50 protein-coding genes (2 of these 50 running past the window's edge) are annotated in these 57,671 nt (G+C 37.4%); 40 read left to right on the top strand and 10 right to left on the bottom strand.

Going from position 1 to position 57,671, the window contains the following annotated elements:
- From lpdA to ACFX40_RS16745, 9 genes are all read left to right on the top strand, one after another.
- On the top strand, positions 1 to 1,296 hold the 3' portion of the coding sequence (gene lpdA / locus ACFX40_RS16785; RefSeq protein ID WP_377238039.1) for a dihydrolipoyl dehydrogenase. The gene continues 84 nt to the left of window position 1, outside the view; only the last 1,296 of its 1,380 coding nucleotides appear in the window; its start codon lies beyond the left edge, outside the window; the stop codon is at positions 1,294 to 1,296.
- Between the two features lie 264 nt (positions 1,297 to 1,560).
- Entirely contained in the window at positions 1,561 to 3,438 is a 1,878-nt protein-coding gene (locus ACFX40_RS16780; RefSeq protein WP_377255639.1) for a sigma-54-dependent Fis family transcriptional regulator, read from the top strand.
- A 54-nt stretch (positions 3,439 to 3,492) separates the two neighbouring features.
- The gene (locus tag ACFX40_RS16775; RefSeq protein ID WP_028408870.1) at positions 3,493 to 4,542 is read left to right on the top strand and encodes a 2,3-butanediol dehydrogenase; all 1,050 of its coding nucleotides are present in this window, start codon (positions 3,493 to 3,495) and stop codon (positions 4,540 to 4,542) included.
- A gap of 379 nt (positions 4,543 to 4,921) precedes the next feature.
- Complete coding sequence (locus tag ACFX40_RS16770) at positions 4,922 to 6,136, top strand: cystathionine gamma-synthase family protein (protein WP_028408869.1); 1,215 nt, start codon at positions 4,922 to 4,924, stop codon at positions 6,134 to 6,136.
- Between the two features lie 232 nt (positions 6,137 to 6,368).
- Positions 6,369 to 6,947, top strand: a complete 579-nt coding sequence (locus tag ACFX40_RS16765; protein WP_098331573.1) for an HTH-type transcriptional regulator Hpr — start codon at positions 6,369 to 6,371, stop codon at positions 6,945 to 6,947.
- A gap of 156 nt (positions 6,948 to 7,103) precedes the next feature.
- Positions 7,104 to 8,201, top strand: a complete 1,098-nt coding sequence (locus tag ACFX40_RS16760) for an endospore germination permease (protein ID WP_377255636.1) — start codon at positions 7,104 to 7,106, stop codon at positions 8,199 to 8,201.
- Positions 8,188 to 9,711, top strand: coding sequence for a spore germination protein (locus tag ACFX40_RS16755; protein ID WP_098331574.1), 1,524 nt, complete (start codon positions 8,188 to 8,190; stop codon positions 9,709 to 9,711). Before ACFX40_RS16760 ends, ACFX40_RS16755 begins: the two co-directional genes overlap by 14 nt.
- On the top strand, positions 9,711 to 10,871 hold the full coding sequence (locus ACFX40_RS16750; protein ID WP_231504504.1) for a Ger(x)C family spore germination protein: 1,161 nt from the start codon (positions 9,711 to 9,713) through the stop codon (positions 10,869 to 10,871). Before ACFX40_RS16755 ends, ACFX40_RS16750 begins: the two co-directional genes overlap by 1 nt.
- A 107-nt stretch (positions 10,872 to 10,978) precedes the next feature.
- The gene (locus ACFX40_RS16745) at positions 10,979 to 12,013 is read left to right on the top strand and encodes a DUF3231 family protein (RefSeq protein WP_098331575.1); all 1,035 of its coding nucleotides are present in this window, start codon (positions 10,979 to 10,981) and stop codon (positions 12,011 to 12,013) included.
- Between the two features lie 512 nt (positions 12,014 to 12,525).
- On the opposite strand, the gene ACFX40_RS16740 is transcribed toward ACFX40_RS16745, so the two are convergent.
- A complete protein-coding gene (locus ACFX40_RS16740) occupies positions 12,526 to 13,665 on the bottom strand; it encodes a hypothetical protein (RefSeq protein ID WP_028408863.1) in 1,140 nt (379 codons plus the stop codon).
- 898 nt (positions 13,666 to 14,563) lie between these two features.
- Positions 14,564 to 15,994 carry a hypothetical protein gene (locus ACFX40_RS16735; protein ID WP_014460532.1) on the bottom strand — a complete coding sequence of 477 codons (1,431 nt, stop codon included), beginning with the start codon at positions 15,992 to 15,994 and terminating at the stop codon, positions 14,564 to 14,566.
- 376 nt (positions 15,995 to 16,370) lie between these two features.
- Between ACFX40_RS16735 and ACFX40_RS16730 the strand changes: the two genes are divergently transcribed.
- Positions 16,371 to 16,721, top strand: coding sequence for a VOC family protein (locus ACFX40_RS16730; RefSeq protein ID WP_013056601.1), 351 nt, complete (start codon positions 16,371 to 16,373; stop codon positions 16,719 to 16,721).
- Between the two features lie 332 nt (positions 16,722 to 17,053).
- Here the strand turns inward: ACFX40_RS16730 and ACFX40_RS16725 are convergent, their stop codons facing one another.
- Both ACFX40_RS16725 and ACFX40_RS16720 read right to left on the bottom strand, forming a co-directional pair.
- On the bottom strand, positions 17,054 to 18,145 hold the full coding sequence (locus tag ACFX40_RS16725; RefSeq protein WP_016763781.1) for an AI-2E family transporter: 1,092 nt from the start codon (positions 18,143 to 18,145) through the stop codon (positions 17,054 to 17,056).
- Between the two features lie 109 nt (positions 18,146 to 18,254).
- Complete coding sequence (locus tag ACFX40_RS16720) at positions 18,255 to 18,449, bottom strand: twin-arginine translocase TatA/TatE family subunit (protein ID WP_033578725.1); 195 nt, start codon at positions 18,447 to 18,449, stop codon at positions 18,255 to 18,257.
- A gap of 518 nt (positions 18,450 to 18,967) precedes the next feature.
- Here ACFX40_RS16720 and uxaC point away from each other — a divergent pair.
- The 18 genes from uxaC (at position 18,968) to ACFX40_RS16630 (ending at position 40,450) form a co-directional block, all read left to right on the top strand.
- A complete protein-coding gene (uxaC, locus tag ACFX40_RS16715; protein ID WP_098967154.1) occupies positions 18,968 to 20,389 on the top strand; it encodes a glucuronate isomerase in 1,422 nt (473 codons plus the stop codon).
- Positions 20,390 to 20,436: 47 nt separating this feature from the next.
- The gene (locus ACFX40_RS16710) at positions 20,437 to 21,819 is read left to right on the top strand and encodes a glycoside-pentoside-hexuronide (GPH):cation symporter (protein WP_377255633.1); all 1,383 of its coding nucleotides are present in this window, start codon (positions 20,437 to 20,439) and stop codon (positions 21,817 to 21,819) included.
- A 102-nt stretch (positions 21,820 to 21,921) separates the two neighbouring features.
- Positions 21,922 to 22,935 carry a LacI family DNA-binding transcriptional regulator gene (locus ACFX40_RS16705; RefSeq protein WP_028408860.1) on the top strand — a complete coding sequence of 338 codons (1,014 nt, stop codon included), beginning with the start codon at positions 21,922 to 21,924 and terminating at the stop codon, positions 22,933 to 22,935.
- A 117-nt stretch (positions 22,936 to 23,052) separates the two neighbouring features.
- Positions 23,053 to 24,516 (top strand): tagaturonate reductase, encoded by a 1,464-nt coding sequence (locus tag ACFX40_RS16700; RefSeq protein WP_098432662.1) that lies wholly within the window; start codon positions 23,053 to 23,055, stop codon positions 24,514 to 24,516.
- Positions 24,517 to 24,528: 12 nt separating this feature from the next.
- Positions 24,529 to 26,019, top strand: a complete 1,491-nt coding sequence (locus ACFX40_RS16695; protein WP_377255630.1) for a UxaA family hydrolase — start codon at positions 24,529 to 24,531, stop codon at positions 26,017 to 26,019.
- Positions 26,020 to 26,061: 42 nt separating this feature from the next.
- Positions 26,062 to 27,459: a glycoside hydrolase family 28 protein gene (locus ACFX40_RS16690; RefSeq protein WP_028408857.1), complete on the top strand. Its 1,398-nt coding sequence runs from the start codon at positions 26,062 to 26,064 to the stop codon at positions 27,457 to 27,459.
- A gap of 608 nt (positions 27,460 to 28,067) precedes the next feature.
- On the top strand, positions 28,068 to 30,017 hold the full coding sequence (locus ACFX40_RS16685; protein ID WP_098432664.1) for a beta-galactosidase: 1,950 nt from the start codon (positions 28,068 to 28,070) through the stop codon (positions 30,015 to 30,017).
- A gap of 94 nt (positions 30,018 to 30,111) precedes the next feature.
- A complete protein-coding gene (locus tag ACFX40_RS16680) occupies positions 30,112 to 31,476 on the top strand; it encodes a glycoside-pentoside-hexuronide (GPH):cation symporter (protein ID WP_028408855.1) in 1,365 nt (454 codons plus the stop codon).
- A gap of 118 nt (positions 31,477 to 31,594) precedes the next feature.
- Positions 31,595 to 31,840 carry a DUF2164 domain-containing protein gene (locus tag ACFX40_RS16675; RefSeq protein WP_013082790.1) on the top strand — a complete coding sequence of 82 codons (246 nt, stop codon included), beginning with the start codon at positions 31,595 to 31,597 and terminating at the stop codon, positions 31,838 to 31,840.
- A gap of 242 nt (positions 31,841 to 32,082) precedes the next feature.
- Positions 32,083 to 33,579 (top strand): CoA transferase, encoded by a 1,497-nt coding sequence (locus tag ACFX40_RS16670; protein WP_377255627.1) that lies wholly within the window; start codon positions 32,083 to 32,085, stop codon positions 33,577 to 33,579.
- 143 nt (positions 33,580 to 33,722) lie between these two features.
- Complete coding sequence (locus ACFX40_RS16665) at positions 33,723 to 33,881, top strand: hypothetical protein (RefSeq protein WP_176526438.1); 159 nt, start codon at positions 33,723 to 33,725, stop codon at positions 33,879 to 33,881.
- A gap of 119 nt (positions 33,882 to 34,000) precedes the next feature.
- Positions 34,001 to 34,198, top strand: coding sequence for an IDEAL domain-containing protein (locus ACFX40_RS16660; RefSeq protein WP_013056608.1), 198 nt, complete (start codon positions 34,001 to 34,003; stop codon positions 34,196 to 34,198).
- A 226-nt stretch (positions 34,199 to 34,424) separates the two neighbouring features.
- The gene (locus ACFX40_RS16655; RefSeq protein WP_060747452.1) at positions 34,425 to 34,844 is read left to right on the top strand and encodes a universal stress protein; all 420 of its coding nucleotides are present in this window, start codon (positions 34,425 to 34,427) and stop codon (positions 34,842 to 34,844) included.
- A gap of 377 nt (positions 34,845 to 35,221) precedes the next feature.
- Positions 35,222 to 36,598: a sensor histidine kinase gene (locus tag ACFX40_RS16650; protein WP_098432667.1), complete on the top strand. Its 1,377-nt coding sequence runs from the start codon at positions 35,222 to 35,224 to the stop codon at positions 36,596 to 36,598.
- A gap of 1 nt (position 36,599) precedes the next feature.
- A complete protein-coding gene (locus ACFX40_RS16645) occupies positions 36,600 to 37,280 on the top strand; it encodes a response regulator transcription factor (protein ID WP_377255624.1) in 681 nt (226 codons plus the stop codon).
- A gap of 113 nt (positions 37,281 to 37,393) precedes the next feature.
- Complete coding sequence (locus ACFX40_RS16640; RefSeq protein ID WP_013056612.1) at positions 37,394 to 37,726, top strand: metal-sensitive transcriptional regulator; 333 nt, start codon at positions 37,394 to 37,396, stop codon at positions 37,724 to 37,726.
- Positions 37,727 to 37,740: 14 nt separating this feature from the next.
- Positions 37,741 to 37,947, top strand: a complete 207-nt coding sequence (gene copZ / locus ACFX40_RS16635) for a copper chaperone CopZ (RefSeq protein ID WP_013082796.1) — start codon at positions 37,741 to 37,743, stop codon at positions 37,945 to 37,947.
- Positions 37,948 to 38,032: 85 nt separating this feature from the next.
- Entirely contained in the window at positions 38,033 to 40,450 is a 2,418-nt protein-coding gene (locus tag ACFX40_RS16630; protein ID WP_377255621.1) for a heavy metal translocating P-type ATPase, read from the top strand.
- A 138-nt stretch (positions 40,451 to 40,588) separates the two neighbouring features.
- On the opposite strand, the gene ACFX40_RS16625 is transcribed toward ACFX40_RS16630, so the two are convergent.
- Positions 40,589 to 41,017: a hypothetical protein gene (locus ACFX40_RS16625; protein WP_028408848.1), complete on the bottom strand. Its 429-nt coding sequence runs from the start codon at positions 41,015 to 41,017 to the stop codon at positions 40,589 to 40,591.
- 228 nt (positions 41,018 to 41,245) lie between these two features.
- Between ACFX40_RS16625 and ACFX40_RS16620 the strand changes: the two genes are divergently transcribed.
- The 4 genes from ACFX40_RS16620 to ACFX40_RS16605 all read left to right on the top strand — a co-directional run bounded on the left by ACFX40_RS16620 (position 41,246) and on the right by ACFX40_RS16605 (position 44,288).
- The gene (locus tag ACFX40_RS16620; protein ID WP_028408847.1) at positions 41,246 to 41,803 is read left to right on the top strand and encodes a YdhK family protein; all 558 of its coding nucleotides are present in this window, start codon (positions 41,246 to 41,248) and stop codon (positions 41,801 to 41,803) included.
- A gap of 325 nt (positions 41,804 to 42,128) precedes the next feature.
- Positions 42,129 to 43,436 carry an MFS transporter gene (locus tag ACFX40_RS16615; protein WP_377255618.1) on the top strand — a complete coding sequence of 436 codons (1,308 nt, stop codon included), beginning with the start codon at positions 42,129 to 42,131 and terminating at the stop codon, positions 43,434 to 43,436.
- Positions 43,437 to 43,710: 274 nt separating this feature from the next.
- Entirely contained in the window at positions 43,711 to 43,890 is a 180-nt protein-coding gene (locus tag ACFX40_RS16610; RefSeq protein ID WP_013082801.1) for a hypothetical protein, read from the top strand.
- A 77-nt stretch (positions 43,891 to 43,967) separates the two neighbouring features.
- Positions 43,968 to 44,288, top strand: coding sequence for a 2Fe-2S iron-sulfur cluster-binding protein (locus tag ACFX40_RS16605; protein ID WP_028408845.1), 321 nt, complete (start codon positions 43,968 to 43,970; stop codon positions 44,286 to 44,288).
- A gap of 227 nt (positions 44,289 to 44,515) precedes the next feature.
- Here the strand turns inward: ACFX40_RS16605 and ACFX40_RS16600 are convergent, their stop codons facing one another.
- On the bottom strand, positions 44,516 to 45,082 hold the full coding sequence (locus tag ACFX40_RS16600) for a peptidoglycan-binding domain-containing protein (protein ID WP_279620673.1): 567 nt from the start codon (positions 45,080 to 45,082) through the stop codon (positions 44,516 to 44,518).
- Between the two features lie 549 nt (positions 45,083 to 45,631).
- Between ACFX40_RS16600 and ACFX40_RS16595 the strand changes: the two genes are divergently transcribed.
- Both ACFX40_RS16595 and ACFX40_RS16590 read left to right on the top strand, forming a co-directional pair.
- Positions 45,632 to 46,624: a YibE/F family protein gene (locus ACFX40_RS16595; RefSeq protein ID WP_034275957.1), complete on the top strand. Its 993-nt coding sequence runs from the start codon at positions 45,632 to 45,634 to the stop codon at positions 46,622 to 46,624.
- Positions 46,621 to 47,403, top strand: a complete 783-nt coding sequence (locus ACFX40_RS16590) for a YibE/F family protein (protein ID WP_028408842.1) — start codon at positions 46,621 to 46,623, stop codon at positions 47,401 to 47,403. The genes ACFX40_RS16595 and ACFX40_RS16590 overlap by 4 nt, the downstream gene beginning before the upstream one ends.
- 167 nt (positions 47,404 to 47,570) lie before the next feature.
- Here the strand turns inward: ACFX40_RS16590 and ACFX40_RS16585 are convergent, their stop codons facing one another.
- A complete protein-coding gene (locus ACFX40_RS16585) occupies positions 47,571 to 48,272 on the bottom strand; it encodes a hypothetical protein (protein ID WP_028408841.1) in 702 nt (233 codons plus the stop codon).
- Positions 48,273 to 48,344: 72 nt separating this feature from the next.
- Positions 48,345 to 49,025 carry a hypothetical protein gene (locus tag ACFX40_RS16580; RefSeq protein ID WP_225049696.1) on the bottom strand — a complete coding sequence of 227 codons (681 nt, stop codon included), beginning with the start codon at positions 49,023 to 49,025 and terminating at the stop codon, positions 48,345 to 48,347.
- Positions 49,026 to 49,321: 296 nt separating this feature from the next.
- On the opposite strand from ACFX40_RS16580, the gene ACFX40_RS16575 reads away from it, so the two are divergent.
- The 4 genes from ACFX40_RS16575 (at position 49,322) to ACFX40_RS16560 (ending at position 53,911) form a co-directional block, all read left to right on the top strand.
- Positions 49,322 to 49,672, top strand: coding sequence for an ArsR/SmtB family transcription factor (locus ACFX40_RS16575; RefSeq protein WP_098525172.1), 351 nt, complete (start codon positions 49,322 to 49,324; stop codon positions 49,670 to 49,672).
- A 15-nt stretch (positions 49,673 to 49,687) separates the two neighbouring features.
- Positions 49,688 to 50,986, top strand: coding sequence for an arsenic transporter (locus ACFX40_RS16570; RefSeq protein WP_221840407.1), 1,299 nt, complete (start codon positions 49,688 to 49,690; stop codon positions 50,984 to 50,986).
- A gap of 259 nt (positions 50,987 to 51,245) precedes the next feature.
- The gene (locus ACFX40_RS16565; protein WP_098331589.1) at positions 51,246 to 53,399 is read left to right on the top strand and encodes a DNA topoisomerase III; all 2,154 of its coding nucleotides are present in this window, start codon (positions 51,246 to 51,248) and stop codon (positions 53,397 to 53,399) included.
- Positions 53,400 to 53,512: 113 nt separating this feature from the next.
- On the top strand, positions 53,513 to 53,911 hold the full coding sequence (locus tag ACFX40_RS16560; protein ID WP_028408829.1) for a PaaI family thioesterase: 399 nt from the start codon (positions 53,513 to 53,515) through the stop codon (positions 53,909 to 53,911).
- 4 nt (positions 53,912 to 53,915) lie between these two features.
- Here the strand turns inward: ACFX40_RS16560 and ACFX40_RS16555 are convergent, their stop codons facing one another.
- Entirely contained in the window at positions 53,916 to 54,545 is a 630-nt protein-coding gene (locus ACFX40_RS16555) for an NUDIX hydrolase (protein WP_098333319.1), read from the bottom strand.
- A gap of 135 nt (positions 54,546 to 54,680) precedes the next feature.
- Here ACFX40_RS16555 and ACFX40_RS16550 point away from each other — a divergent pair, with 135 nt between their 5' ends.
- Positions 54,681 to 55,370, top strand: coding sequence for a DUF421 domain-containing protein (locus tag ACFX40_RS16550; protein ID WP_251626292.1), 690 nt, complete (start codon positions 54,681 to 54,683; stop codon positions 55,368 to 55,370).
- Between the two features lie 146 nt (positions 55,371 to 55,516).
- Here ACFX40_RS16550 and ACFX40_RS16545 read toward each other — a convergent pair whose 3' ends face one another.
- On the bottom strand, positions 55,517 to 57,034 hold the full coding sequence (locus tag ACFX40_RS16545; protein WP_377255614.1) for an alpha/beta hydrolase: 1,518 nt from the start codon (positions 57,032 to 57,034) through the stop codon (positions 55,517 to 55,519).
- 291 nt (positions 57,035 to 57,325) lie between these two features.
- Here ACFX40_RS16545 and ACFX40_RS16540 point away from each other — a divergent pair, with 291 nt between their 5' ends.
- Positions 57,326 to 57,671, top strand: the 5' end (the start) of a protein-coding gene (locus tag ACFX40_RS16540) for an AEC family transporter (RefSeq protein WP_377255611.1). The gene runs 566 nt beyond the window's last position; only the first 346 of its 912 coding nucleotides appear in the window; the start codon lies at positions 57,326 to 57,328; the stop codon falls past the right edge of the window.

The following is a 57,671-nucleotide window of genomic DNA, read 5'->3' as shown; positions in this document are numbered from 1 at the left end:
TTAATCGAACAAAAAGATTTAGGTGGAACCTGTTTAAATGAGGGCTGTATGCCAACAAAGTCGCTATTAGCAAGCGCGGAAGCCTATGAGAAAATTAAGAAAGCTGAGCAATTCGGTATCACTCTTCCTTTAGAACAAGTGAAAATTAACTGGGATGGCGTTCAGCATCATAAAACAGCCATTGTAAAAAACTTGGTCAGGGGAATTGGCTATTTGATGAAAAAGAACAGTATTAAAGTCATAAAAGGAGAAGCTTCTTTTTTGACAAATCATCGTCTATCCGTGCGAAACGAAAATCACGTAGAAGAGGTAGAGGCTGAACAGTTTATTATTGCTGCGGGTTCAGAACCTGCTAGCCTGCCATTTGCTTCTTTTGATGGAAAGTGGATCATTCACAGTAAACAAGCAATGTCGCTGCCTGCTGTCCCTTCAGCTCTTTTAATAGTAGGAGGGGGTGTAATTGGATGTGAATTTGCAAGCATTTACAGCCAAATGGGAACAAAAGTAACAATTGTGGAAGCGGCAGACCAGCTGCTTCCTGGTGAAGATGCCGACATCGCATTTACGTTACAGGAAGAATTAGAGAAAAAAGGCGTAAGGATTTATACATCCGCTTCGCTAACAGAAATGCAGCCAAAAGATAAAACAGCTCTATTTAAACATAAAGAAGAGCTGCATGAACTGCAGGCTGAGTATGCATTAATTTCAATTGGAAGAAAACCTAGAGTGCTAGGTTTGGGTTTAGAACAGGTTGGCGTACATTTTTCAAAACAAGGAATTGATGTTAATGAGCATATGCAAACGAATATACCTAACATCTATGCTTGTGGAGATGTAGTTGGCGGAATTCAGCTTGCTCATGTCGCCTTTCATGAAGGCACAGTTGCCGCTTTACACGCATGCGGAAAAGACAAGAGCGTAAATTATCGAGCTGTGCCCCGCTGCATTTATACTCACCCTGAAATTGCAAGTGTCGGTATGACAGAAAAGCAGGCTCGAAGCGAATACGGCGATATTCGCGTCGGAGAATTCTCGTTTACGGCAAACGGCAAAGCGATGATTGCCAATGAGTCCGTTGGAAAAGTAAAAGTAATCGTAGAACCGCAGTTTAACGAAATTATTGGGCTTTCCATTGTAGGTTCACATGCTACAGAATTAATTGGACAAGGAACCATTATGATGCACGGAGAGTTGACTACAGATATAATGGAAGACTTTATCGCTGCCCATCCTACATTATCTGAAGCCATTCACGAAGCTCTTTTGCAGTCAGCGGGTCAGGCCATTCACTCTTAACTATACAAATGCCCTAAGTGATTAAGCCCTTTAAGAATGAAAAGTAAAAATGAAGGGCTTAAAAAGATAAACTAGAGGATGAAGGAATCATGCAAGAGCGATAGGAGTTTTCCTGCATCCTCGTCTAGTTTTTCTATACTTTTTACATAACGTAAGTTTAAGAATCTCTCTTTAGTAATGATAACGTTTTCTTTGTGATTTATAATAATAGTAACAAGCCTTGATTTACTATATTCAATTAAGTTTATAGGGGAGAGGTAAGAAATGGAATCCACACTTTCTTTAAACACATGGAAACGTTTTGTAAACGAAGGAGCACTTGAATCTTCAAGGTTAAACGACATCATTGTGAAATCGTGGCATCGCTGTAAAAGCGCAGATGTTAATCCTTACCTAGATAAAGGCAGATCGATTTTAAAAAACGAAGCTTTTCATTCTCGAAAACAAATGAACTCTTTATTTCTTGAGACAGCTTTGCCGCATTTAGAAAGAATCAGACAATCAGCGGCGGACTTAGGAATGGTTGCTTTATTAATTGACCCAGAAGGCTATATTTTATCTATTACAGGAAATAGACTTACACTGAATGAAGCAAGGAAAATTAATTTTGTGGAAGGTGCCTGTTGGACAGAAAAAGAAGTAGGCACAAATGCAATCGGTACGGCTCTGCAAACGGAAGAGCCCATTATGATAACGGGTACAGAACATTATTCAATTGCTTCGCATCAATGGAGCTGTTCGGCAGCGCCTGTTCGAAATGACGATGGAAATTTAATTGGGATTATTAATATTTCTTGTCCTGTAAACAGAGCTCACCCTTATACACTTGGAATGGTTACGTCCATTGCATATACAATTGAACGGGAGTTAAGCATTCGAATGCACAAAGACGAAATTGAGTTGGTTCATGCTTCTATGAATTTCGTCGATAGCAAGCAGCTCTTGTTGCTTTGCAATTACAAAGAAGTGATTGTGGGAGCAAGCAAAACCGTACGAGAATGTATACCAAAATGGTCAGGGCTGCAGTTAAATACGATTGTACAACAGGGATTTCGTATAGTGATGGAAGTGCCTGTAATTTCAAAAAGACACGGTCATTCTATTGGAAAGATTATTTATCTATCAGAAGAAGCGCACCATAACCAAACAGCTACACAGATCCCTGCTCAATCATTTTCTTTTAAAGGAGAAGCGGGCATAAGCCGTTCCTTTCAGCAAACGCTAGAAGAAATAAAGCATGCGGCTCCTACGGATACAACGGTCTATGTTTTAGGTGAAACAGGTACTGGAAAAGAAGTAATAGCTCAAACAATTCATGAAAACAGCTCGCGTAAAAACGGACCTTTTATTGCTCTTAATTGTGGCGCCATTCCGAAGGAACTTATGGAAAGTGAATTATTTGGCTATGCAGAAGGAGCATTTACAGGAGCACGGCGTCAAGGATATCAAGGAAAGTTTGAGCAGGCTAATCACGGTACGATTTTTCTTGATGAAATAGGTGAGCTTCCTCATTCTATGCAGGTTTCTTTACTAAGAGTATTGCAAGAGCGCAAGATAACGCCTGTTGGAAGCAATCAGGAAATTCCGGTAGACATCCGGATTATTACCGCTACTCATCGAGATCTTCGTCAGCTTGTCAGTGAAGGGAAGTTTCGAGAAGATTTATATTACCGGCTTCACGTGTATCCCGTGCATGTTCCGCCTTTACGGGAAAGAAAAGAAGATATTCCGCATCTGATGCGGTACTTTTGTCAAAAAAATGATTGGAATATGAATTTCCCTAAAGAATTAGTGGATAAATTAATAGATTACCAGTGGCCCGGCAATATTCGAGAATTATTTAATGTACTTGAACGCTTGAAAATCTCACTAAACACGGAAGTAGAAAAAAAGAAGGTATTGAATTATTTAAGTTCTTTAAATCTTGGCAGTCAGAAGAGCATCTCCCACTTTGATACTTCACAAGAAATAGAAGAAAATGATTTTACGTCCTTACCCGCACTAACATTTCGTGAAAAAGTTCAAAAAGACTTAATGATGGATGCTTTACGTAAAACGCAGGGAAATGTGTCACTTGCCGCTAAGCTGTTAGATATACCAAGAAGTACATTTTACAACAGATTAAAAAAATTCAATTTGTAAGCTTAGAGTTTTTAGCTGTTTTAAATTTTTAAATAAGAATAGGAGCTGAGTAGAATGAAAGCATTAAGATGGCATGGCGTTAAAGATGTAAGGTTAGAACATATTGCAGAACCTACCGTCTCTCAAGGGAAAGTGAAAATTAAAGTAGAATGGTGTGGAATTTGCGGAAGTGATTTGCATGAGTACACGGCAGGACCCATTTTTATTCCTACAGAAGAACCTCATCCATTAAGCAAAGATAAAGCGCCGGTTGTGCTGGGGCATGAATTTTCTGGACAAGTTGTAGAAATCGGAGAAGGTATTACGCATATAGAAGTCGGAGACAGAGTAGTGGTAGAACCTATCTATGCATGCGGAAAGTGTGAAGGCTGTAAACAAGGAAAGTATAATCTTTGTAATAAAATGGGGTTTTATGGTCTTGCAGGAGGGGGCGGAGGTTTTTCTGAGTATGCCTCCATACCAGTAGAAATGATTCATAAAATACCAGAAGTGGTGTCTTACGAGCAAGGAGCTCTCGTAGAGCCTTCAGCTGTGGCTCTTCATGCTGTGCGCCAAAGCAAACTAAAGGTAGGAGATAAAGCCGCTGTATTTGGGACGGGGCCAATCGGTTTGTTAGTTATTGAAGCGTTGAAAGCATCGGGTGCATCTGAAATTTATGCGATTGAACTATCGGAACAGCGCAGACAGAAAGCTGAAGAACTTGGGGCGATTGCCATTAACCCGCAAGAATACGACCCCGTAGCAGAAGTACATAAGCGCACAGGCGGAGGTGTAGATGTTTCCTATGAAGTGACAAGTGTTCCCTTAGTTTTAACTCAAGCCATTAACTCTACTAAAAGTGGCGGAGAGACAATGATTGTTAGTATATTTGAAAAAGAAGCCTCCATTCATCCCCAAACAATCGTTTTACAAGAGCGTACAGTAACAGGTATTATTGGCTACCGCGATGTATTTCCAGCGGTTATTAGTTTAATGGCAAAAGGTTATTTTTCGGCTGATAAACTGGTGACAAAACGTATTAAACTAGAACATGTGATTGAAGAAGGTTTTGAGACATTGTTAAAAGAAAAAGAACAGGTGAAAATTTTAGTGAAAGCCGAATAAAAAAAGAGGCTGGGACAAAAGTATTCTAGACGAAGTAAAAAATGAACCATTGATCAAGATTTTTGATTAGTGGTTCGTTTTGTTTAAGTTCTTCTAGCCGTTTATTGGAGGGCAAGACGAAGACTCCTGCGGGAACAGCGGCCGCCTGCGGAAAGCGAATTCTTGCACGGAAATTAACTGCCGTGTCACAAGCGGTTCAGCTCTATCCTATTTGTTCGTCTTTAGATTCGATTCATTTTGTTATGTCTCAACCTCTTTAAATTGAATAAGGTAAGTATGGTTATTTTATTATCAGATTATTCTGTACTATATACAGTATATTGTATACAATATATAATCTAATCATTATCTAATTAATAAAATCAGAGGTGATGAGTGAATGACAGACAAACAGTTTAGAAATGTACAAGACGGAACAAAAGCGGTATGGGCAGGAGAAAAAGAATCGCTTGCTTACAATGCCACTCAAGTTCCTGTCGTCTTCAGCGTAGCTTACAATTATGATGATGTAGACGAATGGCAAGAAGTTGCGTTAGGAAACAAACCAGGCTATACGTATAATCGCATGAGTAATCCTACGGTTAAAGCTTTTGAAGAAAAAGTTAGGATACTTGAAGAAGCAGAAGAAGCGGTCGCATTTTCCTCTGGCATGGCGGCTATTAGCAGCACATTATACACGTTTTTAAAACCGGGAGACCGCGTCGTATCGGTAAAAGATACATATGGAGGAACAAATAAAATCTTCACCGAGTTCCTTCCTAACATCGGAGTTGATGTAACCTTATGCAATACGGGAAATCATGAAGAAATTGAAGCGGAAGTAAATAAAGGATGTAAAGTGCTATATTTAGAGTCACCTACAAATCCTACGATGAAAATTATTGATATTGAAAGAATAGCAAAAGCAGGAAAAGCAGTAGGGGCAGTCGTCATTATTGATAATACGTTTGCGACACCTATTAATCAAAACCCTCTTCAATTAGGGGTAGATCTTGTCATTCACAGCGCAACAAAATTTTTAAGCGGACATGCGGATGCCTTAGGAGGGGCAGTATGCGGCTCTAAAGAATTAATGCAGCAAGTGTATCACTACCGTGAGATCAATGGCGCGACCATGGATCCCATGTCAGCGTATCTTATTTTAAGAGGAATGAAAACGTTAAAATTACGTATACGTCAACAAGAGCGAAGCGCTTTGGAAATTGCTAAATTTCTTCAAAAGAAAGAAGCTGTTGAAGCCGTCTATTATCCTGGATTGGAAACACATCCTCATCATCATATTGCCAAAAAACAAATGAAAGGCTTTGGCGGAATATTAAGCTTTGTTTTAAAAGGAGAAATGGAAGCTATTAAAATTTTGCTGCCAAAGTTAACGTATGCAAATAAAGCCGGCAATTTAGGAGCGGTTGAAACAATTTACGGCCCGGCAAGAACGACTAGTCACGTAGAATGTACGCTTGAAGAACGTAAAGCTCTTGGAATATCCGAAGGACTGGTTCGCATATCTGTAGGAATTGAAGATACGGAAGATTTAATTGCAGACTTAGAACAAGCATTTGCTCACTTAGAATCCGCATCATCTATTAGTAATTAAAAAGACGCTTATTACTTTTTTTAATAAAAATAAAGTAAGTACTTCTTTTTAGTTGGTAGACACTTCTTCAGAATTGTAGAAATTTTGTGGAATAAAGCTGGTAAATTAAACTGTACGTGTATTTTTTCGTCTGATTTTGTAGGTATACTGATAAATTAGATGAAATAAAAATGTTTTTACGCGTTTTAAAAATAAACTAACTTACAACAGCCTACAAATAAGGAATGATAGTATGTCGAAACAAGAACAAGAAAGTGAATACACAATAAAAGATGCATCATTGTTTGGATTCAAATTAATGCAGGTAAGTAAAGCCATCTGGAGAGCTGCAGAAGATGACTGGGAGCAATGGGTGAAACCTTATGGTCTGAATGTAAATGAGCATCATATTTTATGTTTAGCTAGTAACACAGGAGAAATCTCTATGTCAGAGTTAGCTAATTTAGGAGCTATGCATATCTCTACAGCGTTTAATTTTTCGAAAAAATTAGAAAATCAAGGATATCTGCATTTGTCCAAAAGAGAAAATGATAAAAGAAACACCTACATCAAATTGACTGAAAGCGGAGAACAATTATTACTTGATACGCTCAAAGGGTATGAACCACATAACAGTAAGATATGTAAAGGCGCACTTCCTTTAAAAACGTTATACGGCAAATTCCCCGCTTTTCCAGAGCTAGTAACCGTTGTTCGCCATGTTTGCGGCGGCGAGCTTGTGACCGTTGCTGATCAACCTTTTGTGAATATAAAAGAAGCGGGAATAGAAGAAAATGAAGATAAGAAAGAAGTCCAGCTAACTAGTAATTGAACGCAGTGAATAACAGACGGAGCTGTTTTATACGTGAGAAATACGACGTATAAAACAGCTCTTTTTTATTTTTGGAATAATGATTCTCCATTATATTATGAGAAATTTAGGATAAGCTACCAGTAGTAAATTTTCTGAAGAGAAGGAGTGATTACCATGAATAAGTCAGACTCAATTTCTGTTTTTCAATTGATCCTTCTTTCAATGACGTTTATTGGCTTAAAAACTCATGTGATGCTCATATCTCCATTAATTAAAACGGCAGGACGAGATGCTTGGATTACCGTTCTTCTTACTTGTCTTTTAACGCTCATATGGGTTCCTTTACTCGTATATGTAAATAAAAAAACAAAAGGCGAACATCTTTTTCAATGGATGAAAAAACATATGAATAAGTCATTTACCAATGTCGTTATTTTTCTTACAATCGCTTATTTGACCATTATGGAGGTCGTCACTTTACGAGAGACAATTACGTGGATTAATATTATTTTTCTTCAGCGAACACCTTTAATTATCCTCGTTTTACTATTTGGTTTTACCTGTTGCTTACTTGCCGCTACGAGTATTAGAACGATTAGCATTGTAAACGTATTTCTTTTATTTTTTATTGTAATATTAGGTTTCTTTGTTTCTTTTACAAACTTTCAATTTAAAGATTATTCTTTATTGCAGCCAGTTTTAGAAAATGGCTATTTTCCTGTTATTAAAAGTATTGTATTTCAAGGATCGGGGATGGTAGAGCTGCTGCTGCTGCTCTTTTTACAGCACAGAGTACCGCAGCCTATACGCTATAAGCATTTAGCAGTGGCTGCAATTCTCTTAACAGGCCTTACGATTGGGCCTCTCATTGGAGCAATTACTGAATTTGGCCCTGTAGAAGCCTCTAAGCAACGTTTCCCTCCCTATGAAGAATGGGGAATTGCATCGCTTGGAAAGTTTATAGAGCATATCGACTTTCTATCTATTTATCAGTGGTTGTCGGGTACCTTTATCCGCATTTCGACCTTTCTTTTTATTATGAAAGAATTAGTTCCGTTTCAAAAAGGCCAAAAAAGGTTTCTTTTACTCGTTTTAGTGGTTATCACTGTATGTACGCTGGCTCCTATAACGGACTTTGCTTTTTCAAATCTTTTATTTTTTACAATCATACCGGCTACTTTCTGGTTATTTGTTGCTTTCTCTCTTTTCTTAGTAGTCATAGTCTTTCTATTTTCTCATAAAACAAGGAGGGGTAAGAGTGGAATTTTTTAAGAAGAAAGAAGGCGACAGCTCTAAAAAACAAGAGACGGAAAATCTTTTAAAAGGAAGTTCTTCTCGTGCTCAGATAATCAATGAATGTACATTAAGAGATTTATTTGGAAAATGCAGCGATATTAACTTTGAGACCGTTTATTTTTATAACAAACGAGTGCTTATGATTTATTGTACCGGTCTAGTTAGTACGGAAATGCTCTATGAAATGATTCCTAAAAAATTAGAGGAATGCTGCGCTAAGTTAGAGGGTGAAGTAGAAGGAGACAAGATCATAAAATTATTAAATCTTCCCTCAGTTTCTATCGTTCAAGATGAAGAACAGGCAGTTTCAGAAATTTTTTCCGGGAAATTATTCATTGATTTTGGATCACCACAATCTGTTGTGTCTATCGATATTTCGGACCGTCCTCAAAGAAGCCCAGAAGAAACGAAAAATGAAGTAACCATATTGGGTCCTAGAGATAATTTTATTGAAGACTTACCTGTCAATATTGCTTTAATTCGCAAGCGTCTTAAATCAGTTTCCTTGTTAACAAACTCTTTAGAGATTGGAAAACGAACAAAAACAAAAGTAAGCATTTTATACATGGAAGATGTAGCTGACAAGAAAATACTTGACGAAATTATGGAAAAGTTAGGGGATATCGATATCGACGGTATTTTCAGCGGAACACAGCTAGAAGAGCTCATTAATAAAAATCCGTATAGCTTTTTTCCTCGCCACGCTTATACAGGGAGACCTGATTTTGCGGTTCAATCTCTGTTAAATGGCCGGTTTATTATATTAATTGATGGAACTTCATATGCGTATGTTACACCTATTAACCTTTTTTACTTGTTAAAGGGATCTGAGGATAAAGAGAATACATATTTATACAGCTCCTTTGAGCGTATTCTTCGAATCTTCGGGCTTTCTATCGCTGCTTTTTTACCGGGTTTTTGGGTTGCAATGACGGCTTTTCATCAAAATCAGCTTCCGCTCAGCCTGTTAGCTACGATTGTGGAAGCAAGAAGAGGTGTCCCGTTTCCTACCTCTCTTGAGGCAATATTGATGCTTCTTTTATTTGAATTGTTTCGAGAGGCAGGGTTTAGACTGCCGACTTCTGTCGGGCAGACGCTCAGTGTAATCGGAGGGCTTATTATCGGTGATGCAGCCATTAGAGCCGGTTTAACCAGTCCCGCCATGCTTGTTGTTATTGCAGGTTCTACAATTGCTACGTTTACGCTAGCGAATCAGTCTCTTATAGGAACAATTTCACTAATCCGCTTTTTTTGTATTATCTGTGTCAGCATCCTAGGTTTTTTTGGATTTTTTATATCCATCTTTTTAGTCATGATCTATATTACAAACATTCGAACGTTTGGTGTGCCATATTTCGAGTTAGCAACCCGGTTAGACGCAAAAAATATTTTAAAATCTCTCTTCCGCCTTCCCGAAAGTAAAAAAGCAACAAGAGCTAGTATGCTTAACCCAAGCGATTCCACCCGCGAAAAAGGAGAAAGTTAGTGAAAAGGAATATAAGGAATTTACTTATACTTGTTATGAGCTCTTTTTTATTGTTTCTTTCGGGATGCTGGGATACGAATGAACCGGAACAAATGGTATATGCACAAGGAATGGGGGTAGATTTTAAAGATAACCGTTACGTTCTTTACCTGCAGACCATCAACTTAAGTTTATTAGCAAAATCCGAGGCAAGCGGTGCTGGCGCGGGTCAAGTCAAAGTAGAAGTTGGCTATGCAACAGGGAAAACCATCGATGAAGCTATTTTTAGATATTATCAAATTTCTCAGCGCAGAATCTTTTTTGGGCACTTAGCTTTCCTTGTTTTAACGGACGATGCGTTAAAGCATGGCGCTATCAAATCGGCAGTAGATTTTTTAGATCGTTATCGGGAAACGAGATACAACATCTGGATGTATGCTACGAAAAGTCCTTTGAAAAAAACGTTGTTAGCTACGCCTATGTTCGAAGTATCGAACGCTCTTTCTCGCTTGAGCGATCCTAAAGTGATTTTTAAGCAAAACTCGTTTATTCCACCCATCGATTTAAGAGAGCTCATTATCCATCTTAATGAACCGAGTCACGAAGTAAATATTCCTCTCGTTCAGACTAAAGAACATTTAACAACGGATCAAAAAAGAGAAACAGCTATTCAAGTAAACGGAGCAGTGGCTATTACATCGTCTGAATTAAAAGGAGTTTTTTCTGAGAATAAAATCAAAGGGCTTAGATGGATAACGGATGAATTTGTACGAGCTGGTTTACGGGTAAGGCTGCCTGATCATTCCGATATTGATCTTGTGGTAGATAAGAAAAAAGTAAAAATTGAACCTGTTATAAAAGGCAGTAATTTAACATTTAATATAAAAGTTCGTGCAAAAGCAACGATTTTAGTTATGCCGCAGCACGAAAAACTATCGACTATAAAAAAAGAAGCTGAACAGAAAATTAAGAAACAAATCATTGAAACGTATGCGCAAGGTTTAAGTATAAACAGTGATGTTTACAGGCTTTCTCATGTTCTTTATAAAAAAGAACTGCGTAAATGGAAAGCTGTTCAAAACAACGGGGCAATTCCTTTAACAAAAGACTCAATAAACGTGAAGGTCAACATACAGGTCAAGCACGGAAACAAACAGCGAATAGGTCCGACTGTAGATTAAAATACTGAAAACCTGCACACCTCACCTAATAATGTTAAATGAACAGTGGAAGAATAGATAAAATAGAAAAGATCAACCTAAGAACAAATCGAATTAGGAGATTATAGATGGAAACAATCAAACCAATTAAAATAGGTTCAAAAAAACAAAGCGCGAAAGAGAAATTAACAGCCCCCGAAATGGGCAAACTTTGGGCAACCTATATGGGCAACAGCATGTCTTCGTATATTTTAAGTTATTTTCTTGAACACGTTGAAGATCCTGATATAAAAAAGCTGTTACAGCATGCAAAAGGTTTAACGGAAGAATTTCAAAGTAACGTAAAAGACATTTTCACAAAAGAGAATGTGCCAATTCCGTATGGATTTACGCAAGAAGATGTGAACCTAGGTGCTCCAAAGCTGTTTGAAGATGAATTTTACGTGCATTATTTAAAATATGCTGCTAAAGCGGGATTAAGCATTTACAGTATCGCACTGCCCCTAATGTATAGAGAAGATGTAAAGACATTTTTAACATATTGTATGAAAGCAACAATGGAACTGATGGAGCAAATAAAGGCAATCTTAATGGATAAAGGATTTATTATTAAGCCGCCAATTATTCCCGCACCAGAAAAAGTGAACATCGCTACTACTCATTATCTAAGCGGGTTTATAGGAGATGTTCGACCTTTGCATTCATTAGAAATTGCTCATCTATATGATAACATCGAGAATAATGTGACAAGCAAAGCCTTAATTTTGGCATTTAGTCAAGTTGTTAAAAGTGAAAAAATCCGTGCGTTATTTGTAAAAGGTGAAGATCTGACCAATAAAGCGGTAGAACGCTATATTGAAAAACTTCATCGAGATAATTTACCAGCGCCATCCTTTCTTGATCATTTAATTACTACTTCGACTTTTTCACCGTTTTCGGATAAATTGATGCTGTTTCATAAAATGGATATGTTCTCAATGAAAATGAGGGCTTTTGGAAATTCAGTAGCCGTCAATGGAAGACATGATTTGGCGCTGTTATATGGAAAATCAATGACAAATATCTCGAGGTTTGTAAGAGATGCAGCGGATATTATGATGGAAAACGGCTGGATGGAAACACCACCGGAAGCGGTAGATAGAAATCATTTAAACTCCAACTAATTAAATAACTTGCTTTAAAATATGTAAAAGTTCTTAACCTATATAGCTCTAATGAATAAAAAACACACAAAATCTGGACATCTGTTTTGTGTGTTTTTTATTTGCTGCTCATTATTTTATAGAAATTACTATACATTTATAAGAAATTAAAAAGAAATTAAAGAAATTATAAACATTGCTAAAACTTATATGGATAAAAGCCTTCTGCTGACTAAGGTTATAAGGAATGAAGCCATCAAAAAAACTGCCGCTTACTACAAGAATTTCCACGAAAAAATATAGGATTTTTTTATAACAGCTATATTTTCTACGCAGTAGTTCGGAAAATAACGTTTATTTATTGTATTTTTTGTTCATTTAGTTGATTTTTTTCATGAAAACGAAAATCATTATCATTTAAAGGTATTTATTATAGCTGAGAGACATTTATGTTTTAGTAAGTGAAAGAGAAAGAAAGAATGGAAGGAAAATAGAGTAGAAATGAGTAAAAAAAGGCATAACAAAAAAGAGTATTATAGAGTGTTAATTTTTGCCTGATAATACCCGTTGGCAATTTTGCGGATATACGTAAAGAAATTTGACTCCATTTCATGCACAAGAGGGCGAAATGCATCCATACTTTCTTCTATGTAAGTTTGTTGTAGGTAACGCTGAACGGACGTTAATGATTTTTCGATTATATCTAAACCAAACTCATGTACAATGGAATGAATATCTTCCTTTTTAATTGAATAATGACCAAAAGATTTAAAGAAATTCTTAAACTGAGCAAATGCATGCTCTCCACGGATTTTTTCGATTTCTTTTTGCTTTTTACTATCATGAGCACCAGTTAAATTAAAGCTTAAAATAAAACCATCCTTGATTTTTTCAATAATTGATTTTCTTGGCTGCTTTTCTTCTAATAATGTTTTGACACAATCATCTTTTTCTAGTATATCGATACGGAAAATTGTACTCAATTTACTAGCCATTTCTTTAATAGCAGCTTTATAGCCAATGTATTTTGGAAGAATGTGTTTTACCTCAGTGTAAGATAAAAGTGCTTCTGAATCTTTCTTTACGTTTACATCAGATTCGTATACGTACAACGCACGTAAAGCCAGACGCAGCATGTTGATATTTTTAATAGCCAGCAATTGATAAATCACTTCCATCGAAACAGAAGTATAACCACCTTTTGAAGTATATGTATTGTGATCTTCATCAAGCATTTCAGGATTATATGATATGTTTTGAACATCAGCAGCTTCTTTTATATGTAAATCTAAAAAATCCTCTAAATAGTTGTTTAAAGAAACTTGAATATAGTCTCCCCATAAACGATCCCAGCGAATGATGTCATAGTCTTCTAAAAGCTTATTATTATTTTGAACGGTCCGAACGGAACATTGGATTGTATTAGCCAGTTCTTGCTCAGAAATAATTGAAATATGACCCTGGCTGTTACATTTGGCTACGTAAGCTAAAATTTGCTTCATCAGAGAACCTGTCCACTTTATATCTACAAAGTTTTTTGCAAGACCAAATGAATGTTTTTCATAGTAATAGCTATTGTCTCGTTTCGTGTTTCTATTTAAGCCGCTCATGACAATCAGCAGCTTATTTGCTATAAGGGTGTGCCGTTTTAGTGACAGCTTTTGTACACTCATGTAGTTACCTCCTTTCCAAAACTATATACGTCGTCTTTTACAGTATAGACACAGTCATATAGGCTGTAAAATGACATATTTGCACGGGAAAATGGTGCATTTTTTTAGAAGACTAGTGATACCAAGGGATGAAACATCTATTTACAAGGTGACATATTTGCACGGAGATGTGGAGCAAAAATAGTTTTATATTTTATAAACGTTGATAAAACAGCATTCTTAAGCTAAATGTCGTATTGTGACGGATGAAATACACAAAATGCGACAAATTCAAAAAAAATTTGATGTAAAAATGACATATTTGCACGGAGAATAGGAGCAAAAATAATAAAAGTAAAGATTCAGGTAAGAAAGTGACACATTTGCACGGAAAATAGGGACAAAAAAAAGAAAAATGCCCTTTTTGAGACACAAAAAGTTCACATTTTCAGAGGGGATAAACAAACATTTGCAGAGAAAATAGCGTTTTTTTAAGAAAATGACATGTTTGCACGGAAATCTGGAGCAAAAAACACTTTTGCACGGAGATGTGGAGCAAAAATTGGAGAAAATGAAGAGGGAAAGTCGCTGTCACAAGAAAATTTATGTAAAAGTGGCATATTTGCACGGAAGATTGGAGCCAAACTTATAGTAAATGCAGTATAGAAAGAAAAACGACACATTTGCACGGAAATCTGGAGCAAAAAACAATTATAACGATTTTTTTAGACGCAAAAAGTTCACAAAGTGACGAGGAAGGTGAAGTTTAACTGCCATATTAGCAGGGGAAATAATATGTTTACATGGAGAATTGGAGCAAAAAAACACTTTTGCACGGAAATGTGGAGCAAAAAGTGCAGTAACTAATAGTAGATAGATAAAAAGAATGCCCTTATAAAGATTATAAGGGCATTCTTTTTTAGCCTATAGAACTTGTTACGTTTTGATAAATAGAAAGGGGAGCATATTCGTAATCACCGGCTAGTAAGTCTTTTACTTCACTTTCTCCCACAGGAATAAAGGTAATCTGAAACACTTGGCCTACTCTTTTATAGGATTGGACAGCTAGTTTTTGTTCGACTAGCTCATCTAAGGCCGTTTCAATTTCGACAAGGTTTTCTTTTTTTCGTCTTTTTCGAAAGCGGACTCTTGTCGAAAAATATAAATAATCTCTTGTGACATTGTATGAAGATTTTGTTTCATAGCAAATGAGACGCTCTTTTTGCATAACGAATAGCAAATGATAAGCGGCGTCTAAACTTAATTTTTCTACTTTATTTTTATAAATACGCACCGTTTGGCGTTGAATATAGTCTCTATATATCACTTCGTTGACGTGAATTTCAGCAATTCGCGTTCCGTTCGGCATCGTAGTAATATCCACAAAGTCAAAAATACCGTAGGCAATTTTCTTATTATGCTGTACTTTTGTCATGCTGTAGTGCTTCATTTTTGTAATTCTTTCTTCTATCATTTGATAGTTGCGCTTACTGTCTGTTTTATAAAGTGCTTTCACAAGGTCACCAATTTTTACGTTAATGATTTTCTGTGTAGCGAACAACTCGTCGCGCTGGCTCATGATTTCTAGAAACACTTTATAATCAAACCGATCTAAATCACTAATCTTGTTTCCATTTTCTTCAGCGTATTCTTTTTCTATTAACAATTCGTAATCTGTCCCGTCTTCAGAGTTATAAGTACTTAAGAAATATTCTTTTCCTTCTTTCTCTAATAGGGGTTGCTCGACGAGAAGCTTTGCTCTTGAGTTAGAGAAAAAAGGGTTCTCTACAGTTGAAAAAGGGCTTTCAATAATACTATGATTTCCGTTTTGGAAGCTTGGGTCCAGTATAGTCAGCCCAATAATAATAGATATATCCGTATGGATTGCTTTTTCTCGCTGGGTCTTGGTTTTTTGATGAATATAAGGATAATCCGTTAAGAAGAAGCTATCTTCTTGACTCCATTCACGTAGAATTCCAATTCGTTTATCAATGACTTCTTCCGGAGATGATACGTTTTCAAACTGTTTGCAAAAGAGTTCTTTTCCGTTCGTTTTATAATAAGCTGTTAGCGCTTTGTATTCTCCAATCAGCTCTTTATTCTTCTTAGGCTTTTTTTGCTCATAATCGCGTATAGCAGCATCTAACCATCTACGTTTCGTACGATTGAGAAAGTCTTTTTTTAAAATCCTCAACGCCTCGTTTACATCTTTATTTTCAAAGTGCTGCTGATAAAGAGGGAGGATGGTGCTTTCTAAATCACTTTTTATACTTTCATTATAAACAGATAAGAGGCGTAATTTAGATACTCTATCAATGACTTCGCGTATGAGTAAAGATGAATAATCCATACACATCTAACCTCCTTAACCTTAAGTTAGTCATTTTAATTCTTAGTTGGATAGTGGTTTTAAATCTATTGTAATGCACGAAAGTTCGATGCTACAAACAAAAGACGGCTACTATCTATAGTCTATTTTTCATTATACACGTGCAAAGCAGGAGAAGGGGGAGATTTTCTCATTTTCTTTTTTAGTCATCTGCATTTTGTCATGAAGTATCTACATTTGTCGTGTAGCTTATGTACGGAGAATAGCCGTGTCCGCAAGACTGCTAATTCTGCTACCGAGTTTAATGGACTGATAGAAAGTATCTCAAAATAAAAGGTTATCAGCGATTAAAAGAGAATACTTTGTAAAACTACTAAATCCATACCGGAGGTCATAAATGAACCCTATATTAAATGAAGTAGGCACGGTTTTTATTCCTGTAAAGGACATAAAAAAAGCACGAGATTGGTATTGTGACATACTAGGTTTAATAGCAGATGGAGACATTTTATATGATCATTTATATGTGATACCTATGAATGGAACCGGAATTGTATTAGATAGCAAAACTTATTCAAAAAATACGCTTTTTAAAACGCCAGCATTTCATTTGAATACAAACGATATTAAAGAAGCTTATGAATATATGAAACAGAAAAAAGTAGAGCTAACAACAGGAATTCAACACAATCATTGGTTTACATTTAAAGATCCGGATGGAAATCATCTGATGGTGTGTCAGTGCTGAACCCATGGGAAGATAAAAGACATTAAGAAATTACCTCAATCTAAAGACAAACAAATGGGATAAAGGAGTTGAACCGCTTGTGACACCGCTGTTGAGTTCCGTGCAAGAGTTCGCTTTTCGCTGGCAGGCGATGATCCTCCTCAATCCTTCCGCTTTTCACGAAGAAGTCTTCGCCTTGCTCTCCAAACAACAGCCAGAAGTAGCTGCACGAAACTTACGTTCAATATGACAACAAAAAATCCGAGCTATTAATCTAATCTGATTAATAGTTCGGATTTAACTTCAACTAAAATAACTTTATACCAGCCTCTTTGTTGGGTTGCTTTTGCGTTTTATAGCTTGACAGATTTGTTTCTGAATTGAATCATTCTTACAATATTTATCACAATTGTTTTTGTTACAGCATAAGCCGGAATCGCTAAGATCATTCCGAGTATTCCTGCAATATTACCCGCAACAAGCAATAAAATAATAATCGTTAAAGGATGAGTGTTTAATTTCTTTCCAATTACCAGCGGAGAAATAATGTTCCCATCTAGCTGTTGAACGATTACGACGACAATAATTACTAATATCGCTTTTGTAGGAGAGTATAATAAGCCTACGATTAAAGCGGGTGCTACGCCAATAAAAGGGCCGACGTACGGGATAATATTAGTAAGGGCTCCTATTAGTGCGAGTATTAATGCATAAGGCAACCCGATGATGAGGTAACCAATGAATGTACTAATACCGACAAACAAACAAACGAGCATTTGGCCTTGAATATAAGTAGCTAGCGTATTTGTTGTTTCTTTCATTGTACGTAACGTTTCTTTTCGATAAGAAGCAGGAACCATACGCAGCGTATTTTTACGAAGTTTATGGCTGTCTTTGAGCATATAAAAAAGAATGAAAGGAACGGTTACAACCGTAAGTGTAATATTGGTTACGACGCTTAAAACAGATGAAATACTGTTTGTGAGATTCGTAGGTAAAGTAGACGCGTAGTTTAAAAGTGACTCTTCAATATGATCGAGCGACACATATTTTTGTTCAACCAGCCAGTTAAACCATCTTGAGTTAGATAAATCATTTATGTACTCTCTCGTTTCTACAATGTAAGACGGAATATTTTTAGCCAAATCAGTTAATTGTTTAGATAAGGTAGGTCCCACACCGCCTACAATAGAAGCAATTACGCCGATAAAAACAACGTATAATAGTAAAATGGCCAGTGTTTTTGGCACTTTTTTTCTTGTGAGAAATGACACAATTGGTTCGAATAAAAAGAAAAGAAAACCAGCTACAAGAATAGGGAAAAACAAAGTGGAGATAAACACACCGATTGGTAGAAAAACAAACGAAATATGTTTACAAATGTAAATCAGTAAAGCAATCATTAATAGTTCTAATGTCCAAAAATGCAGTTTCGATTTAAACAAAAAGTTACCCTCTTTCTTTACTATTTTTTACTATCATACATCAAAAAAGAAACCCACTGCACGTTAAAAGTGGGCTTTTTAGTCTGTATAACTTTCATTTAAATAAAAATTAGGCTTTTTCCTCTTTATCTTCAGTAGTATCCTCTGGAGTTTTTTTGTCGTCATCCTGTATAATTCCTTCTGCTGCATTTTTAAATTCTCGCAGGGAATGTCCAAATGCTCGTCCTATGTCCGGCAATTTACTTGGTCCAAATACAATTAAGGCAGTAATCCCGATTACGACCATGCTTGTGGCTCCTGGCATGATATCCTCTCCTTTAAAAGCAATGAATATATGAAAATTAAAAAGAGATAGTAAATAAAGTGCATGTTTATACTATTCACTTTTCTCTTTAAAATTCCTTTATTTTAAATGATACGAAAACAAGGTGGAGCGGCTATGTATGATTTAAATGCTTGTAGTGATACTTTTTTCTTTCGCATCCGACGCTAATTATAGCATTAAAGATAGCTATTCGTCTTAGTAACCTTATAAGCTCTATGCAAAAAAATTTGCTTTAATTCTTATGGAATCATGTCAGAAATCGTGTTTTTAAAATTAAAGAATCAGTATATGAAAACAAGGAAAGAAAAAAAACGAAAAAATATAAAGATAAATTGTTGTAAAATTTAGAAATAAGTAATAGAATTAAATAAAATGTTAACGTTAACATTTTTGGTACTGAAGATTATATCTTATTAATATAGTTATCTATAAATAAGAGTATTCATCAATTTATATAATTTTGTTAACGTTAACAAAAAATGAAGGAGTGAAGGGGAATGAAAAAGTTTATGGATGACAATTTTTTATTAACAAATGAAACAGCAGCACACTTGTATAATACTTACGCAAAAGATATGCCGATTATTGATTATCACTGCCACTTAAACCCACAGGAAATTTATGAGAATAAACAGTTTAAAACGTTAACTAACGTTTGGCTAGATGGAGATCACTATAAATGGAGACTGATGAGAGCCAACGGAATTGAAGAAGAACAGATAACAGGATCAGCAAGTGACTATGAGAAATTTCTCGCGTGGGCTAAAACAGTTCCGATGACAATTGGGAATCCGCTATATCATTGGACGCATCTAGAGTTAAAGCGTTTCTTTGATATTGATGAAATATTAAATGAACATACGGCACCGTTTATTTGGGAAAAAGCAAACGAGAAATTACGCAGCGGTAAGTTTGGTGCAAGAGATCTTATTACACGTTCTAACGTAAAAGTTATTTGTACAACGGATGACCCAACAGATTCATTAGAGTATCATATGAAACTAAGAGATTTGCAAGAGTTTGAGACCCAAGTACTTCCAAGCTTTCGTCCGGATAAAGGGCTTGAAATCAATCAAGAAGGGTTTAAGAACTGGATTGCAAAGCTGCAAGATTGTTCACATCATTTCATTCACACCTATGATGATTTGTTAAAAGCTCTTGAAAGTCGAGCTCGTTTTTTCCATTCTATGGGAGGGCGTTTATCTGATCACGCACTAAACAAAATGGTATATACGAAGACTTCGAAAGAAGAAGTTTCGGAGATTTTCTTAAAAGCCTTAAAAGGTGAAGGCGTAAGTACTGAAGAAGAAAGTAAATACAAATCATATACGTTAATCTTTTTAGGGAATCTTTATAATGAGCTAGGTTGGGCAATGCAATTTCACCTTCATGCTCTTAGAAACAATAACACAAAAATGTTTCACCAGTTAGGGCCGGATACAGGGTATGACTCGATGTATGATGGACAAGTGGCAGAGCCTCTCGTACAGCTTTTAGATCAAATGGACGTACAAAATAGTTTGCCAAAGACGATTTTATATTCGTTAAATCCAAAAGATAATTATGTATTAGCAAGTATAATTGGAAGCTTTCAAGGAGACGGCATCCCTGGCAAACTGCAGCTTGGCACGGCTTGGTGGTTTAATGATCAAAGAGAAGGTATGTTAGAACAAATGAAAGCGTTATCAAACGTTGGATTGTTTAGTCGGTTTATCGGTATGTTGACAGATTCCCGAAGTTTTCTTTCATATACAAGACATGAATATTTCAGAAGATTAGTATGCAGCTTAATCGGTACGTGGGTAGAAGAAGGGGAAGTGCCTAATGACCAGCAGCTGCTTGAGCAAATTGTAAAAGGAATATGTTATGAAAATGCTAAAGACTACTTTAGCTTTCCAGCCTATATTCTGCAAAAATAAACACGCAAAATAGTTTAAAGAATTGCAAGGGGAGAAGGGGGATTACCATGAGTGTTGTGGCAACTGAAAGAAAGGTTGAAATAAAAGTAGAAGAGAAAAATCTTAGTGTAAAAGAAAAAATATCTTATGGTATGGGTGATTTTGGTAACGGTTTCATGTTTGATTTGGGGCAGTTGTATTTGTTGAAGTTCTTTACAGATGTGGCAGGCATCCCTGCCGCGGCTGCGGGAGGAATTTTTCTAGTAAGTAAATTATTTGCAGCAGTTTGCGACCCCATTGTTGGTTCGTCCATTGATTACCGACAAAACATAGGAGCTAAAGGGAAATTCCGACCGTATTTACTATTCGGAAGTATGGTGTTGGCCATTTTAACCGTACTCACGTTTATTTCTCCAAACCTTTCACCGGCGGGTAAATTAATTTATGCGTACGCTTCTTATATGATTTGGGGAATTGGCTATTCATTTGTCAATATTCCGTACGGATCGCTAGGCGCATCCATGACTCAAAATACTTCCGATCGTACGTCTCTTGCTGCTTTTCGTCAAACAGGATCATTAGGTGCACTGTTTGTAACCAGCATTGCTGTTGTACCGCTCATTCTGTTATTTCCAAATGAAAAAATCGGTTATCCCGTTGTCATGGGAATTATGTCGGTCATTGGCATCATCGCTTTTTATGTATGCTATCGCAATTGCAAAGAACGCATTGTCGTAAAAGAGAGTCCAAAAGAAAAACTATCAGTCAACTCTATTTTTAAAACGTTTGTAAGTAACAAACCTCTTTTAATTTTAGTGTTTATGACGGTATTTACCATTTCAGCTTACAATATTAAATCGGCTATGCTTATTTACTTCGCACAGTATAATTTAGGAAATGTTAAATTGATGGCTTACATGAACTTTATTATTATTGGTTCATCCTTTCTAGGAGTCATTATGCTGCCAAAGCTTGTTAGCCGATTTGGAAAAAAGCAAGCTGCAATGATTGGCTTAGGAATCAGTATTGCAGCGGACACAGTAAATTTCTTTATGCCTTCTAACGTCGTAATTTTTACGATTTTAGCAAGTATTGCTTTTATAGGTATCAGCATTCCTAACGGGATTACATGGGCATTTGTATCAGATATTATTGATTATGGTGAATGGAAAACAGGCGAAAGAAAAGAAGGCACAACGTATTCACTGTTCAACTTTTCTCGAAAGCTTGCTCAGTCGCTATCCGGCTTCTTATCAGGTATTGGTTTAGGGTTAGTTGGGTATATCCCAAATGTGGCACAAAAGGCAGGTACATTAGTGGGAATTAAAAGTTTGCTGTTACTATATCCTGCTATTGCTTTATCCATTGCTGCAGTGATTATTGGTTTTATGTATAAGCTAACGGATAAGAAACACGCGGAGATTGTCCAAGATATTCATGCTAGGTCTTAGTCAAAACTGTCATAACATTCACCATTTGCTTATTATTCCTACTAACTTGTGATATCCTTATAATAAAAATCGATACTGATTCATTAAAGGAAGGTAAATGAAATGGGTGTTACAATTAAGGATATTGCAAAACTAGCAAACGTATCACATACAACGGTTTCGCGTGCATTAAACAATAGTCCGCTTATTAAAGAAAAAACAAAAAAGAAAATTTTAGAGATTGCAAATACGCTTAACTATATTCCTGATTATCATGCGAAAAATTTAGTGCTTCAAAAATCTCATACAATTGGATTGTTTTTTACGAGCATGGCAAACGGTACGTCGCCAAGTTTTTTAGTGGATAGTATTAGAGGGGTAAGTAAAGTAATTGATGTTCAGTATAATTTATTTGTAAGAGGGATTGACGATTATGATGATTATACGTACATCAACAATAAACGCTTTGATGCGATTATTTTAATGAGTCAAAGCGACCGTGATAACACTTTTATATATAACGTAGTAGAAAAAGGCATCCCGTTGATTGTGCTCAACCGCCAAGTTGACGATTCATCGATTATTAATATTTTGTCAAATGACAAAGAAGGAGCCTACAAAGCCGGCGAATATTTGATTGAATTAGGTCACAGACATATTGCAATCATAGAAGGAATAGAAGGTTTTAAATCAACTCAGCAGCGTAAGGAAGGATTTCTTAACTCGTTAATTGATCACAATGTTTCCATTCGCCAAGAGTATATGATTCAAGGAAATTACGATATGCAAAGCGGATATGAAGGAATGAAAGCACTGTTAAGGTTAAAGCAGCCACCTACTGCTGTTTTTTGTTCAAATGATGATATGGCAATCGGTGCTATGAACGCCGCATTCGAGTCTGGGCTAAACGTACCCAATGATATCTCAATTATTGGATTTGATGATATTGAATTAGCCAAATACACCACTCCTTCACTCACAACCGTTAAAAGACCAATCGAGAAAATCAGCATGACCGGAGCAGAAGCAGTTTTATCATTAATGGACAAAGATGACAAAAAGATGCTGCAAAATAAAGTTTTAATTAATACCGAATTAATGGTTCGCCAGTCTGTAAAGTCACGCTCATCTATGTAGCCGGTTATTTAGTATAACCGGCCCAAAAATGTTAACGTTAACATTTTTAAGTAATAAAACAATATAAAAAGCTATAAAAATAACAATGTTAATGTGTGCAAAGAAGGAGATGCTAACATGAAGTTAAACCGTCAGATGCAAGCTAACACACGTATATACCCAGAAAAAGTACTGCAGTTTGGAGAAGGCGTATTTCTAAGAGGGTTTGCTGATTGGCAAATTCATCAAATGAACAAACACACTGCATTTAAAGGCAGTATAGTAGCTGTCAATCCGAGAATTACGGGAAATGCAGGTAAATTGAATGAGCAAGACGGTTTGTTTACGGTTTCTCTTCAAGGAATTCAAGACGGTAAAGCAGTCAAAGAACATGAAGTAATTGAATCTATTAGCCGAGGTCTAAATCCATATGAAGATTATGAGGCGTATATGCAATTAGCGGAGAAAGAAGAGCTAAGATTTCTTATTTCTAATACAACAGAAGCAGGCATCGCATTTTTAGAAGAAGACCGCTTGGAACATGCACCGCAAAAGAGTTTTCCAGGGAAAGTCACAGCATTTCTATATAAGCGGTTTAAAGCTTTTCAAGGAGACCCCACAAAGGGACTTATTATCCTTCCTTGTGAATTAGTGGAGCGAAACGGGGACTTGTTAAAGAAAATGGTATTGCGCTATGCCGACAAATGGAACTTAGAAAAGAAATTTACCGAGTGGATACACGAAGCAAACGCTTTTTGCTGCACGCTTGTTGATCGAATTGTGCCAGGGTATCCAAACGATAAAAATACACTGGCTGAAGTGAGTTATGAAGATGATTTTTTTGTTATCGCAGAGCCATTTTACTTATGGGTTATTGAAGGACCAGAGTGGGTGAAAGCGGAGTTTCCTGCGGAAGAAGCTGGTTTACATGTAAAATTTGTGAACGACATTGCACCGTATGCGCTGCAGAAAGTCAGAATTTTAAACGGTATTCATACTGCTATGATGCCTGTTGCGTATTTAGCGGAACTAAATACGGTCAGAGAAGCAGTCGAAGATGAAGTAATCGGAACGTTTATTCGAAAATGTTTATATGAAGAAATTATTCCTTGCTTACCTGTTTCGGAAGAAGAGTCTTTGCCATTTGCTAAATCTGCATTAGAACGCTTTCAAAATCCGTTTATCCACCACGCATTAATGAGCATCTCTTTGAACAGCATGACAAAGTTTAAAACGCGAAACATCCCAACTCTTAAAGAGTATGTCCAAAAGCAAGGAACGCTGCCTGTCTTGCTTACATTTTCCCTCAGTGCCCTCATTTCTTTTTATAAAGGGAAGAGAGAAGGAGGGAAAATTGAACTATCAGATGACCCTGCAGTTCTAGAAATGTATGAATCCCTTTGGAATACGTATGACGGTACTGAAAAAAGCATTTCTTACATTGTAAAAGAAGTGCTGGGATATAAAGAGCATTGGGGAGAGGATTTAAATATAATTCCTAGCTTAACAGAAGTCGTAACGACTGGAGTCTTAGCTATTGAAACTTTCGGAATGAAACAGGCAATGAAAGAAATTCTCTATGTAACCGCAACTAAACAGTAAGAGGTGAAGCACATGAAAGAAGTAATTCGTATTCATCGGGAAGATAATGTGGCAGTAGCTTTACGAGATTTTTTAGCACAAGAGAACCTTATGGTTGATGGAAAAGAAATTTCTCTAAAAGAAGAAGTGAAACGGGGCCATAAAATAGCTCTTACGCCAATTTCAGCGGGCGGCAACATTGTAAAATACGGTTTTCCAATCGGGCATGCGACTCACTCTATTTCACCTGGTGAATGGGTGCATACGCATAACGCAACAACAAATTTAAACGATGTTAATGAATATAAGTTTCATCAAAAGTTAGCAGTTCCTAAACAAAAAAACCAACCGCTAACGTTTAAAGGATATCGCCGCAAAAACGGAGATGTCGGAATTAGAAATGAGCTTTGGATTGTTCCAACGGTAGGGTGCGTCAACGGTATAGCCGAACAAATGATTAAACAGTTTCAAAAAGAAATAGGGGAGATATCGCCTTTTGAGCATGTAACCGTTCTAAAACACAATTACGGATGTTCTCAGCTCGGTGACGATCACCGTAATACAAGAACTATGCTTACGAGAATGGTACAGCATCCAAATGCTGGAGGCGTATTAGTATTAGGGCTTGGATGTGAGAATAATAGCTTAACAGAATTTAAACAAGCACTAGGTACAATTGATGAAAGCAGAGTGAAGTTTTTACAATCTCAAGACGTTGAGGATGAAGTTGAGGCAGGAGTCGCTTTGCTAAAAGAAATTTATGATGCTGCTAAAGATGATAAAAGAGAAGACGTTGATATTTCAAGGCTGAAAGTAGGTCTTAAATGCGGTGGATCAGATGGATTATCAGGTATTACGGCAAATCCGCTGCTCGGCAAATTCTCCGACTGGCTCATTGCTCAAGGAGGCACAACGGTTTTGACGGAAGTGCCTGAAATGTTTGGAGCAGAAACCTTGCTCATGGAAAGAGCCGTTGATGAAGAAACATTTAATAAAATTGTTGATCTTGTTAACGATTTTAAAACGTACTTTCTCAATCACAATCAGCCGGTGTATGAAAATCCTTCTCCCGGTAATAAAGCAGGCGGTATTACAACATTAGAGGATAAATCACTTGGCTGCACTCAAAAAGCAGGAACGGCCCCAGTCGTAGATGTGTTAAAGTACGGAGGCAGCCTACAAATTAACGGTTTAAATCTATTAAGTGCTCCTGGAAATGATCTAGTTGCCTCAACTGCTTTAGCGGCTTCAGGGTGTCATATTGTCCTGTTTACAACGGGACGAGGAACGCCGTTTGGAACGTTTGTACCTACTATGAAAATTTCCACAAACACCGCTCTTTATAACAAAAAGCCGCACTGGATTGATTTTAATGGAGGAGTGCTGGTTGAAGGCGAAACGGAAGAAGCTACGTTAGACAGCTTTATTGAGTACATGATTGGAGTTTCTAGCGGAGAGCTTGTAAATAACGAAAAAAATGATTTTAGAGAAATGGCCATTTTTAAAACAGGCGTTACTTTATAAATAAGTCGGTTACTAGATTGTTAAACGAAAGGAGAAAAGCTAGTGAAAAAATATGTGCTTTCTTTGTTTGTGATAACTCTTATGCTTGCTTTACCGTTTTCTGCCCAAGGGGAAGCTCTTTCAGCAAGTGAAAAAATAACAGCAGTTAAAGAACAAATTCAGCCTCCTTCATTTCCAAACCGTACGTTTAATGTTAAGCGGTACGGAGCAGCAGGAAATGGAAAGTCTGATTCAACGGCTGCTTTTAAAAAAGCAATCGAAGCGGCTAACAAAGCAGGAGGAGGGCGCGTTGTTGTCCCACCAGGAACTTATGTTACCGGTGCGATTTATTTAAAAAGCAATGTAAATCTTCATATAATGAAAAAAGCTACGATTAAGTTTAGTCAAAATCCTGAAAAATACTTACCTGCTGTTTTAACAAGATGGGAAGGCGTGGAGCTATATAATTATTCACCGCTTATCTATGCGTATAACGAAAAAAATATCGCGATTACAGGAGAAGGTACGTTAGATGGACAGGGGGATAACGAACATTGGTGGCCTTGGAAAGGAAAAAAGGAGTTTGGATGGAAAGAAGGCGAGCCGAATCAACAGCAAGATCGCGATTTGCTGTTTAAAATGGCAGAAGAGAACGTTCCTGTTAAAGAGCGCGTATTTGGTAAAGGGCACTATTTGAGACCTAGTTTTATTCAGCCTTATCACAGTAAAAATATTATGATAAAAGGTGTAACCATTTTAAATTCGCCAATGTGGCAAATTAATCCCGTCTTAAGCGAGAACATTTTAATTGATGATGTAAAAATTATAGGTCACGGTCCTAATAATGATGGAGTAGACCCTGAATCAAGTAAAAATGTGCTTATTAAAGATTCTTATTTTGACAATGGAGATGATTGTATTGCGATTAAGTCGGGGCGTAATGCAGATGGAAGAAGAATCAACGTACCAAGTGAAAACATTATTATTGAAGGAAACGAAATGAAAGATGGCCACGGGGGCGTTGTAATCGGCAGTGAAATATCAGGAAGTGTCCGGAACGTATTTGCTCAGCACAATGTTATGGACAGTCCCAATCTAGACCGGGCGCTGCGCATTAAAACAAATTCAGTTCGCGGCGGAACGATTGAAGATATTGACTTTAGCAACAATACGGTCAAAAGCGTAGGCAGTGAAGTGATTCAAATAGACATGTACTATGAAGAAGGAGACACAGGGAATTTTACCCCCGTCGTTCGTAATATCAACATAGAAAACTTGCAAAGCAACGGAGGCAAATACGGCTTGTGGATTCGAGCCTATGAACGTTCTCCCGTCACAAACCTAACGATTCGTCATTCTAATTTCCAGCATGTTGCAACACCATTATTGATGGAAAATGTAAAGGATCCTGTGTTTGAAGAGCTTTGTATAAATGGAAGCTGCATGAACACAAACCGGTAAAAGGTGTGTTTATAATCACCTGCAAGTAAAAGGCGGAACAAAAGTATCTTAGCCCAAGAAGTATCCGCACAATTAATCGAGAGTATTGATTAATTGTGCGGTCTTTTTTTGTTGTGATGATGAACGTGGGTTTAATGTGTTAATAATGGTAAAAACCTGCTCTGTAATTTTTACTATTTTATAGATAAGTCAAATGACTCTTACTAATTGATAGATAACATGTATGAAAGAAATTACTTTTGACGATTGTTTTCTAAGCAATTTATTACCTAAATGTGGATATGGGAAGTGTGAGGGAAGATATATAAAAGAATTATAAAAACATTTGTCTTTGTAAGCGTTTTATTCTTTCTTTTAATAAAGAGCAAAAAAAGGATGTTTTTCTCTAAATTTTTACCATTGAATATTTTGAATAAAGTTCATAAAATAAACTTGTAAGCGTTTTAAAAGATTAGGGAGTATGTATCTTGAAAGTTGAATAGAGATTTATTTATGAAGAAAATAAATGTGATTTTTTTGCTTTTGATCACCGTTTCCGAGTAGACCTTAATAAGTAGCAGCAAATCGTTCATTTAATGAAATAAAGAAATAGATAGGAGTAGAGAAAAATGTACATCGGTGTCGATTATTACCCTGAACATTGGCCAGAGAATATGATAGAAGAAGATATCCAAGGCATTAAAGAGCTAGGATCAAACATGGTGAGAATAGGAGAGTTTGCTTGGCATCTAATGGAGCCTAAAGAAGGTGAATATGACTTTTCCTTTTTTGATAGCGTTATCAATAAGCTTAAAAAACAAAATATTGATGTTATGTTTGGTACGCCTACTGCCACTTTTCCGGCTTGGCTTGCGAAACAGCATCCTTCTATTTTATCAAAAGATGAGAACGGGGCGATCAGAGCCTTTGGAGGAAGACGTCAATATTGTTTTAATTCGCCTCTTTACCGGAAGTATAGCGCTCAGATTACAGAACAATTAGTAAAACAATACAGCTCAGAAGACGCAATCGTAGCATGGCAAGTTGACAATGAATTTGGCCATGAAGGCAGTGACATGTGTTACTGCGAACAATGTCATAAAGAGTTTCAGCAGTTTTTAGAAAGAAAATACAAAGACATCAATGAGTTAAATGAGAAGTATGGCACTATTTTCTGGGGACAAACATATAACGAGTTTACTGAAGTGCCTATGCCTGTAAAAACAATTACGACCCACAGCCCTTCGTTAAAGCTTGACTGGGCGCGCTTTCGCTCTTTTTCGTTAAACAGATACGCTCACGAACAAACAGCGATTGTAAAGAAATATAAAGGTGATCACCAGCTGTTGACAACGAACGTATCAGGAGGCTTCTTTGATAAATGGTTTGATCATGAAGAAAATCTAGAAGTAATGGACTTTGTATCTTATGACAATTATCCGGTATGGGGCGGTCAAACAGAGCCAATTACCCCGGCTCATATTGCACTAGGGCATGATTTTAATAGAGGTTTGCTACATAAAAACTTCTGGATTGTAGAGGAATTAATGGGCGCTCAAGGTCATGATGTCATCGGTTATCTTCCGCGACCTAACCAGGCAAAGATGTGGTCTTATCAGGCTTTTGCTCATGGATGTACGAATATGCTGTATTTCCGTTGGCGCGGAATGACAAGAGGAGCCGAGCAGTACTGCTATGGAGTTGTAGGTCACGATAATCACTATGGAAGACGCTACAAAGAAGTTCAGTCGTTATTTAGTGAAATCGTTCATTATGAACATGTACTTGAGTCTGATATTAAATCCGACGTTGCCGTTTTGTATGACTATGAAAATATATGGTCATGGCGCTTTCAGCAGCAAAGTGAAGGATTTGACTTTACGCAAGAGCTTCTTAGAGGATATACACCGTTTTATAAGTTGAATACACCTATTGATGTTATTCCTGCTGCGAGAGATTTTTCAAGCTATAAAGTACTGGTTGTTCCAGCTTTGCAAATAATTGATGAAGAACTAGGTAAGAGATTTACTGAATTTACTGAAAACGGAGGCGTCATCGTTTTTACGTTTAGAACCGGCATTAAAGACAAACAAAATAATATTCACTTTAAACAGACGCTGCCTGGATATGTAAAAGAAATAACAGGCATCGAAATTCATGAAGTGGAAGCACTGTCTTCTACTCAAAAAGCAGGCATTAAAGGGGTAGGACCGTATGAAGGAGAACAGTCAAGTGCGTCCGTTTGGAGAGACATTGTCACACCTGTAACAGCTGAAGTGCTGTATGAGTATGATGATCCATTCTATAATCAAGCCGCTGTAACAAAAAATCAGTTTGGTCGCGGGACGGTTTATTATGTAGGCTGTGGAATTGAAGGGCAAACGTTTGAAAAAATTGCGCTTGATATTGTAAAAGAGCAGCAGATTGAGCATACGGAAAGTGAAGAGGGGATTGAAGTATATCCTCGCAAGCTTGGAGAGAAAAGTTATTACTTCCTTATGAACCATACGCCAGAACTAAAAGTATTTAAAGATATTGTTCTGCAGCCTTACGAAAGTCGAGTTGTAGAAAACATGTAGTAGCAACAGGAGACTAGAATCTCATAAAGCAATGAGATTCTAGTCACTCATAATAGATATGAAAGCGTTTTAGAGGAGAAGGGAGTCAGGTTATATGAGCATGGGGGTACAGTCAAAAGTTTCTCTGAAAACCGTACTATCATACGGAATGGGAAGCTTTGGAAACAATATTATTTATGCATTAACAAGTACATATTTAATGATTTTTTATACGGACAGCGTAGGATTAAATGCCGCAGCTGTAGGAACTTTATTTCTTATTGCTAGGATATGGGATGGGATTGCAGACATTATTATCGGAATGATTGTTGATAATACAGAAACGAGATTTGGTAAGTTTAGGCCTTATCTTTTAATAGGCGGATTTTTTGCAGCTGTGGCTACAGTCGCGTGTTTTATTAGTCCTGATCTTTCTCATACAGGAAAATTAATTTACGCTTATATCACCTATATCGCATGGGGAACAAGCTTTGCTATTATGGATATTCCCTATTGGTCGCTTTCAGCAACGATTACACAAGATGTAAAAGAACGAAATAAAGTAGTGGCGTTTCCTAGAACCATTGCAGCAGTAGGGTCTTTATTTGCTAGTTTATTAACTCTTCCACTAGCTCATTATTTTGGAAACTGGTTTATGCTGAGTCTTATTTATGCGTGTATCTTAATGATTACAATGATTATTACATTTTCAGGAGTAAAAGAAAACTATACCGTAAAAAGACAGGAAAAGCAGACGCCAAAAGCAGTTTGGAACTTATTTATTCAAAATAAACCGTTGCGTTATCTAATTTTCTCGATGCTTTTAGTTGAAACGATTTTAACAATTCGAACTACGTTTTCTATTTACTATTTTAAATACAATTTAAATGCAGAGAATATCGCGTCTCTTTATTTAACCTTATTTTTCACAGCACAAATTGTAGGAGCGATCGCGTCTCCTTTCATTTCAAATAAATTTGGAAAGAAACGCGCAGCAATAGGAGGAATTGCCCTAAATGCTGTAGCTACTCTTACAATGTTTGCAACCGGTTTTCACGTTATGCCAGTGATGATTTTAAGCTTTTTAGCTTCTTTCGGCGGTGGAGTTAGCAACATTGCTCAAACATCTATGCTCGCTGACTGTGTAGAATACGGCGAGTGGAAAACGGGGAACCGAGCGGAAGGAATGGTATTTTCTACGAATATTTTCAAAACAAAGGTTGCTTCAGCAGTGGGTGGAGCAGTAGGCGGGTATATTCTTTCAGCAGTAGGTTATGTGCCAAATCAAATTCAATCACATAGCACGCTCATTTGGATTGCTTTAATCTTTACGATCATTCCGGGCATCCTTTGCTTGTTATCACTTGTTCCACTCGCAAAATATGAGTTAACGGAAAAGAGATATTTAGAAATTTTACAGGATATGAAAAAGCGCTCGAGCCGCACAAAAGAAAAATCGGCTATGAAGGTGCCTAGCTAATTAAAAATTAGCATAAGCATTGTACACAAAAACAACAAGAAAAAAAGACTGCATTTTCTCAGCTCCTCTTGCTATGATGTCAGGTAGACAGATATCAATGTAAAGAGGAGTTTTGTTTATGTTTATTAATTTTTCAAAAGAAGATAAAGATAAAATGCTGAATGAAATTCAAACGTTTTTTTATAACGAACGAGATGAAGAAATCAGTGAATTTGCAGCAGAAAATGTATTAGAGTTTATTAAAGAACATATCGGTCCTCACTTTTATAACCAAGCAATTAAAGATGCAGAAGATATTATGAACCAAGTCATGCTTTCTGCAGAAGAAAATTTACATGCATTAAAAAAACCGATTGAAAAATAGTTCGAAAAAGAAAATATGAAGTAGGAAAAAAGCGCTTTATGTACAAAAACATAAAGCGCTTTTTTTGTCTATGAAACAAATTATTTGTTCCACCAAGTGATATATGATACATTCGTTTTAAGATAATATTAACGTTAACGTAAAGGTTACATTTGGAGTGTTTTGATTTAACTCGATGAGGGCATAACTTCAGCAAGCAGGGACATAATGAGGTAATTATATGAGGAAAGAAGGGACTATACGTGAGCAACATTACGAAAGATCAGCTAACAAAATCTATTGTGAAAGCAAATGAAAATCGTTTAACAGATAATAGTGATTTTGATATCTATCAAGAGCTGGAAAATGTGCTTCAAGGAGTTGGCTTATCAGCAAAAGACAGCGGAGGAAGCATTACATTTTACGGAGAAGATCCGATTGTTCCTAGTACGCTGCGCCTTGCCTCAGCAGCAGCTATTGCACTAGTTGCTAAGTCAGTAGCTGTCTCAAAAATTTGGAAAATACGCGGAGGAAAAGGTCAAGATATTCATATGGATTTACGAAAAGCTATCCGAAGATTATCACCTTTTTACGATAAAAAATGGGAAAAGCTTAATGGGTACGCACCAAATAAAGCAAATGATCCATATAACCCATTAGGCTTTCGCTTTTATCAAACAAAAGATAACAAATGGGTGATGCCGCTGAATCCATATCCACGCTCTAAGCATGAAACGCTAAAGCTGTTAAATTGTATAGAAGACCCTGATGCAGTGGCAAAAGCAATTCGCGGTTGGAATGCAGAAGAATTAGAAAAATCTGCAGCGGAGCGAGGAGTTATCATGCCTGTTGTGCGGACAATTGAAGAGTTTATGAAAGAACCAGTGTATGAAGAAGTAGCGCAACTTCCTTTAATTGAAATTGAAAAGATTGGAGAAAGTGAGCCGATTCCTTTTTCAAAGAATCCTAAAACGCCGCTAGATGGTGTTCGAGCATTAGGCCTTGGTCATGTTATTGCAGGAGCAGGATTTGGTAGAGCGCTCGCTTTACACGGTGCGGACGTGTTAAATATTTGGAAGCCAACGGATTGGGAGCATGATACGATTTACGCTACGTCTAATGTCGGTATGCGCTCTTCAACGCTAGATATTGGTGAAAAAGAAGGAAAAGAAAAAATGGTTGAACTGCTAAAAGAAGCCGATATCTTTTTTGCGAACCGTCGATACGGATTTCTAGAGAGATACGGTCTAACAGCTGAAGAGTGTGCCGAACTAAAACCAGGAATCATCCACTGCACGGTCAACCTGCATGGAACGGAAGGAGAGTGGGCAAAAAGAAATGGATTTGACCAAACAGCGGGAAGCGTAACGGGAGTCATGGCGTTAGAAGGATCGCCAGAAAATCCTAAGCTGCCTCCTATTGTAGTGGTCAATGATTATGCGGTTTCTTGGCTGCTTGAAGTCGGTGCTTTAATGGCACTGGAAAGAAGAGCAAAAGAAGGAGGCAGCTACCGCGTGCGTGTATCATTAGATCGCGTATCTTTATGGATTTTATCAATGGGCATCTATGACAAAGCGTACGCTCATCAAACAGCTGGTTCGTCAGAGAAGCACGAGTACATTGCACCAGATCTCTTTACAGCCCAAACACCTTTAGGATTGTACCAAGGGCTTACGGAACAAATCGAAATGTCGGAAACTCCAGGGGAATATAAAACGGTTCTGGTTCCTCGAGGTTCTTCACGCCCAGAGTGGTTGTGATAACAAGGGGCTGAGACAAAAGTATTTTAGTTAAAAAAAAATCCGAACGATGAATCGAGATTCTTGATAAAGAATCCAACTCGTTCGGATTTTTTCATGGTGATGGTGAACGTGGATTTTGTATATTCTGTTGCTTCTAGCTGTTGATTGGAGGGCAAGGCGAAGACTCCTGCGGGAAAAGCGGAACAGGTGAGACCCCTCAGGAGTATAAGCGACGAGGAGACTCACCGGCCGCCCGCGGAAAGCGAAGCCTTGAACAAAAATCAATTCAATCCAATTCGCTCGCCTTTGGATTAAAATGATTTGGGTATGTCCAAACCTCATTTTGAGAGGCACATTTAAAATGAAAAATAAGAAAAAATATTTGAATAATTATATGATTTCTTATATAATAGCGAAAAGGATGAGGAGTTGACTTGTAATGGAAAACTATACGTCCCGCAAAATGACACAAGAAGAAGTAAAAGTATCAGACGCGACAGCAGCTCAACTAGTGCTAAACAAATCTCTTCGTGACTTTAAAAAAGCACAGCTTTTACTGCAAATTGATCAGTCTTTAGAAAAAAGAGATAAAGAAACTTTTTTACGTTTAACTGAAGAGTTAAAAGAAGTTTGTTAAATAACCTACTAACATAAACAATCAGCCTTTGCTCACTAGAAGCAAAGGCTTTTTATATGGAAAAAAACGGATAAATGTTTTATTTTTTCTGAAAGCGGTAAAAGTATAGTATGGATGATAAAGCAAAAATCAAGAAGTCTCTTACTTTATTATTTTTTGCTTTATCATCTACAGCATCTAGATGGCAGCGCATCATGAAAGAACAAAAAGAGAGAGGGTTCTTTATATGTATAACAAAATCTTAGTCGCCTTTGACGGTTCGGCACCTTCTATTCGTGCTCTTCAACATGCAAGTAAACTAGCTAAAAGCGTAAATGCTAATAAGCTGACAATTGTACATATTAAGGAAAGAATTCACTTGCAGCAGCCTGTTTTTAGCGTTGACTTAGACGCACTGATAGAAGAAGAAAACCGCGATATTTTATCTGAAGCTCACAATCATTTAACTCAATCAGGTATTCCATATGAGGCATACGGTTTAGAGGGCACTGCTTCAAAGAAAATTATCGAATACGCACATGACAATCAACAAGACGTCATTGTAATAGGAAGTCGAGGAAAGGGCTTTGTGAAAGAGACATTTTTAGGAAGTGTAAGTCACGAAGTTGCTCAATCTGCAGAATGTCCTGTTATCATTGTTAAATAAAAAGAGGCTGGGAAAAAGTATTTTAGTTGAAGGAAAATCCGAACGATGAATCGAGATTCTTGATGGAGAATCCAACTCGTTCGGGTTTTTTGTTGATTTTATTGATATAGTGAACGCAGGTTTCCTGTATATAGGTGCTTCTAGCTGTGGATTGGAGGGATTTTGTTATGTCTCCATCTTTTTTTGTTTTTGGATTATGTAGTGCTGCGTGCTTAGTGAGTTCGAAATTTACATTATGATAAACGTATTTTATACGCTAAGCTGTCAGATACCTGTGGTAAACTGTCAGAGAATAATGGTTATTTAATCATGTATGCTTTATTCTGCACAGTTTCTTCAATTATTACTTCTATAATGAAAGCAAAGGATGTGAATAAATGAATCGAATTTCTATTAAGCTCGGACTCTTGTTTTTAATGTTCATTTTACTAATTGAAGCTGCGCTCTTTTTTTACTTATATAGCGGTCTTGCCAACACACGAATTTCAGAGGAATTAGAAAGTTTGCGTTTAAGAGGAAACAGTCACCGGGAAGTATTAGAGAAGCATCATGATTCGGCTACGCTTAACCATGTTGCACTGATGGAATCTGAAGCAGAAACTGATGTTGTCATAACAGATAAAACAGGAAAAATTATCAGTTCGTCTAGGCCTTTAATTCAAGGTGCAAGAAAAGCAGTAGAGAAATGGAAAGGAAAGTCTCTTACATACAAAGGTGAAATTATGCAAGGCGACTGGAAAAGCAAACCTTATATCGCCACAGCATCACCTATTAAAAAAGGCCGTCAGCAGTTTGGGACGGTTTATATGTTCAAAAACACAAATGATATTCACGAAATGATTGCGAGACTGCAGCATCATTTTTACGTAGCGGGAGCTGTTTCCATTTTATTTTCGATTGTGACTATTTTTGCTCTGTCTAAATTTATAACCGCTCCTTTAATCAAGATGAAAAAAGCAACAGAGAAGCTGAGTCAAGGGGATTTGTCTGTAAAGCTTGGTGCTCATTCAAGAGATGAACTTGGACAATTAGGAATGTCCATTCAGTCGCTAGCAAATGAGCTGCAGCGGTTACGAAAAGAGAGAAATGAATTTTTAAGCAGCATTTCACATGAACTTCAAACTCCTTTGATGTATTTAAAGGGCTATGCGGACGTAGCGAGAAGACCTTCTAATACACCGCAAGAACGTGATAAATATCTTGCCATTGTGGAAGAAGAAGCGGAAAGAATTTCACAGTTAGTCAAAGATTTGTTTCAGCTGGCGCAGCTGGATCAGCACACATTTTTTATTCAAAAACAAAAAGTAGAACTGGCTACGTATTTGCACACCATATGCGCACATTTTCATTTAGCTTTAAAAGAAAAAGAGATGGAGCTGGACATAAGCTGCCCTCAAGACCTTTACGTTTCACTAGATCCTGAAAGATTTCAGCAAGTGATTATCAATTTACTTGATAACGCAATGAAATATTCAAAAGAAGGGGCTAAAATTGATTTAATTGTAAAAAAATCAGCTGAATCATTGACAATAACTCTTAAAGATCAAGGAATAGGTATTCCAGAAAAAGATCTGCCTTATGTATTTGACAAGCTGTATCGAGTGGAAAAATCTCGCTCGAGAAAAAGCGGAGGATACGGATTAGGCTTATCAATTGTAAAGGAGATTGTAGAAGCTCATGGAGGAGAAATAACAATCATAAGCGAGATGGGAAAAGGAACGGCTGTAGAGATTGTATTAAGAGAGGATGGATAGGATGGCCACTATTTTATTAGTAGATGACGAAGCAAGGATGCTGGATTTACTAGAACTTTATCTGCTGCCAAACGGATTTACATGTATAAAATTTGAAAAAGGCACAGAAGCGCTGCGCTATCTTTATGAAGGTAACAAAGCAGATTTGATGTTATTAGATATTATGATGCCAAGCGAAGATGGATGGGAGATTTGCCAAAAAGTAAGAAAAATGTCTGATCTACCGGTCATTATGCTCACAGCCCGCAGCCAAACGTTAGATGTAGTAAAAGGATTAAATATAGGTGCAGACGACTATATTACTAAACCGTTTAGTGAAGAAGAATTGGTTGCACGTATCAGCGCGGTTCTTAGACGCTCCTCAAAAGAAAAGAATGAAATCACCTATAAAGGGTTAGTATGGAGCAAGGAAGGCCACGTATTACAATATAAAAATCAGTACATTCAAGTGACCCCTAAAGAGTTTGAATTAGTGGGATTACTTCTTCAGCATTTAAATCGTGTGTTCAGCCGGGACGACTTGCTTGTGTTAGTGTGGGGATATGAGGCTGAGATTGGAGATCGGACTATTGACTCCCATGTGCGAAATGTTCGGGATAAGCTTAGAAAAGCGGGTTTTCCTGTAGACGAATACCTGCAAACCGTATGGGGAATAGGCTATAAGTGGGTTGATGTTAGTTGAAAATGATATGAGCATAGCTATCGAAATTGGTGGAAAGATAAAGTAAGCGACCTTTTCCCTTTACATAGGGTAGGGGGGTATAGTATGATGAAGTCATGAAGGGAGGATGTTAGATGGTCGAAGCGAATCACATGAACAGTGAAGAAAAATGTTGTACGATAAATAGTGAAAGAAAAAGTCACCATTCTCCAGAAGTGAAAAAAAATCTAACAAGCCGATTAAATCGAATTGAAGGACAAATTCGAGGAATTAAAGGATTAATCGAAAAAGATACGTATTGTGACGACGTGATTACTCAAATCGCAGCTGCGCAGTCTGCTTTAAATAGTGTAAGTAAAATTTTGCTTGAAGGTCACTTGAAGCATTGCATTGTAGAACGGGTGCAAGATGGTGATGAAGAAGTAGTAGATGAATTATTAACAACCATTAAACGATTAATGAAATAAAGGAGATGTTAGAAATGGAAAACGTAACATTATCAGTACAAGGAATGTCTTGCGGTCATTGCGTCAAAGCTGTTGAAGGCGGTGTAGGCGAACTTAATGGCGTTAAAAGCGTAGAAGTAAGCTTAGAAGATGCAAAAGTAACAGTTGCATTTGATCCAAGTCAAGTAACGGTCGAAGATATTAAAGAGGCTATTGATGACCAAGGTTATGACGTAGCATAAACAGCATCGCGTGCGAATACCTTCGCACGCTTGATTTAGGAAAATTATATACCCCTAATAGGTATATAACAGGAGGCGAAACGTGATGAGTGACAAACAAAAAGAAGCCACCTTGCAAATTACGGGTATGACATGTGCAGCGTGTTCTAACCGAATTGAAAAAGGATTAAAAAAAATAGAAGGTGTAAAAGAAGCAAACGTAAATTTGGCTTTGGAAAGATCTACTATCATATTTGATCCGTCTAAAACAAGTCCACAGGCCTTTGAAGAAAAAATTGAAAAGCTTGGGTACGGAGTTGTAAGTGAAAAAGCCGAATTTGCTATTACGGGCATGACGTGCGCCGCTTGTTCGACTCGTATTGAAAAAGGGTTGAACAAATTAGAAGGCGTGACAAAGGCAAGTGTTAACCTTGCTTTAGAAACGGCTTCTGTTGAATACAGCCCTTCTCAAATAGCTCCGCAAGATATAACGAAGCGAGTTGAAAAGCTTGGATACGGAGCAAAGCTAAAGTCGGAAGAAAAAGAAGAAGAGCAAAGCTATAGAGAAAAAGAACTGAGTAAACAAAAAGGAAAGTTTTGGTTTTCATTTATTTTAAGCGTACCGTTATTATGGGCAATGGTTAGCCATTTTACGTTTACGTCGTTTATTCCTTTACCTCATATGCTGATGAATCCATGGGTTCAGCTTGCTTTAGCTACGCCTGTTCAATTCGTGGTAGGGAAGCAATTTTATGTAGGCGCATTTAAAGCTCTGCGTAACAAAAGTGCCAACATGGATGTTTTAGTAGCACTAGGCACAAGTGCAGCTTATTTCTACAGTCTATACTTTTCTCTTAAATCACTTGGGTCATCTGCTCATACGAATCAGCTTTACTATGAAACGAGCGCTATATTGATTACGCTGATTCTTTTAGGGAAATTATTTGAAGCAAACGCCAAAGGCCGTTCTTCAGAGGCAATTAAAAAGATGATGGGCTTACAGGCTAAAACGGCCGTTGTCATAAGAGACGGAGCGGAAGTTGAAATTCCAGTGGAAGAAGTCCAAAAAGGCGAAGTTATTTTTATTAAGCCTGGTGAAAAAGTGCCTGTAGACGGAGAGATTATTGAAGGGCAATCGGCCTTAGATGAGTCCATGCTGACAGGTGAAAGCGTACCGGTAGATAAAAACATTGGAGATAAAGTCATTGGGGCCACACTTAATAAAAATGGTTTTCTAAAAATAAAAGCTACAAACGTTGGCAGGGAGACGGCGCTTGCACAAATTATTAAAGTAGTAGAAGAAGCGCAGGGTTCTAAAGCGCCTATTCAGCGATTAGCTGATTATATCTCAGGTATATTCGTGCCAATTGTAGTCGGAATTGCACTTCTTACTTTCTTTGTTTGGTATATTTGGATTGCGCCTGGCGAATTTGCACCGGCTTTAGAAAAGCTCATTGCCGTACTAGTGATTGCATGTCCATGCGCGTTAGGCTTAGCTACTCCAACTTCCATTATGGCGGGGTCGGGCCGCGCAGCAGAATTTGGTATTTTGTTTAAAGGCGGGGAGCATTTAGAAGCAACGCATAAAATCGATACGATTCTTTTAGATAAAACGGGAACTGTTACAAATGGAACTCCCGAGTTAACCGATGTACGTATTGCACAAGACTACGAAGAAAATGAGCTATTGCAGTTAGTTGCATCGGCTGAGCGTTTGTCGGAGCATCCTCTCGCTCAAGCACTCGTAGCAGGTATAAAAAATAAAGGTATAGAGATTCAAGATCCGTTATCTTTTGAAGCTATTCCAGGGTATGGAGTGAAAGCAACTGTACAAGAGCGAGAGCTGTTAGTGGGAACAAGAAAGCTTATGAACCAACATAAAGTGAATATTGATACAGCCTTAGAAGAAATGACAAATTTAGAACGAGAAGGAAAAACGGTTATGCTCGTTGCTCTTGACGGAAAATATGCCGGCATGCTTGCTGTTGCAGATACCATTAAAGTGACTTCTAAAGAAGCAGTTTCCAGGTTAAAAGAAATTGGTTTAGAAGTGATGATGATTACAGGTGATAATCGTCAAACAGCTCAGGCTATTGCGATGCAAGCGGGTATTGAGCACGTTATAGCAGAAGTGTTGCCAGAAGGCAAAGCAGAAGAAGTGAAAAAGCTTCAGCAGCAAGGTAAAAAAGTCGCCATGGTAGGAGACGGTATTAATGATGCTCCTGCACTTGCGTTAGCTGATATTGGAATGGCCATCGGAACAGGAACGGATGTAGCGATGGAAGCCGCTGATATTACGCTGATGCGAGGAGACTTGATGAGCATTGCAGATGCGATTGAAATGAGTAGAAAAACAATTTCTAATATTAAGCAAAACTTATTCTGGGCAATGGGCTATAACACGCTTGGTATTCCAATTGCAGCAGTTGGGCTGTTAGCCCCTTGGGTCGCTGGAGCCGCGATGGCCTTTAGTTCTGTGTCGGTTGTATTAAATGCACTGCGATTGCAGAGAGTGAGGCTATAATATATGAAAAAGTGGATCGTCTCAGCAATTTTGTACGTGCTCGCAGTCATAGCAGTATATGCTATGTGGGCAATATAAACTAAAAAATATTAGAGTCAACGAGTCATTCTCGGTAAAAGTGATCTAAAAACAAAGCTGCTAAAGAATATTCTTTAGCAGCTTTGTTAGGTGCAAGGAATTTTTTTGATTCAATTCATACCCTTTAAGATGAAGGTCTTCTGGATGCTTTTGCTGAGCAATTAACACATCACGTCCATCATCCATAATCCAAATGAAATAATGACGGCTAGAACCATCTTCATAGGTAATGGTCATTTTGCAATCGATGCTCCCAGCAGATTCTTCATCTAAGAGAAGTTTCATATGCTGAGCCTTTTTTATACTGTTGGTGAATGCATTCATATCTTGTTCATCGATAAATGTTTTGAGCGTTTTCATTTTAATGGACGTTACTTCTATTTTTTGTACGCTAGATGAGAGAGTGGAGTATGCGGAAGCAAAAGGGGCTCCCATCACCAAGCTAAACGCAAGTAAGAGTGAGGACAGAGCAAAGCGTATTTTTAGCATGTTTCTTTCCTCCTTTTATTTTTATACTTTTTCCTTGTGGTAAGTGATTCATACGAGGGCCTTTTTTAGGAACAGGAATTATTCGTGCCCAATTATCTTCATCTTCACAAAATCTGCACAAATTCTAGCTACAATAAAGAAAAGAAGAAGAGTAGGCAAAGGTAAGTTGTTTCTAATGATTAAATGATTTTTATTTTAAAGTTTATTATGTGGAAAAGAGGGACTGTTATGAAAAAACAGCTATTTATTCTTGGGGCATCTGTCATTATTGGACTAAGCGGATGCGGAAACGATTCTAGTCATGAAAAGCCTTCAGCTGACAAAAACGAATCCATGCATGATCACTCAGAGATGAATCACTCTAGTTCAGGAGAGGTTCCAAAAGGGTTAAAAAAAGCAGAGAATCCAACATATAAAGTCGGAGATAAAGCCGTTATAAAAGCAGATCATATGAAAGGCATGAACGGGGCTGAAGCAACGATTGTTGGTGCTTACGACACTACGGCCTATACCGTTTCGTATACGCCAAAGACTGGCGGAAAAAAAGTAAAAAATCATAAGTGGGTTATTCAAGAAGAAATAAAAGACGCGGATAACGAGCAGTTAAAGCCAGGCAGCGAAGTAACGCTTGAAGCAGATCATATGAAAGGTATGAAAGGGGCAAAAGCAACGATTGATTCAGCCGAAAAAACAACGGTATACATGGTAGACTACGCACCGACTACAGGCGGAGAGAAAGTAAAAAATCACAAGTGGGTAACCGAAAGTGAACTTTCAGCCAAATAGACTATTAGCGAAAAAAGAGGCTGGTACAAAAGTATTTTAGGTAAAAAAAGGTCCGAACGATGAATCGAGATTCTTGATTGAGAATCCAACTCGTTCGGATTTTTTCGTTGTTATGGTGAACGTAGGTGGTTGCTTCTAACTGTAGGTTGGATTGATTTATTTATGACTCAATCTCTTTTTGTTTACTTCTTGTTTTATGTTTTATCATGAGGGATTTCTTGCATGATGAATGAAGAAAACGCATGTTTCTTTCAAAAGAAGTTGTGGTATTAAGTAGAATGCTACGGTAATAAAACGAACAAACTACTGATGAAAGGAGCTAGCTATGAGTGAACATTCAGTAAAGCGAACAGGACGTACACGATGGTTTATTTCATCTTTGTTAAGCAGTATGATTATTTTAAATTATTTTGATCGTGTAGCGGTGTCAGTGGCCGCTCCTGCAATACAAGATGCATTTCACTTAACGGGAACAGAGCTCGGAATTGTCTTTTCTATTTATACGTATTCTTATACGATCATGCAAATACCTGCGGGAAGCTTGCTTGATCGGTTCGGAGTAGCATGGGTAACAAGAGTGGGTATGGTAATTTGGAGTTTATTAACGATGTCGATGGCATTTTTGCAAGGAAAACTTCTTCTCTATATCGTCCGGTTTTTAATAGGAATAATGAGTGCTTCAGCTTTTCCAGCAGCATCAAAAGCTACATCCCTATGGTTTCCTCCAAACGAAAGAAGCTTACCAAATTCTTTGTTTGATTCAGCGGCCAAATTTTCAAATGTACTTGGCGCGCCTCTTGTAGCGTTTCTCATCACCAAATTTGATTGGCGCACAGCATTTTTATCCATTGGAATTATAAACGTGCTGTTTACGCTGCTGTTTTGGTTTTATTACGAAAAACCAGAAAAGCATAGACGCATATCAGATGATGAGCTGAAGTATATTCAAGAAAATAATTTAAATGCGAACGATGAACAAACATCAAAATTTTTACATACCTTAAAAGTATTATTTGCGAATCGAAAAGTTTGGGGGCTAATGATTGGGTTTACAGGCTATGGATATACGTTTAATTTACTGTTAACGTGGCTGCCAACTTTTTTAAAAGAGAAATACGATATGGATATCATGTCATCGGGTCTGCTTACGGCAGTCCCTTGGCTAATTGCTACATTTGCTGGCATTTTAGTTGGCGGTTGGCTTGTTGATTACCTCATAAAAAAAGGATATAACAGTCAAAAAGTATATCGCACGATCATTGTTGTAGGATTATGCTTAGGGTTTGTTTTTTTAGGCTCTATTTTCACCAATAGTGTTGTAGTAGCGATGATTTGTATCTCGATTGGATTGGCAGGTATATCGGCAACGGCACCAATCGGCTGGTCAATTTCTGCTGAAATTGCGCCTGCAGGCTCTATTTCTCTTCTCAGTTCTATTGTTAATTTAGCTAATAATTTGTTTGGTGGAATTATAGCTACAGCTTTAACGGGATATCTATTGGATAAAACTGGTTCTTTTGATCTAAGCTTTATTGTAGCAGGAATTGTATTGTTGCTAGGCTTAATTTTTTATATTTATGTGCTGGGAGATATTAAACAAATTAAAATTCCAAAAAACCAACGTATGAAGTAAAACCCCATGACTCGCTATGGGGTTTTACTTTTGATTATAAATAACGACCTTACTTCTGCATTTAGTGATGTGAGAAACGCTATTAAGAGGAGAAACAAGATGAATTTGTTTATTTGAAACATGTGCTAGGGGTTTGTTTTAAAATAGCATTGTTGGTATAGCATGTTCTTAAAAAGGTTAAGATGGTTTTTATGAAGAAATTCTGTGTCTATTTTTGTGATTTCAGCAGAAGTAGATATGAACCGCACTATAAAAAATAGAAAGGCAGAGGAACATGAATCATAAAGAAAGTGAAAACAATACTGAGTTAAATCAAAGTCATTTGTTAAAGGAGCCTCAACGTATAGAATTATCTAAGTATCAAATTTTAAAAGCACTGATACCTGTTATTATACTTGGGATTGTCGTTTTAGTTGCCGTATTACAAAATGATGGTCTTCTTAATTGGATTTAGGCATGCAATAAAAAGAAACTGCATATAGTGTAATTCAAATTGCTTGTACACAGTAGTAGAGGGAAAGAGGGAGATACATGCCAAGAGTAACCGTTTTAGGATACGGAAGTTTTGAAGTGGCAAAAGGAAAAAAGCTTGTCTTGGCACTCGAAGACAACGGTATAAATATTCTTCATCGATGCGGCGGGAAAGCTAAATGCACGACTTGCAGGGTAGAAGTGCTTGAAGGTGAATATTGTGATTTAACACACGCAGAGAAAAATGCATACTCAGAAAGTTCAATTGAAGATCACCTGCGCTTATCATGTCAAATTCGTGTAAATGAAGATATCACCGTTCGCCCAATATTAACGGTAGAGAGCTCAGGACGAGAAGCAGGACCTCGACCCGCAGAGTAGTCCTGGAATCGCAAAAAGCAGCGTGTTGAATGTTCAGTCAGCATGCTGCTTTTTTCATTTTTATTAAAAAATAACAAGAACAGCTGCGGGGAGAAAAAGCTGTTCTTGTTAAAGTAAAGTACCTACGGAATGATTCCTTTAAATTTTAGCATTCTGTAAGGGAAATAGTAAATCACTCAAAAGAGTGATTATGAAGGCTTTTTTCGAACCGTTATTTGTAAATAGGTTTAATTGGATGCTTCAATCACATCTCCATTTTTGTAAATATGATACCACCCTATGGTGCCTGATCCGCCTTGATCCATCCAGTCTTTGTTTTTTGCTACGAATCTGTAGTAAGCTTTATCGTTGTTATCTTTCCGTAAGCGGTCGTCTGTACTGAAGACAATGTTGTCACCGAGTTCTTTTTTACCGAATGTAATAGCTGTGCTGACAGGAAATTGCTTTCTTTCTACCTTGTTCTCATCTAAAGCTGACCATGTTAAGGGGCCAACAATACCATCTGGAGACAAGCTGTGATCGGTTTGAAATTCTTTTACTACGTTTTGTGTTTGCGTACCGAAAATTCCATCAACTGATGTGTTATACTTCACATCTTTTAAGCTTTGCTGTAAGTCCTTTACGTAGCTAGAGTGAGAACCTTTACGAAGCGTAGGCCTCGTTTCTGCTTTAGCTTCAATTTTTTTTGAGTAGGTATCTTTAGCAGCTGCTTCAGTAGTTGGAGTGCTGAATGCTACGCATGTTGTTACAAGGGTGAGAGTAGAAAGCGTGACAAGTGTTTTTTTCGTTAACATGAAATAACCTCCTTGTTTTTAGCAACTATTTGTCGCTTTTCATGAGCTTTATAACTAATTAGTAGCTATAAAGTCAATTTATTATAGCGCAGGCAGTTTTCTATTTGTTTTTATATTCCTATGATTATATAAGATAGTCATAAAAAACTAGTGAAGTAGATAAATCGTTCTATGTTTTCACTATAATTTCATTTTTCTCTGGTACAGTACGGAAGGAAAAAACAGCAGGTTTGAGCGTCTTGTGTACCTAGAGTATGTCTTGCTCTATAACGCTCATAATAAACGAATGAAAAGACTGCAAAGGGTCTTAGATCTCTTTGTAGTCTCTTCATGTTCAAGAGCTCTGCGTTCAAATAATAACCAGAAAGGAATTACGTGATGTCACCTCTGTATTCCCAGCATATAAGGAATCTTTTTTCGAAGCAAAAGTTTAATAAATTATCGCGTAAACAAATCTTTCTCTATATACTAGGAATTTGCTGTTTGTGTATAGCGCTAATAGTAACAAACCACAATTATTCGCTTTATAAAAAACCGATAGCGGAGGTAGTGAAGACGAATGTTGTAGAACAAAATAAATCTGCTGATTTAAATCACAACAAAGATACCGTATATTCTCAAAAAATTGTTGCTAAAATCATGAACGGAAAATATAAAGGGAAGCTTATCCATTTAGAGAATACGTACTCATACTCAGGTGCTTATGATCAAAAGTACACTGTCGGAACAGATCTTTTTGTCTCCTTAGAAAAGAATTCACAGCATGCTTTAAGCGGCACGATTGAAGGAGTGAAGCGGGACACGCAGGTTACCGCTGTCGCGGGCTTATTTATACTGATTTTGCTGGCGATTGGAAAAAAACAAGGTTTTTATTCAATCATTAGCTTATTTATTAATATTGTACTTTTAATCGGGGCCTTAAATGTATATCTAGCACTAGGGAATGTGAGCTTGCTAGCTGTATGTATTGTAGCTGTCGTTCTTTTTACAGTTATTTCTTTGTTATTAGTAAGCGGTAATAAAGAAAAAACGCATGTAGCGATTATTTCAACTTTAATAGGTACATTTGTTTCTCTTTTAATCGCGTATGGTGTCATGCAACTGACAGATTCTAATGGCCTTCATTATGAAGGAATGGAGTTTGTGACGATTCCTCCTCAAAAAATATTTATGAGTGAGGTATTAATAGGATCTTTAGGAGCTGTTATGGATGTAGCGATTACGATTACTTCTTCTGTCTATGAACTATATGAAAAGAATAAAGAGATAGCGCACAAAGATTTACTGAAATCGGGTAAGGAAATTGGCGGAGACATTATGGGAGCTATGACGAATATTTTATTTTTTTCGTATATAAGCGGAACAATCCCAATGGTTCTTCTTTATTTAAAAAATGGCTCTCCTTTAGGATATACGTTTTCGATGAATTTCTCCTTGGAGTTAATCCGTGCTCTTACTGGCAGTATTGGCATTGTTTTAACGATTCCAATTACACTCTATCTTTCGATTCTTTTTATTTTTAGGAAGGGGAACAGAAAGTGAACGTTTTACTATTGCTTGCTCTTATTTTATTTATTCTGATGAGTATTGTGGGCGGAAAAAAAGGAATTAGATCTTTCCTTGCTTTGTTCTTGAATTTTGGCGTTATTTTTCTAACCATTCTTTTTATGCTGTCTATAAAAAATACGATTGTTGTTACGTTGATAGCTTGTACAATCATTAGCTGCATTAATTTATTTTATATTAATAAATTCAATCATAAAACGCTTGCTGCGTTTGTTTCAACGATTATTACCTTAGCTGTTTTAGTGTTCTTTATTTTTATTGTTGAACATCATGCAATGATTCAAGGATTTGGAGAAGAACAGGAAGAAGAAATTAACGCTTTTTCACTTTATGTTGGAATTGATTTTGCTAAAATAGCCATTTGTACAATTATTATGGGTGCCATAGGAGCGATCATTGATATTTCGCTATCTATTTCGTCTTCTATGAATGAGTTATTTGTTCATGATCCGTCCGTAACTAAAAAAAATCTCTTCAATTCTGGTTTGAAAATCGGAAGAGATATTTTGGGCACCACAACCAATACACTGTATTTTGCCTTTGTAGGCGGGTATTTGACGTTAATTATCTGGTTTAAGAGATTGTCGTATTCGTTTGGAGACATTATCAATTCAAAAACCTTTTGTGCAGAAGTCATTTCTATTTTAAGCGGAGGCATTGGTGTAGCCATTATTATTCCGATTACTTCTTGGATTAGCGCTTCTATTTTCTTACAAAAAAGAGAAAAAGGGAAGCAGTACAAGGAAATAAAGTAGAGAAGCGTATGGACAAATAAAACAGAAAGTCATAAGAAACTGCCCCTCCGATGGTTAACCACTGGAGGGGCAGTTCAAATTAACCTCGGCCTATTTGTGGGATTTTGAGAGGAAACTAGGTGGAGGATGGGAGTTGTAATAGCATTAAGGATTACAATCTGTTTTTCTTACTGATAGATAATACGAAAAGGCCAAGAAGCAGAATTTACAGGAGAAGCAGCTTTTACAAGGACCGTCTCACCATTAGCTGGAAGCAGATTCTTAAAAACATAAATTCTACGTTCACCTCTTGGAGATCCACGTCCTCGAGAGGTCTTTTGAGGTATAATATTTCGTTCATTTTTTGGGTCAAGTATCCAGTGTACGTACCAAATCTGACGTAAAAATTGTCTATTTGTACTTTGCGAACGTTCATCAAATATACAGTGATTCACTTGGCCTGTCCAATATAGATATCGCCCGTTTCCTATATGCCATTCATCTCCTGCCAGATATCTGATTCCTACACATTCACCGGGGTAGATAATATCAGGGATGTTGTAATGACTTTCTCTTTGACAGCTAGGGTCACTATATTGTGTATAAGGCGTAATTTCTACTTTTTCTAACTGATTTTTTCTAAAATACAAATATTGCTGCGTGACTTGCCCTGTCGTTCGGTTTACGGCTCGGTGGCTAAGAAGAATACCATTATAAGTCTGTAACTTTGTGTTATCGATGCTTCTTGTAACCGTTAAGGTACCAGCATTTGAGCTTATGACGCCGCCTACTAATCTTCCATTATGAACACAGTACCCGTTTCTGCATGATGCACCGGCATTAGCTCGATATAGAACTCCTACGCATGTCCCACTATTAATTAAAGTCAATTATATTCACCTCGCATTCTAACTTGTTTTATAGAAACAGCTTTCGAAAGTGCTCTTCGGTTGAAATTCTTTCTATAGATCATCCGGGCCGTATCGATAGGAAGGCTGTGTTTGAATAAAGTAGCCATTTCGCACTTGAGCCACCCAGTTTTGAAATATTTCTCTCCATTCAACACGGTTAAAAAACTCATCAAGCGGTTTTGTAGAATCCCATTCAATAATAAAGAAAGGAACTACTGCTGGATTCCAAACGCCTATACTGTTGACACCTGATTCTTTGATAAGAAGTAAAGGCAGGCCTCGTTGGTAACCCATGCTCGGCTCTATTTGTAAAAACGGAGCACCTTCCCATGATGGTGGCGGAGGTGTACCGCCGGGAATATTCGTCATGGTATAATTGGCGAAGACTTGCTGCATATTCACCGCGATCAACCCATAGCTAGAAAGTATCATTCGGCGAACGCTTGTTATTGTTTTATTAGGATATTGCTCTGTATCAGGCAGTGTACGAGGGAAAAGAAGAGCACGTTCAATTTCATCAATTAAACGATTAAGAAATCTCGTTTGAGTAGTATTAAGCATAGAAGGGTGGCTGAGGAATACAGGGATTTTAAAAGCTCTGTCGGCTGTATTTTTCAAAGGGATTTTAGGAGAAGCAGAGGGGGATACTTTATTGTCTCTAAGAGAGTAAGGCTTGTCTACATAATATTTACCATCTTGCGGGTTATAATAGGAATAATGTTTTTCTATCATAATCATCCTTTCTTATTTTTCTCTATATTTTATGCAGATCGACAAAATAAGTATGTATGTTTGTCCAAGGACATTAGGAGCATTTTTACGAGAAAATATACCTATAGTATTATGTGCTAGATTTGGTTTAGATTAGTAGGGAAAAAAATAACTTCTTTAAATCCTTAGACAACTACTAAATCACTTTTAGTTTACTAAAAAATTGTAAAACATTTAGAAATCAATTATAGTAATGAGCATTAATACATAAGCACATTATTATCTATCAACTGAAAGGGAGTAGGAGGTATTCATTAATGCGCACAAAATCTATAGATAGTATTGAAAAGGCAGCCCAAATCTTAAAATTATTGGGAGATAAAACAAGGCTTTCGATGGTGAAATTAATAGAGAACAATGAATGCTGTGTGTGTGAGTTCGTAGATATCTATCAAGCTAGCCAACCTTCAATTAGTCAGCATTTACGAAAATTAAGAGATGCTGAACTTGTGAAGGAAAGAAGAAAAGGGCAATGGGTTTTTTATTCTCTTAATAAAGAAAGTCGGTACTATGAGTTTGTTCTGGGCATACTTGAATCTGTACCAAGTCAGGACGAACGTTTAAAAGAGCTGGAAAAACAAGGACTACGTATTAGTTGTTGTGAATAATTGGAGGTTTAAAAAGTGGCATCAGTTGTACTAGCATCATTGATTTTTTTAGTAACATTAATTTTTGTTATTTGGCAGCCGAAAAATTTATCAATCGGCTGGTCGGCTTGCGGGGGAGCTATGCTTGCTTTACTGGCAGGCGTTGTTGATTTTCAAGACGTTCTTGAGGTAACCAGTATTGTGTGGAATGCGACTCTTACGTTTATTGCTATTATTATTATTTCTTTAATTTTAGATGAAATTGGTTTCTTTGAATGGGCAGCGCTTCATATGGCTAGAGCCGCAGGAGGGAATGGCGTGCGTATGTTTGTTTACGTGTCTCTTCTTGGAGCCGTTGTAGCAGCGCTATTTGCTAATGACGGAGCAGCGTTGATTTTAACACCCATTGTACTAGCCATGGTTCGGGCATTAAAGTTCGACGATAAAATGGTTTTTCCGTTTATTATCGCAAGTGGATTTATTGCAGATACAACGTCGCTGCCCCTTGTTGTTAGTAACTTAGTAAATATCGTATCAGCCGACTTCTTTGGTATTAGCTTTTCTGAATTTGCATCACGCATGATTGTTCCAGATTTGGTTTCTCTGTTTGCAAGTATTATGGTCTTATATCTGTATTTCCGCAAAAGGATTCCTAAGAAATACAATGTAGCAGATTTGCAGAAGCCAGTGGATGCCATCAAAGATGAAAAGATGTTTAGGTTATCCGGAATTGTCTTAGTTTTGTTAGTGCTAGGCTATTTAGTTGGAGAATTCTTTAGCGTCCCTGTTTCGATTATTGCAGGTATTATTGCTATTCTGTTTTTGATGATGGCCAAAAAAAGCCGAGCGGTTCATACAAAAAAAGTGTTACAGGGAGCTCCATGGGCGATTGTCTTTTTCTCTATCGGCATGTATGTTGTTGTATACGGCTTGCGTAATGCTGGTTTAACAGAAATTCTGGCTGATGTGATCCAAGCAACGGCTAGTCATGGACTGTTTGCAGCAACAATTGGTATGGGATTCACTGCCGCTATTCTTTCATCGGTTATGAACAATATGCCAACCGTTATGATTGATGCACTAGCAATCGATGCAACACACGCAGCTGGAACAATCAAGGAAGCGTTGATTTATGCAAACGTTATTGGATCGGATTTAGGTCCGAAAATTACCCCGATTGGTTCTTTAGCGACGCTTTTATGGCTTCATGTTCTTTCAACAAAAGGCGTGAAAATTTCATGGGGAACGTATTTTAAAACGGGTATTATCTTAACGATTCCGACATTGTTTATTACGCTTGTTGGTTTGTATGTTTGGTTATTGATTATTTCATAACACGTCCAGATTTGTTTTAGTCGATATGATAATGGCTGTTGCCAGAAAAATTCAGATATGTATCAAAGCTGTAGAAAATGATCTACAGCTTTTTTATTGAAAAGCTATAACGGACAGCGACACGTTTTTTAAATGAGGTAGGTATCTCTCATCTAAACTACTTTTCTCCTCATTCATACTCCAACAGCTCTTTCTATGATAAAATAATAAAACTGACTAAGTTTCACATGGAAATTTGAAATGTAAGGTGATTAAATACATGAAGTTAATTATTGCAGAAAAGCCGGATCAAGGATCGACTCTAGCTTCACAGTTTAAGCCGAAGCGTCACGACGGCTATTTAGAGATTCCACCGAATGAAGTATTTACAGACGGAGCGTATGTGACGTGGGCAGTGGGGCATTTATGTCAGCTTGTAAGTCCGGAAGATTATAAGCCGGAGTGGAAAAAGTGGTCAATTGACACGCTGCCGATGATTCCAGACCGCTTTCAATATGAAGTGACGCGCTCAAAAGCTAAGCAGTTTCAAGTGGTAAAAAAACTGCTTAAAAAGCCGACGGTCACAGAAATTATTCACGCGGGAGATGCGGGGCGTGAAGGAGAATTGATTGTTCGTAATATCATTCAGCTCTCAGGTGTGCATAAGCCGATGAAGCGATTGTGGATTTCTTCTTTAACGCCAAAGGCCATTTATGATGGGTTTCAACAGTTAAAAGACGAAAGCGATACGCGTAACCTTTATTATGAAGCATATACAAGAGCATGTGCGGATTGGGTCGTTGGGATGAATGCTTCACGGGTGTATAGCATTTTGTTAAAAAAGCACGGCATGTCAGATGTTTTTTCAGCGGGGCGCGTGCAGACGCCAACGCTTGCTTTGATCGTAAAGCGTGAAAAGGAAATTGATAACTTTAAATCAGAGCCTTTTTGGGAAGTGCTTGCTAAGTTTGATATTGAAGGAAAGAAGTATGAAGGCAAATGGCATCAAGACGGAGAGTCGCGTCTTAAAGAAAAAGAAATGGCGTATAAAATTGCTCAGTTTTGCGAAGGAAAAGACGCGGAAGTTCATGAACTCGTAACGGAGCGAAAAGAGTTCCAGCCGCCTTTATTATTTAACTTATCATCACTTCAAGCAACGGCGAATAAAGCGTTTAAGTTTTCTCCTAAAAAGACGCTTGATGTGCTGCAAGGGCTGTATCAGAAAGGAATTGTTTCTTATCCAAGATCAGACTCAAACTACGTAACAGAAGGAGAAGCCGAAACGTTTCCTGAGATTTTAGAAAAGCTGAGTGCTTTTTCTGAATACGAACATTTATTTCCGCTTCCTTACTCTTCAGTCCTGGGAAATAAACGCTATGTAAATGCAAAAAAAGTAAGCGATCACTATGCGATTATTCCAACGGAACAAGTGAAGGACCCTAGCAAACTGTCAGGAGACGAACAGAAAATTTACGACTTAGTCGTAAGACGTCTAATTGCGGCACACTATGAAAAAGCGATTTTCGACTATACAACGATTACCACACTCGTGGAAAAGCGGGCAGCTTTTATTTCAAAAGGAAAGCAGCAAATCCAAGAAGGCTGGCGTAAAGTAATTTTTCAAAACGAGAAAGACGACGACGTTATTCTTCCGAATGTTCAAGAAGGCGAAGAAGGAAAAGTTATTAAAGTAGACGTAAAAGAAGGTAAAACACAGCCTCCAAAACGCTACACAGAAGGTCAGTTGATTACACTGATGAAGACAGCTGGCAAGCATTTGGATAATGACGAGCTGGAGAAGATTTTAGCAAAATCAGAAGGGTTAGGGACTGAAGCTACGCGTGCGGGAATCATTACAATGCTTAAAGACCGTAAATATATTGATGTGAAAAAAAACCAAGTGTTTGCGACTGATAAAGGAAAGGTATTGATTGACGCGATTGGCGATAAAATTTTAGCTTCACCAGAAATGACGGCTAAGTGGGAGCAGCGTCTAGCTGAAATTGGAGAAGGAACAGCATCGGCTGCTGCTTTTATGGAACAAACAAAAAAGCTGTCAGCTAAAATTATCGAAGACGCTGTCGAAGCAGAAAGTAAGTGGAATTTCAGCGGATACGACACTGAATCCATTCAGCGAAAAGGCAAGGGCAAAGGTAAAAGCTTTTCTTCTAAATCGTTTGGTTCGTGTAAGCTTTGCGACGGAAAAGTAGTGGATAAAGGCTCATTTTACGGATGCTCAAACTATACAAAAACAAAATGCACGTTTACCGTATCGAAAAAGATTTTAGGTAAAACAGTTACGCAGGCTAATTTAAAAAAACTGTTGAGCGAAGGACAGACAGATTTGATTGAAGGTTTTAAAAAAGGCGATAAGATCTTTAACGCTAAGCTAGAATGGAAAGAAAACAAAGTGCAGTTTTTATTTGAAAAATAGAGGGATAAAAAGCGTTTGCTAAAGAGCAGGCGCTTTTTGCATGCAAAGAAACAGGATTTCTCCAGCTTTTCTAGAAGTTCTTACATAGCTTATTTATGCAAAGGATGAGATTGATGAAACGAACGAGTAAAGGGATGATTCCGTTTTGGGATTATATTGGCATTGAAGAAGCGCTGCTTGATAAAGGATATGCGGAGTTAAAAATCACGATTCAGCCGCAGCTTCTGCAAGGAAGAGGAACGGTTCATGGAGGCGTTATTGCTACGCTTATCGACGCGGCGGTTGGTTCAGCTGTGCGGTCTTCTCTTTCTGAAGAGGAAAGTGCCAGTACAGTTGAATTAAAAGTAAATTACACAAGGCCGGGTATAGGTGATTATTTAGTTGCTAAATCCACACTGTCTCATCGCGGCAAAACGCTGGCTGTTGGAGAAGTGAAAATTGAAGACAGCAGCGGCAAGCTTGTTGCGCTTGGCAGTGCAACATATATGATTTTTTCAGCAGAAAAAGCTTAGGATTCTAAGCTTTTTCTGCTGAATGCAGCTGCTGGCTAATGAATGAAATAATCGTTTCATAGTAAGCTTTGGGATGAGGAGCAAATTCACTTTTGTGTGCTGTACGGTGAATAGGCTCTTTTTTATTAGTTATCCCTTCAACGGTCAGTTCTGTTTGATTTCCAAGCCACAGTTCGCAAAAGTGAGAAAAAGGCGCTTTTACAAGTCCTGATACTTCTTCTTGCTGCAACGTAAACGCACTAAGAGGGTGAGAGCTGTAGTATAAAAATACATGTGTAAATTCTTTGTCAATATAGTGCGGCTGAGCTACTTCGTATTTAAACACATCTAAAGGAAGCAATTCATCAAATGAAATGTTTATGCCGAGCTCTTCGTGAATTTCTCTTACACCGTCCACAGCGGTTTCTGTATGAAGCAAATGTCCGGCAGCTGTGATGTCAAGTGCGCCGGGGTAATCTTGTTTTTGTTCGCTTCGAATTTGAAAATAAATATAGTCTGTATCATTTTCACGGCTGACAAACCAGCAGTGAAACGCTTCGTGCCAATAGCCTTTTTCGTGAACTTCTTTGCGAGACGCTGTTCCTATGCGCTCCTGTTGGTCGTTAAATACGGTTAGCACTTCATCGTTCATCATAAAACCCCCATTTGTTTCCTACTTCTTTCTACTCTAACCTGCCAGGAAAGGTATGTAAATAATGGAAGGTGAAAATCTGCTTTGATCCATATAAATATGCACAAAATAAAAAATACATCAATTTTAGTAAAGAAGGTGCATGCGTTGAATCATTGGATGGAAGTAGTACTTCGTTCAGTGCTGATTTTACTTGGCTTGTTTTTTATTACAAAGCTGTTGGGGAAAAAACAGTTATCCAAACTTTCTTTTTTTGAATATATCGTTGGTATTACAATTGGAGATATTGCAGGAACAATTTCAATGGATGTAGATTTACAGGCGAGTCACGGGGTAGTCGCGATTTTAGTGTGGGCATCGTTTCTTATTTTTGTATCAAACGTATCGTTAAAAAGCATAAGCTTTCGAAAAGCGGTGGAAGGGACGACAACAATCCTCATTAAAGAAGGAAAAATTCTTGAGGAAAATGTAAAAAAAGAAAAATATACAGTAGATGAGCTCATGGAGCAGCTTCGTAAAAAAGACATCTTTTATGTGAAAGACGTAGCTTTTGCGATGCTTGAAACCAACGGCGAATTAAGCGTGCTGTTAAAAAAAGAAAAGCAAAACGTTACGAGAGAAGATCTATTAATAAAAGGAGAGGCGACACGATTACCCCAAACGATTATCATGGACGGAAATATAATGAAAGAAGCCGTTCATGAGCTAGGGTATAGCGTAGCATGGGTTAAAGAACAGCTCAAAAAGAAAGGTGCTGCAGTCGATAAGGTATTTTTAGGTCAAGCAGACTCAGCAGGTCATTTGTATCTTGATTATTATGAAGACTGAGGATGGGACAAAAGCATTTTCCCCTAAGTGAAAAACGAACCACTAATCAACATGTTTGATTAGTGGTTCGTTCCTTCTAGCAGTCCAGCTCATTTATGCCTCATTTATTCGCCTTTAGGTTGGATTCGTTTAGTTATGTCTCAACCTTAGCGAGGATCTACTTCTTGCCCAGATTTTATGTCGATTACTTTAAGGTTATTTTGAGGTGCTTTAATATCTTTACTTGCAGGCGCTGCTTTTTTATTTTCCACCCAGTCTACTAACAAATCAAAAGATTGATGGGCATATGGAAGCAGAGGCTGAAGCTCTTGATTTGGATCCGTTTGTTTATTCCATACTAAGCTGTCAACGTGATTGCCGTTTTTAACGGTATAGAGACGATGAAGATTTGCTTTGCCAGCTTTTTTAACAAGTTTTTCATAGCCTTCCGCGTGAATAGACGGGAAGATAAGTGAATCGAGAGAGCCGGCCATACTGATAAGAGGTACATCGATATCGCCTGTATTTTCTACTTTTGCTACATTTTCTTTTACGCTTTTTGGACGGGTTTGATAGCGATAATTTTCAAAGATATAATCCCATGAGCGATCACGTAGACCTGCTGAAGTAAAGTTTAAATAGTTGTGCCAGTTTGTTCTTCCTGGAGCAGTTGGATCAAAGTGATCACGGTAAATGTTTAATGTGACCGCCCAGTACACTTGATCATGATAATTCCACAATTTTTCAGATCCTTTTGGAAGACCTGCTTTATACATTTGTTTCATGGCTTTTTTCTGTTCTTTTCCCGTTCCGTACAGCGCTTCTTCTGCGTTGTTGACAACAGGTGTTAGTGAGCTAATTAAATTTGGCGCTTTTGAACTCCATAATACGCCTTCCCAATCGACGCCTCCATCAAATAAACGAGGCTCTTTTGTTTGTTTTGGATCATCGTTTTCAAGTGCGTATCTGACAACGTATCCACCGTTTGAAATGCCAATTGCATACGTTGGTACTTTATGATTGTTTCGAATCAAATCGCTTGCAGGATTTTTTCGGTTAGACGGGTTGATTAGCCTGTCTGAATAATGAGTAGTTAAGTATTGCTGGGCAGCTTTTGTCAATTGACGATAGCGCATATTCCATTCTGCTACGCTGTCATCGTCGTTAGCGAGTGCATTTTTTACTTTAGCAAAAGGATCGTTAGGGTCACTTTCTCCTTGCGTTCCTTTATCGGTGGCTGCAAATGCATAGCCTTTTTTAAGAACGTAATCGCTGAATAATAAATCGGTGGACGTTTCGTTGCGCGTGGCAGGAATGCCGGCTACCACAAGTTTTCCGTTCCAGTTATCAGGAACACGGATGACGAACTGAGCGTCTTCAAAAATGCCATTTACTTGCGTTCCGTTGACCTCAGCTGGCTGATTGATTCGATACCAGCCCGATCCATCTTCAGGTTTTCCCCAGTTATAAGGAGTAAGCCCAATATTGCCATAGAGCGTGGCCTGCTGATATTGAGCGGGGTTTTTAGTCGTCAGCCAATTCCCGTTCGCTCCGTCAAAATAGGTTTCTGCCGACTGATCAGCATTTGGGATTACATCTGTGTTGTTAGAAGCTTTAGCAAGAGATCCTGAAGCTGAAAAACAAAGAGCAGCAGAAAAAGTAAGCGCTATCATTTTTCGTTTCACATTTCTTCCTCCTCATAAAAATACTCATACCTTTTAAGTAAATTCCATAAAAAAGAAAAATGTCCTGTTTTAAAATTAGTTTGGAGGAAAGTTTTTTCATTTGTTTCTAAGCTGTTTTTGTCTAACAAACAGGTAAAGTGCATCCAATTCTCTAGTTTCTTTTTAGGCTGCTTATATTATAATGAAACAAGGATTAAAAAAGACAGGGTAAAACAATCGATTAAATAAGTATAAAAGATATGAAGAACGTTTCTATAAAACGTTTATCTTAGAGGGCAAGGGAGTAGGTCTATGAACAGCTTTAACAGCCAGTTTTTGTATTCTGTTACAATCATTCTATTAGGATACATACTAAAACGAACAAACCTCCTTCAGCAAAAAGACGGGGAAGCTTTAGCCAGAATTATTTTTAATATTACAATGCCTTGCTTGATTATTGTCACATTCAGCAGCATTAAAATTGATGGATCGCTTATTTTACTATTAGTTATTGGAATTGTCTATGGCTTATTGTTAGCTGCGGTAGGAATTTTTGTTTTTCGAAAAGATGAAAGAAAAGTGAAGGGCATGCTGACCATGATGATTCCAGGTTTTAATATTGGAATGTTTGCTTATCCACTAGTAGAAGGCATCTGGG

Origin of the sequence: Priestia sp. YIM B13552, assembly GCF_042787775.1 — a bacterium.
Taxonomy (GTDB): domain Bacteria; phylum Bacillota; class Bacilli; order Bacillales; family Bacillaceae_H; genus Priestia; species Priestia megaterium_E.
This window is presented reverse-complemented; position numbering and strand designations above follow the sequence as displayed.

Bases quoted from the DNA above. Each gene is read 5' to 3' on its own strand.
- ACFX40_RS16780 (WP_377255639.1), top strand. From the start codon at position 1,561: ATGGAATCCACACTTTCTTTAAACACATGGAAACGTTTTGTAAACGAA.
- ACFX40_RS16775 (WP_028408870.1), top strand. From the start codon at position 3,493: ATGAAAGCATTAAGATGGCATGGCGTTAAAGATGTAAGGTTAGAACAT.
- ACFX40_RS16770 (WP_028408869.1), top strand. From the start codon at position 4,922: ATGACAGACAAACAGTTTAGAAATGTACAAGACGGAACAAAAGCGGTA.
- ACFX40_RS16765 (WP_098331573.1), top strand. From the start codon at position 6,369: ATGTCGAAACAAGAACAAGAAAGTGAATACACAATAAAAGATGCATCA.
- ACFX40_RS16760 (WP_377255636.1), top strand. From the start codon at position 7,104: ATGAATAAGTCAGACTCAATTTCTGTTTTTCAATTGATCCTTCTTTCA.
- ACFX40_RS16745 (WP_098331575.1), top strand. From the start codon at position 10,979: ATGGAAACAATCAAACCAATTAAAATAGGTTCAAAAAAACAAAGCGCG.
- ACFX40_RS16740 (WP_028408863.1), bottom strand. From the start codon at position 13,665: ATGAGTGTACAAAAGCTGTCACTAAAACGGCACACCCTTATAGCAAAT.
- ACFX40_RS16735 (WP_014460532.1), bottom strand. From the start codon at position 15,994: ATGGATTATTCATCTTTACTCATACGCGAAGTCATTGATAGAGTATCT.
- ACFX40_RS16730 (WP_013056601.1), top strand. From the start codon at position 16,371: ATGAACCCTATATTAAATGAAGTAGGCACGGTTTTTATTCCTGTAAAG.
- ACFX40_RS16720 (WP_033578725.1), bottom strand. From the start codon at position 18,449: ATGCCAGGAGCCACAAGCATGGTCGTAATCGGGATTACTGCCTTAATT.
- uxaC (WP_098967154.1), top strand. From the start codon at position 18,968: ATGAAAAAGTTTATGGATGACAATTTTTTATTAACAAATGAAACAGCA.
- ACFX40_RS16710 (WP_377255633.1), top strand. From the start codon at position 20,437: ATGAGTGTTGTGGCAACTGAAAGAAAGGTTGAAATAAAAGTAGAAGAG.
- ACFX40_RS16705 (WP_028408860.1), top strand. From the start codon at position 21,922: ATGGGTGTTACAATTAAGGATATTGCAAAACTAGCAAACGTATCACAT.
- ACFX40_RS16700 (WP_098432662.1), top strand. From the start codon at position 23,053: ATGAAGTTAAACCGTCAGATGCAAGCTAACACACGTATATACCCAGAA.
- ACFX40_RS16695 (WP_377255630.1), top strand. From the start codon at position 24,529: ATGAAAGAAGTAATTCGTATTCATCGGGAAGATAATGTGGCAGTAGCT.
- ACFX40_RS16685 (WP_098432664.1), top strand. From the start codon at position 28,068: ATGTACATCGGTGTCGATTATTACCCTGAACATTGGCCAGAGAATATG.
- ACFX40_RS16680 (WP_028408855.1), top strand. From the start codon at position 30,112: ATGAGCATGGGGGTACAGTCAAAAGTTTCTCTGAAAACCGTACTATCA.
- ACFX40_RS16675 (WP_013082790.1), top strand. From the start codon at position 31,595: ATGTTTATTAATTTTTCAAAAGAAGATAAAGATAAAATGCTGAATGAA.
- ACFX40_RS16660 (WP_013056608.1), top strand. From the start codon at position 34,001: ATGGAAAACTATACGTCCCGCAAAATGACACAAGAAGAAGTAAAAGTA.
- ACFX40_RS16655 (WP_060747452.1), top strand. From the start codon at position 34,425: ATGTATAACAAAATCTTAGTCGCCTTTGACGGTTCGGCACCTTCTATT.
- ACFX40_RS16650 (WP_098432667.1), top strand. From the start codon at position 35,222: ATGAATCGAATTTCTATTAAGCTCGGACTCTTGTTTTTAATGTTCATT.
- ACFX40_RS16645 (WP_377255624.1), top strand. From the start codon at position 36,600: ATGGCCACTATTTTATTAGTAGATGACGAAGCAAGGATGCTGGATTTA.
- ACFX40_RS16640 (WP_013056612.1), top strand. From the start codon at position 37,394: ATGGTCGAAGCGAATCACATGAACAGTGAAGAAAAATGTTGTACGATA.
- copZ (WP_013082796.1), top strand. From the start codon at position 37,741: ATGGAAAACGTAACATTATCAGTACAAGGAATGTCTTGCGGTCATTGC.
- ACFX40_RS16630 (WP_377255621.1), top strand. From the start codon at position 38,033: ATGAGTGACAAACAAAAAGAAGCCACCTTGCAAATTACGGGTATGACA.
- ACFX40_RS16625 (WP_028408848.1), bottom strand. From the start codon at position 41,017: ATGCTAAAAATACGCTTTGCTCTGTCCTCACTCTTACTTGCGTTTAGC.
- ACFX40_RS16620 (WP_028408847.1), top strand. From the start codon at position 41,246: ATGAAAAAACAGCTATTTATTCTTGGGGCATCTGTCATTATTGGACTA.
- ACFX40_RS16615 (WP_377255618.1), top strand. From the start codon at position 42,129: ATGAGTGAACATTCAGTAAAGCGAACAGGACGTACACGATGGTTTATT.
- ACFX40_RS16610 (WP_013082801.1), top strand. From the start codon at position 43,711: ATGAATCATAAAGAAAGTGAAAACAATACTGAGTTAAATCAAAGTCAT.
- ACFX40_RS16605 (WP_028408845.1), top strand. From the start codon at position 43,968: ATGCCAAGAGTAACCGTTTTAGGATACGGAAGTTTTGAAGTGGCAAAA.
- ACFX40_RS16600 (WP_279620673.1), bottom strand. From the start codon at position 45,082: ATGTTAACGAAAAAAACACTTGTCACGCTTTCTACTCTCACCCTTGTA.
- ACFX40_RS16580 (WP_225049696.1), bottom strand. From the start codon at position 49,025: ATGATAGAAAAACATTATTCCTATTATAACCCGCAAGATGGTAAATAT.
- ACFX40_RS16575 (WP_098525172.1), top strand. From the start codon at position 49,322: ATGCGCACAAAATCTATAGATAGTATTGAAAAGGCAGCCCAAATCTTA.
- ACFX40_RS16565 (WP_098331589.1), top strand. From the start codon at position 51,246: ATGAAGTTAATTATTGCAGAAAAGCCGGATCAAGGATCGACTCTAGCT.
- ACFX40_RS16560 (WP_028408829.1), top strand. From the start codon at position 53,513: ATGAAACGAACGAGTAAAGGGATGATTCCGTTTTGGGATTATATTGGC.
- ACFX40_RS16555 (WP_098333319.1), bottom strand. From the start codon at position 54,545: ATGATGAACGATGAAGTGCTAACCGTATTTAACGACCAACAGGAGCGC.